Here is a 45,715-nt window from a genome sequence, read left to right as displayed (position 1 = left end):
CCGGGTGGCCTTCTTCTCGGCCGGGGCCTCGGCCTCCGCCTTGGCGGCGGTGCGCTTGGCGGCCGGGGCGCCACCGGCGGCGAGCAGCGGGTCCCCGCCGCTCTTCTCCTTGATGGTCTCGATCAGCTGGCTCTTGCGCATGCGCCCGGTACCGGTGATGCCCAGGTCCGCGGCGAGCTTCTGCAGCTCGGCGAGAACCATGCCGTCCAGGCCCGCGGCGGCATTGCGGCGGCGGCGCGGGGCGGCGGGGGCGGCGGCCGCGTCCGACGCTTCGGCGTCCGGGCGCGCGCCCATCAGATCGGTGGAGTCGCTCACTAAGGGTCCTTCCCTGGAGCGGACGTCGGCCTGTCTGGCTCGGCGACCGGTTGTGCTGTCCTGACCAACGCTCGACTGCGTCGGTCCGAGGCGGTGGTCCCTCGAATGGCGGGAGCCCGTCGAGGGAGAGCTGCGAGGTGCGGTGCATGAAGCACGGTGGTGCTGAGTGGCGCGTGGGCCGGCCGTGTGTCGACCTCCCCAGAGGGCGTTGCCCCCACGCTGCCTGCGAATCCCGGGCCCCCGTCGCGTGACGGTGACCCGCGCTCCGCCCGTCCTGGCCTTCAGGTGGAAGGCCGCGGGTGGGAGTCAGGTGCCGTCACGGCTTCGGGATGCGGCCGCATGTCGCGCAGGCAGGCTGCGTACGCGCTGCGGTGGGCTCCCGGAGAATCGTCGCCCCGGACATCGCGGCGGCTCCACGGCAGTGGAGCGCTGGGATCGGGACGCGGCGCACCGAGCCCCGGAGGGCACATGGTGCAGCAATGAGATTAACACTACCGACCCCCTCAGACATTCCCCGACCTCGGGCCTGCCAATCGTGTCCGGACGGCCCGGCTCGCCGCAGGGCCAAACCAGCTGCTCAGACGTCCAGCGGGAGCACGGTGGCCCCGGTGCGGTCGACGCCCAGCCGGTGCGCGGCGAACGCCGGGTCGCCGCCGTGGCCGTGGTGCCCGGCGAAGGACAGCACCTTGTCGACACCCGCCTCGTCGGTGAGCGCCAGCACGGTCGGGCCGGCCCCGGAGATGACCGCGGGGACGCCCTCCGCGCGCAGCGCGCCGACCAGCGCGGCGCTGTCCGGCATCGCGGAGGCGCGGTAGTCCTGGTGCAGCCGGTCCTCGGTGGCCGCGAGCAGCAGTTCGGGCCGCCGGGTCAACGCCTCCACCAGCAGCGCGGAGCGGCCGGCGTTGACGGCCGCGTCGGCCAGCGGGACGGTCTTCGGCAGCAGGCCGCGGGCGGTCTCGGTGAGCACCTCGCCGGCCGGGACGAACACCACCGGGACGACCTGCTCGGACGGCTCCAGGGCGACCGCCTTCGCCGACTCCTCGTCGGTCCAGGCGATGGTGAAGTTGCCGCGCAGGCAGGCCGCGACGTTGTCGGGGTGGCCCTCCAGCTCGGAGGCGAGGGCCAGCAGCGCGTCGTCGTCCAGCGCGGACGGGCCACCGATGGTGACCGCGCGGGCGGCCACGATGCCGGCGCAGATGGCGGCCGAGGAGGAGCCCAGGCCACGGCCGTGCGGTATCCGGTTGGCGCAGACCACTTCGAGGCCGCGCGGCTGGCCGCCGAGCCGGTCGAACGCGGCCCGCATCGAGCGGACCAGCAGGTGCCGCTCGTCCCGGGGCAGTGTCCCGGCCCCCTCCCCGGCGATGTCGACGGCGAGCCCGGAGTCGGCGACCCGGACGACCACGTCGTCGTACAGACCCAGCGCGAGCCCGAAGGCGTCGAAGCCCGGGCCGAGGTTGGCGCTGGTCGCGGGAACCCTGACCCGGACGGCGGCGGCACGGAACGCAGGACCGGCCATGCGGTGGACTCTCCTGGGGAAATCGGGCGGCGCGGAGCGCGTCGTCGGTGCGAGGGTGGGGGAAAGGGCCGCGGGCCCCTCGGGCCGGGCGGTCACAGTCGTCGGCGCGGCCCGCGCAGGACGGGCCCGGGGCATGTGCCACACGGCCGGACCCAGAGTATCGAAGAGAGGTTCCCCAGTGGTACACCCCGTGGGCCTTCGATCTGGTGTGTTGCCGGTTCTGGCCGGAATGCACACCCCTCCCGGTCAAAGGGAGGGGCGGAATCGGATCGGAATGCGCAGCGGAATTGACACAAAGGAGTCACCGGAGAACTTCGACGGGCCGACCCCCGAAAGTGGGTCGGCCCGTCGAAGTGTCAGACCCCTGCGTCAGTCGAGCAGTCCGAGTCGCCGGGCCGCCGCCTCCGGGTCGATCGGGACGACCTGCGGCTGCGGCGCGCCGGCCACCGCCCAGTCCGGGTCCTTGAGGCCGTTGCCGGTCACCGTGCAGACGATCCGCTGGCCCGGGTCGACCAGGCCGGCCTCCGCCTTGGCCAGCAGGCCGGCCACCGAGGCAGCCGAGGCGGGCTCCACGAAGACGCCCTCCTGCGCGGCCAACAGCCGGTACGCGGCGAGGATCTGACGGTCAGTCACCTTGTCGATGAGGCCACCGGACTCGTCCCGCGCGGCGAGCGCGAAGTCCCAGGAGGCCGGGTTGCCGATCCGGATCGCGGTGGCGATGGTCTGCGGCTTGAGGACGGGCGCGCCGTCCACGATCGGGGCCGAGCCGGAGGCCTGGAAGCCCCACATCCGCGGGGTGCGCGCGGCCATCCCGTCGGTCGCGTACTCCCGGTAGCCCTTCCAGTACGCGGTGATGTTACCCGCGTTGCCGACCGGCAGGACGTGGATGTCCGGGGCGTCGCCGAGCATGTCGACGATCTCGAAGGCGGCGGTCTTCTGGCCCTCGATCCGCACCGGGTTCACCGAGTTGACCAGGGCGACCGGGTACTTCTCGGACAGCTCGCGGGCCAGCGTCAGGCAGTCGTCGAAGTTGCCGTCGACCTGCAGGATCTTCGCGCCGTGCACCAGCGCCTGGCCCATCTTGCCCAGGGCGATCTTGCCCTGGGGCACGAGCACCGCGGAGACCATCCCGGCGCGCACCGCGTACGCGGCGGCGGAGGCCGAGGTGTTGCCGGTGGACGCGCAGATGACGGCCTGCGCGCCCGCCTCCTTGGCCTTGGAGATGGCCATCGTCATCCCGCGGTCCTTGAAGGAGCCGGTCGGGTTGGCGCCCTCGACCTTGAGGTAGACCTCGCAGCCCGTGCGCTCGGAGAGCACCTGGGCGGGTACCAGGGGCGTGCCGCCCTCCAGCAGGGTGACCACCGGGGTGGTCGCGGTGACCGGCAGGCGGTCCCGGTACTCCTCGATCAGGCCGCGCCACTGGTGGGTGTGCGCGCCTCGGACGACGTTCTCGGCAACGGCGTTCATGGCTGGTTCCTTATTCCCCTTCGACCCGCATGATGCTGGCCACGTCCCGCACGCTGTCCAGCGCGCGGAGCTTGTCGACCGTCGCCGACAGCGCGGCGTCGGTGGCACGGTGGGTGACCACGACGAGCGAGGCGTCGCCGTCGCGGCCCTGCTGGCGCACGGTGTCGATGGAGACGCCGTGCTCGGCGAAGACGGACGCGACCTGGGCGAGCACGCCCGCCCGGTCGTCCACGTCCAGGCTGACGTGGTAGCGGGTGACGACCTCGTCCATCGGCTTGGCGGGCAGCCGGGTGTACAGGGAGTCACCGGGACCGGTGGCCCCGGCCAGCTTGTTGCGGCAGACCGCGACCAGGTCGCCCAGCACCGCGGAGGCGGTCGGCGAGCCGCCCGCGCCCGGGCCGTAGAACATCAGCCGACCGGCCGCCTCGGCCTCGACGAACACCGCGTTGTACGCCTCGCGGACGGAGGCCAGCGGGTGCGACAGCGGGATCATCGCCGGGTGGACGCGCGCGGTGACGGACTCGCCGTCGGCGGCCCGCTCGCAGATCGCGAGCAGCTTGACCACGCAGCCCATCGCCTTCGCGGAGGCGATGTCGGCGGCGGTGACCTCGGTGATGCCCTCGCGGTAGACGTCCGCCGCGGTGACCTTGGTGTGGAAGGCGATGCCGGCGAGGATCGCGGCCTTGGCGGCGGCGTCGAAGCCCTCCACGTCCGCGGTCGGGTCGGCCTCGGCGTAGCCGAGCGCGGTGGCCTCCTCCAGCGCCTCCGAGTAGCCGGCGCCGGTGGTGTCCATCTTGTCGAGGATGAAGTTGGTGGTGCCGTTGACGATGCCCAGCACCCGGTTGACCTTGTCCCCGGCGAGGGACTCGCGCAGCGGGCGCAGCAGCGGGATCGCGCCCGCGACCGCGGCCTCGTAGTACAGGTCCACACCGGCCGCGGCGGCCGCCGCGTGCAGCTCGGTGCCGTCCTGGGCGAGCAGCGCCTTGTTGGCGCTGACCACCGAGGCGCCCTGCTCGAAGGCCGACAGCAGCAGCGATTTGGAGGGCTCGATCCCGCCCACCACCTCGACCACGACGTCGATGTCGCCCCGGTTGACCAGGGCCTCGGCGTCGGTGGTGATCAGGTGCTCGGGCACCCCGGGGCGCACCCGGCCGGCCCGGCGGACCGCGATCCCGGCGAGCTCGACCGGGGCACCGATGCGAGCGGCGAGGTCGTCGGCCGTCGTCGTCATGATGCGCGCCACCTCGGAGCCCACCACACCACAACCCAGCAACGCCACCTTCAGCGGGCGCGTACGCATCATCCGACTCCGCTCTGCCATTCTTCGTGCTTCGGTATTTCCGGCGGTTTTCCGGTGCCGCCGGGAACTTCGGTCCGTACCAGTCTCGGGGACTTTCCGCACGGATCTACGGTCGTTCCATGATCTGAGACGAGAATTTCGTCATCCGATATCCAGGCGCAGGAGATCCTCCTCCGTCTCGCGCCGGACGATCACCCGCGCCGCACCGTCCCTGACGGCGAGCACGGGGGGCCTGAGGGCGTGGTTGTAGTTGCTCGCCATCGAGCGGCAGTAGGCGCCGGTGGCGGGCACCGCGATCAGGTCGCCCGGGGCCAGGTCGGAGGGCAGGAAGGCGTCCCGGACGACGATGTCGCCGGACTCGCAGTGCTTGCCGACCACCCGGACCAGCATCGGCGCGGCCTCGCTGGTGCGGGACACCAGGGCCACCGAGTACTCGGCGTCGTACAGCGCGGTGCGGATGTTGTCGGACATCCCGCCGTCCACGCTGACGTAGGTGCGCAGGCCCTCCAGCGGCTTGACCGTGCCGACCTCGTACAGCGTGAACGCGGTCGGGCCGACGATCGCCCGGCCCGGCTCCACGCTCAGCCGGGGGGCGTTCAGGTTCGCGGCGGCGCACTCGCGGCGGACGATCTCGGCCAGGGCGGCGGCGATCTCGGCGGGCTCGCGCGGGTCGTCCTCGCTGGTGTAGGCGATGCCGAGGCCGCCGCCGAGGTCGATCTCGGGCAGCTCGACGCCGTGCTCGTCCCGGATCCCGGCCAGCAGGCCGACCACCCGGCGGGCGGCCACCTCGAAGCCGGCCATGTCGAAGATCTGCGAGCCGATGTGCGAGTGGATGCCGCGCAGTTCCAGGCTGTCGTGGCCGAGCACCCGGCGCACCGCCTCGGCGGCGGCCCCGCCGTTCAGCGAGAGGCCGAACTTCTGGTCCTCGTGCGCCGTCGCGATGAACTCGTGGGTGTGCGCCTCGACGCCGACGGTGACCCGGATCAGCACCTGCTGGCGCACGCCGTGGCGGGCGGCGATCGCGGCCAGCCGCTCGATCTCCTCGTAGGAGTCGACCACGATGTGCCCGACACCGGTCTTCACCGCGTGTTCCAGCTCGTCGGCCGACTTGTTGTTGCCGTGCAGCGCGATCCGCTCCGGCGGCATCCCGGCGGCCAGCGCCACCGCGAGCTCGCCGACGCTGCACACGTCGAGGTTGAGGGCCTCCTCGTGCAGCCAGCGCACGATCGCCTTGGAGAGGAAGGCCTTTCCGGCGTAGTAGACGTCCGCGCCGGCGCCGAAGGCGTCCCGCCAGGCGCGGGCCCGGGCGCGGAAGTCCTCCTCGTCCAGCACGTAGGCCGGGGTGCCGAACTCGGCCGCCAGTCGCCTCACGTCGATCCCGCCGACGGTGGCCGCGCCCTCGGCGTTGCGGGCGACGGTGCACGACCAGACCTTGGGATCGAGCGCGTTCAGGTCGGCCGGCGGGGCCTGGTAGTGGCCCTCGGGCAGGACGTCGCCGTGGCGGGGCCCGGCGGGATGTGCGGAGCGACTCATCGTTGTGCCAGTCCTTCGAGACCTATGGCGAGGGGCGGCGACGGTCCCCGTTGACCGTCAGCCGCCCCCCGCTGTGCGCTTGGGGGTGGTGTCTACATCCGCTCGGGCGTCGAGACGCCCAGCAGCGTCAGGCCGTTGGCGAGCACGGTGCGCGTCGCCTCGACCAGCCAGAGACGGGCGTGCGTGAGGTCCGTGACCTCGTCGTCGCCCTTGGGCAGGACCGGGCAGTTGTCCCAGAAGCGGTGGTACGCGCCGGCCAGGTCCTCCAGGTAGCGGGCGACCCGGTGCGGCTCGCGCAGCTCGCCGGCGGCGGCGATGACGCGCGGGAACTCACCGAGCTGACCGAGCAGGTCGGTCTCCCACTCCGTGCTCAGCAGCTCCGGTTTGAAGTCCGCCGAGCGCGTGATGCCCATGTCGACGGCCTTGCGCTGGAGCGAGGACATCCGGGCGTGCGCGTACTGGACGTAGAAGACGCGGTTCTCGTTGGTCTGGCTGGTCAGGATGTTGATGTCCAGCGTGATCGTCGAGTCCGTGGAGGAACGCGCCAGGGTGTAGCGGGCGGCGTCGACGCCGATCCACTCGACCACGTCGTCGATCGTGATGATGTTGCCGGCCCGCTTGGACATGCGGACCTCTTCGCCGTCGCGAAGCATCTTCACGAACTGGCCGATCTTCACCTCGATGTTGCGGTTCAAGTCGTCGCCCGCGCAGGCCGCGATGGCCTTGAGGCGGTTGACGTAGCCGTGGTGGTCCGCGCCCAGCATGTAGAGCGCGACCTCGGCGCCGCGGTCCCGCTTGGACAGGTAGTACGCGGCGTCGGCGGCGAAGTAGGTCTTGTCGCCGTCGGCCTTGATCAGGACGCGGTCCTTGTCGTCGCCGAAGTCGGTGGTGCGCAGGAAGACCGCGCCGTCCTGCTCGAAGACGTGGCCCTGCTCGCGCAGCCGGTCGATGGCCTTCTCGACGGCGCCGGAGTCGTGCAGCGTCCTCTCCGAGAACCACACGTCGAAGTGGGTGCCGAACTCGTCCATGGAGCGCTTGATCTCGGCGACCATGAGCTTGAGGCCCTCGGTGCGGAAGACCTCCAGCTGCTCGGCCTCGGACAGGTCGAGCACGCCCGGGATCGCGTCGGTGAGCGTCTTGGCGATGTCGACGATGTACTCGCCGACGTAACCGCCCTCGGGCACCTCGCGGCCGTTCGCGGCGGCCTGGAGGGAGGCGGCGAACTTGGTGATCTGCACGCCGGCGTCGTTGAGGTAGTACTCGGTGGTGACGTCGGCGCCGGAGGCCCGCAGCACGCGCGCCAGCGAGTCGCCGACGGCGGCCCAGCGGACGCCGCCGATGTGGATCGGGCCGGTCGGGTTGGCGGAGACGAACTCCAGGTTGATGCGCAGGCCCTTGAGGGCCTCGTTGCGGCCGTACGCCTCGCCCGCCTCGACGATGGTGCGGGCGAGCGCACCGGCGGTGGCGGTGTCCAGGGTGATGTTCAGGAAGCCCGGACCGGCGATGTCGACCTCGGAGACGCCGGTGATCCCTCGCAGGCGCTCGGCCAGGACCTCGGCAACGGCTCGCGGCGGCTTGCCGGCCGCCTTGGCGAGCTGGAGGGCCACGTTCGTCGCGTAGTCGCCGTGGTCCCGGTTCTTGGGCCGCTCGACCGTCACGTGCTCGGGCACGGCGACGGCCAGCTCGCCCGCCTCGACGGCGGAACTCACTGCGGCCTGGATTGCCTGGGAAAGGTCTGCGGGGGTCACGACGCCAAGCGTAGGCGAGACGGGGTGCCCGCCCGCCACCCGGTTTGCCGGTTGAGACGCCCGGAGGGGCCCCGGCGCCGCCTGCCCAGGGATGTCAGCCGCGATCCGTGCGCTCTGTTCGCTCAGGGCGAAACCCGGCGGGCCGTTCCTCCGCGCGCATCAGGCGCCGGACCAGGGCCACCAGGTCGGCGGGGTCGAAGGGCTTGCCGAGGTAACCGTCCACACCGACCGCCTCCCCCAGGTCGAGGTCCGCCGGGGTGCAGGCGCTCACGATCGCGATCGGCAGTCCACTGGTGTCCGGGGTCGCGCGCAGCCGGGCCGCCGTCCGCAGGCCGTCCAGCCGCGGCATCACCACGTCCAGCGTCACCACGTCGGGCTTCACCCGGCGGATGACCTCCAGGCACTCGGCGCCGTCGGCGGCGGTCACCACCTCGAAGCCTTCGAGCTCCAGGTTGACCCTGATCAGCTGGCGGATCACCTCGCTGTCGTCCACCACGAGGACCCGCCCGGACACTCCCGACACCTCACCGAGGGTATCGGCGGCCCCGCCGCCCCGTCCGGCCTTTGGGCACTTCCGCCCGCCGGGCCACCGGGGGCCGACCCGACGATCTTTCCGGAAACCCGTGCACGGACCGCCCGGGAAGCCTGGTAGTGTTCATCACGTCGGAACGCCGCAGGCGGCCGGCAGGCCAGTAGGCCCCCGTAGCTCAGGGGATAGAGCACCGCCCTCCGGAGGCGGGTGCGTAGGTTCGAATCCTACCGGGGGCACTTCGCAGGAAGTGCAACTGAGGCCCAGATCAGTGGAGTTGATCCACGGATCTGGGCCTTCGTCATGTCCGGGCGTGCTTCGGGCTCCGTCCGGGCGCGGTCCGGGCCCGGTTCGGCGGACCCCGCTCGGGGAGAGCGGGGTCCGGGCGGTTCAGGAGGCGGCGGCCTCGGCCTGGTCGTAGAGCTCGGCGACGGTGTGGTCGAAGTAGGCGCTGTACGAGGTGTCGTCGGTGTCGCCGCCCTGCTGGTAGCCGCCGATGGCGCCGACCACGTCACCGGTGGCGGTGTTGATCCACGGGCCGCCGCTGGTGCCGCTCGGGTACGACGGGCACTGGATGACGCGCTGGTACGCGCTCTGCTGGGCCGTGGTGTTGGTGCAGAGGTTGGGCACCTCGGCGTCGGCCGGGTAGCCGTAGAGCCGGACGGTGGCGCCGAAGGGCTCGTCGGTGCCCAGCTTGTTGCCGCCGACCACGTCCTCGACCTTGCGGCCGTTGCTGGGGGCGGTCTCCAGGATCGCGAAGTCCTCGTCCACGTCGCCCTTCTCGGACCAGCCGGACGCGGTGTGGATCGCCGTCACCCGCCAGGTGCCGTACGGGGCGGAGCCGTCCCGGTAGCCGGGGGCGAAGGTCACGCCGTCGGTGCTGGTGAGGCAGTGCGCGGCGGTCAGCAGCAGGTTGCCGGTGGCGCTGTGCAGCACGCTGGCGGTGCAGAAGTGGTTGCCGGGCGCGACCGAACCGCTGAACAGGGCACCGACGGTGGCGGTTTCCCGGTTGTCGGCGGGGGCGGGGCCGGTCGCACCCAGGACGACGCTGTGCGCGTCGGGGGTGGCCGGGGCGGTGGACGAGGGGCTGTCGGTGGGGGTCGGCGTGGCGCTCGGGGCCGGGGTCGGGGTGCGGCTCGGGGTGGTGTCCGCGGCCGGGGCCGGCGAGGCGGGCGCCGCCGTGGTGGCGGCCGGGGAGGTCGCCGGGGCGACCGCGACCGCCCGGGGGCTGCGGGCCTCCTTCCCGGCGGCGGTGGCGTCCGACAGGTCGAACCCGTGCGTGCCCGCCACGACCGTGGCCACCACGACCGCGGACAGCGCGGTGAACAGCGAAGGGGCCAGCAGGCGGTGGCGGCGCGAACCCCGTCGGCGGTGCTGACCCATGCCCGTGTCTCCTGCCGTGGTCGATGGCGTCTCGTTAGGTCAATGACTATGACGCCTCAGCCTGGAAACGTCGTTACCGCAGGCTTGGAGCTCGATGAGAAAAGGTCACCGGGTCAGACGTACCGAGAGGCGGGTCCGACAGTTCCCGCCGGGCGCGAATCGTCAGAGATGCCCCAGGAGCCTATCCAGAACGGACGCCTCGACGAAGGAGGTGTGCGTCCCGGCGGCGGTGCAGGCGAACGCCCCGGCGGCCGAACCGGCCCGGGCGCAGTCCAGCGGCGGGTGGCCGCGGAACCAGGCGTACAGGAATCCGGTGACGAAGGCGTCCCCGGCGCCGTTGCTGTCCACAACCGGGCGGCCCGGGTCGACGGCGGGCAGGTGGCGCAGCACACCGTCCTCGCGGGTGAGCAGGTGGCAGCCCTCGGCGCCCGCGGTGGCGACCACCACGGCGGCCCGGCCCTCGGCGAGGATCGCGCGCATCACCTGCTCGTGCCGGCCGCGGCAGCCGGCCACCGAGAGGAACACCAGGTCGGAGCCGAGCGCGTAGTCGCGGTGGTGGGGGTTCTCGCCGTCCCAGTCGTGCAGGTCGGTGGAGGTGGTGCGGCCGAGCCGGTGGAGGTCGGCGTACATGTCCCGGTTGACGCCGGTGATGGACAGGTGGACGTGCCGGCTGCGCTCGACGTACGGGAGGTGGAACTCGCGCGGCAGCCGCAGGTCGGCGGGGTGGCGGCCGTCGAAGAAGGAGAACCGGCGGCCGGCCGCGTCCACCAGGTTGACCCCGCGGGGGGTCCCGTACGGACTGGTCACGTGTGCGAAGTGCAGGCCGTCACGACGGTGGGCGGCGCGGACGAGGTCCCCCTGCGGGTCGTTGCCGAGGAAGTCCAGGAGGGCGGTGCGCAGACCGAGGCGGTGGGCGCCGAGGGCGACGCCGTAGCCGGTGTGGCCGACGTAGTCGCGCACCGGCTCGACGAACCGGGAGTCGCCGGGCGGGATCTCCAGCCGCTCGACCCGGACGACGGTGTCCACGCCCACACCGCCCACCACGAGCAGGTCGAACTCCACTGACTCGGACTGCCGCACGACGGCGCCTCCTTGATCGCTGGACGGTGGCCAGGAGTCAAGCAGGGGCCGGAGGTTGACTGCAAGAGCTTGCTGCAAACTTTCAGTCGCTCGCCGTCGGTCAGGCCGGGGCCGCCCCCTTCCCGCCTCCGCGCGGGCCGCGCCGAACAGCCCCTAGCGGACAAGAGGACCAGGACTCCGGGACTCACCACCGAGTCGCGGAGCCCTGGTCCCGCAACCGACCGCCGGTCAGAGCGCCGACAACTCCGCGACCAGGTCGTCCAGCCCCAGCGAACCCTGCGAGAGCGCCGCCATGTGCCAGGCCTTGGCGTCGAACTCCTCGCCGCGCGCCTCGTGCGCCGCCCGCGCCGCCGCCCGGCCGCGCAGCCAGGCGCGCTCGCCCAGCTTGTAGCCGATCGCCTGGCCGGGCATGCCCAGGTAGCGGACCAGCTCGCTGTCCAGGAAGTCGGCGGACAGACCGCAGTAGCGGCCGAAAAAGTCCCGCGCGTGCTCCGGGGTCACCGGCTCGCCCGGCCGGTACGGGGAGTCCGCCGGGAAGTCCAGGCCGACGTGCATGCCGATGTCGACGATGACCCGCAGCGCCCGCATCATCTGGGCGTTGAGGAAGCCCAGGCGGTGGCCGGGGTCGGTGAGGTAGCCGAGCTCGTCCATCAGGCGCTCGGCGTACAGCGCCCACCCCTCCATGTTGGCGCTCACCCCGCCCAGGCTGACCTGGTAGGTGGACAGCTCGTCGGCGACGTACACCCACTGCGCGAGCTGGAGGTGGTGGCCCGGGACGCCCTCGTGGTACCAGGTCGAGACCAGGTCCCAGACCGGGAAGCGCTCCTCGCCGAGCACCGGCAGCCAGGTCCGGCCCGGGCGACTGAAGTCCAGCGAGGGCTGGGTGTAGTACGGCGCGGCGGCGCTGCCGGGCGGGGCGAGCCGCGACTCGACCCGGGTGACCGGCTCGGCCAGGTCGAAGTGGGTGCCCTGGAGGTCCCGGACGGCCTGGTCCATCAGGCCCTGGAGGTACTCCCGGGCCGCCTCGGCGCCCTCGATCGCCGGGCCGTCCGACTCCAGCCACTTCATCGCCGCCATCGGACCGACGCCCGGGCGGACCTTCTCGGCCTCGGCCTCCATCTGCGCGTACAGGTCGTGGAACTCGCTCCAGGCCCACGCGTACGCCTCGTCAAGGTCCAGGTCGGCACCCGTCCAGTAGCGCACCCAGCGGCCGTAGCGCTCCCGCCCGACGGTGTCGGGGGTGCCGGCCGCGGCCGGGCCGTACACGTCGCGCATCCAGTCGCGCAGCGCGGCCAGCGCCTCGGCGGCGGCCACCGCGTGCCCGGACAGCTCGGCGCGCACGCCCTCCGGGGCGCCCTGGACGAACTCGCCGAACCATCCGCCGGGGGTGTCCCCCGCCAGCCACTCGCCGAACTGGCCGACCACCGTCTCCACCTGGCGCGGGCCGGACAGCAGACCGCGCTCGACGCCCTCGGCCAGGGTCTGCCGGTACTGCTCCAGCGCCAGCGGGAACCGGGCCAGCCGACGGCCGATCAACTGCCAGTCCTCCTCGGTGGCGGTGGCCATCAGGGTGAAGGCCTCGCGGGTGTTGTGCACCGGGGACCCCAGGTTGCGCACCGCGCGGTAGTCCTCTCCCGCGTCGTGGACGGCGAGTTCGGCGGTCAGCCGCTCGCGCAGCAGCCGGGCGCAGCGGCGCTCGGCCTCGTCCCCGGCGGCGCCGGCCCGTTCGGCCTCGTCCAGCCGGGCCAGGGTGCGGCGGGCGAGGTCGGCGATCGCCTCGGACCCGGCCGGGGACAGGTCGGGCAGCCGGTCGTCCTCCGGGTTGAGGCCGAGGTAGACCGCGGTCAGCGGGTCGAGGTCGGCCAGGGCCTGGACGTAGCCGTCGGCGATGCGGCGGGGGGTGTCGCTGCCGGAGTTGATCAGTTCTTCAGCCATCCGGACATCATCGCGTTGCCGGGGGCGATTGCAAGCCCCCGGCGCCGACCGTTGACCTGCCGCGGTCCGCGGTCTGACGGCCGGTGAGCGGTGCGGTCGCAGCTACGCGGCGGCACAAACGCCCGTTCGGAAGGATCCGCCGCCCGACAGGTCCCGATCGGCCCGACGCCCATTACGCTGAGGCTCCATGGAAGCCCGCCCCACCACGGCAACCGACCCGACCACGGCGACCGACCCGGCCCCCGCACAGCGCCCGCGCCGTTCCGGCTACCGGCGGCTGCCCGTCGAACAGCGGCGCGAGCAGCTGATCGCGGTCGCCCTGGAGCTGTTCGCCTCCCGGCCGCCCGAGGAGGTCGGCCTGGACGACGTCGCCGAGGCCGCCGGCGCCTCCCGCCCCCTGGTCTACCGTTACTTCGCCGGCGGCAAGCAGCAGTTGTACGAGGCCGCGCTGCGCACCGCGGCCGACGAGCTGACCAGCCGGTTCGCCGTACCGCTGACCGGGACGCCGTCAGAACAGCTGGCGGCCGTGCTGGACGGCTACTTCGCCTTCGTGGCCGAGCACGACGCGGGCTACTCGGCGCTGCTGCGCGGCGGTTCGGTGGTGGAGACGGCCCGGACCTCGGCGATCGTGGACGACGTCCGGCGGGCCGCGCTCAGGCGGACCCTGCGGCACCTGGGAGTGCGGGAGGCCGGGCCGCGGCTGACGCTGCTGGTGCGCTCGTGGATCGCGGTGGTCGAGGGAGCCTCGCTCAGCTGGCTGGACGAGGGGCGCACGCTGCCGGTGGACGGGCTGCGCGACTGGCTGGTGGACCAGTTCACGGCGATGGCGGCCGCGACGGCGCTGCACGATCCGCAGACGGCGGAGGTGCTGGCGGCACTGCTCGCGCTGGAGGGGCCGCGCGCGGACCGGGCCGAGCGGCTGCGGGCGGTGCTGGAGGCGCGCTGACGGCTTCCCCGCGTGCTGACGGCCTTCCCGACCCCCGTGCCAAGGGTCGGGGCGGCCCGGCGGCCGGGGCCCGCGCCCTACGCCTTGCCGAGCACCTGGCGCTGGCGGCCGAGCCCGTCGATCTCGATCTCGACGACGTCGCCCGGGGCGAGGAACGGCGTGCCGGGGCGGCCCAGGGTGACCCCCGCCGGGGTGCCGGTGATGATCACGTCACCGGGCTCCAGCACCATGAACTGGCTGGCGTAGCGGACGAGTTCGAGCACCGGGAAGATCATCTCCGCGGTGTTCCCGTTCTGCCGCTGCTCGCCGTTGACCCAGAGCCGCAGCGCCAGCGCCTGCGGGTCGGCCACCTCGTCGGCGGTGACCAGCCAGGGCCCGAGCGGGGTGAAGGTCTCCGCCGACTTGCCCTTGTCCCACTGGCCGCCCCGCTCGAACTGGAAGGCCCGCTCGGTGACGTCGTTGGCGATCGTGTAGCCGGCGATCACCCCGGCCGCCTCGGCGTGCGAGTCCAGGTAGCGGGCGGTGCGGCCGATCACGACCGCCAGCTCGGCCTCGTAGTCGGTCTTCTCGCCGCCGCGCGGCACCAGCACCTCGTCGTACGGGCCGACCACCGTGGAGCTCGGCTTGAGGAAGATCACCGGCTCGGCCGGGATCGCGGCCCCGGCCTCGGCCGCGTGGTCGCGGTAGTTGAGCCCGATGCCGACCACCTTGCCAGGCCGGGCCACCGGCGCAGCCACCCGCCGGCCGTCCAGGTCCACCACCGGCAGCACCCCGGCGGCCACCTCGCGCGCCAGCGCGGCGGTGTCCAGCCCGGCCAGGAAGGCCCCGTCGAGGTCGCGGGCCCGCCCGGAGAGGTCGTACGCGGTGCCGTCCTCGCCCAGCACGACCGGGCGCTCGGCGCCCGGGGGTCCGACGCGGAGGAGCTTCATCGATCCGTCACCAGCCTTTCGTCGCAGCTCACCGGGGCGGCGCGGACACCGCTCCCGAGTCTGGCAACGAGGTATATCAACGGCCCGGGCCGGTGGACCAGACCGTCCCGATGGGCGGATTTCCATCAAATCGCACAGCGGCGCGGGGCCCCGAATCGGTGGCCCGTACGGTTGACACGCACGCCGGCGAGACCGGTCTGCCAGGAGCGAAGTCCGCACGCCCAGGGCGAACGCCCGTGTGGCGGGGCGCCGCAGGGCACAGGATCGGGGGCATGGAGATCACCCGGGTACGCGACGAATTGCACATGATCACTCTGGAGTTCGGCACCGCCTACCTCTGGCGGGACGACCACGGACCGACCCTGGTCGACACCGGTGTCGCCGGATCGGCGGACGGAATCGAGGAGGCCGTCCGCACCATCGGGCTGGAGCCGGCCGCCGTGCGCCGGATCGTGCTCACCCACCACCACGAGGACCACACCGGCTCCGCCGCCGAGCTGGCCCGCCGCTGGGGCGCGGAGGTGGTCGCGCACCGGCTGGAGGCGCCGGTGATCCGGCGCGAGCAGCCGGCCGCGCCGCCCGTGCTCAGCCCCTTCGAGCAGCAGCTGTGGGACGCGCTGCCGCCGATCCCGCCCGCCGAGCCCTGCCCGGTGCACCGCGAGGTCGAGGACGGGGACGTGCTGGACATCGGCGGCGGCGCGGTGGTGGTGCACGTCCCCGGCCACACCGACGGCAGCATCGCGCTCCACCTGCCCGGGCCCGGGGTGCTGTTCACCGGGGACATCGCGTCCAACGTCCAGGGGCGGACCCGGCCCGGGGTGTTCCACACCGACCCGGCCCGGGCCCTCGCCTCCTTCCACCGGCTGGCCGCGCTGCCGGTGGAGACGGCCGTCTTCGGGCACGGCGACCCGATCGCCGCAGGCGCCTCAGCCGCCCTGCGCGCCGCCGCCGCTGCCGCCCCGGCCGCCACCGCCGCCCCCGGGGCCGCCACCGAGCAGCGGCCGGGAACCTGAGGCGTGTCCGACGATTCCCGCCGGGCCCGGGCCGAGCCGGTCGGCCTCCCGCCGCCAGTGCGCGAGGTCGCGCCGCAGGTCGGCCCGGGCCTCCCCGGCCGTGCCGGGCTCATCGGCCAACTCCTCCAGCAGCGCCACGGCGGCGCCCCGGCTGCCGTCCCGGGCCAGCCAGAGGGCCAGGTCGTGGCGGGTGCGCAGGGTGCGCGGGTCGGCCGGCCCGCAGATCCGGGCGAAGTCCGGGACCAGCTGCTCCAGGATCTCCACGGCCTGCCCGGCCCGGCCCTCGACGCCGTGCTGCCAGGCCAGGTCGGCCCGGCGGCGCAGCTGCTCCGGGCTGGGGTCGTCCGGCCGCAGCATCCCCGGACGGATCCGGCGCAGCCGCTCCAGCACCTCGGCGGCGTCGGCCGGCCGGTCCTCGGGCCGCTTGGCGAGCAGCTGGGCGACCAGCTCGGCCAGCTCCGGGTCCTTGCCGCGCAGCCGGGGCGGGATCTCCTCCATGTGCTTGTGCAGGTACTCGTACGGCGAGTCGGCGCGGAACGGCCGTCGGCCGGTGCTGACCTCGTACAGCATCACGCCGAAGGCGTAGAGGTCGGCCCGGCCGTCCACGGTGCCGCCGGACCAGCACTCGGGCGCCAGGTACGGGACGGTGCCGACCACACTGCCGGTCGAGGTGAGCCCGGTGGACTGGGTGAGCAGCCGGGCGATGCCGAAGTCCAGCACCTTGGCGCGGTCCCCGTCGTCCGCGATCATCACGTTCTCGGGCTTGATGTCCCGGTGCACGACCCCGCTGCGGTGCGCGGCGTCCAGTGCCTCGCAGACCTGCGCCATCCAGGCCAGCGCCCGCCCGTGGTCCGGCAGGCCGTCCTTGAGGACCGCGGACAGCGGCCGGCCGCGGACCAGCTCCATCACCAGGTAGTGGATGTCCCCGGTGGCGTCGGCGACCCGGCCGTAGTCGTGCACCGTGACGATGTGCGGATTGGACAGGTTGCCGGCCAGCTTGGCCTCGCGGACGAACCGCCCGACCGCCTCCCGGTCGGCGGCGTGCTCGGCCAGCAGCAGCTTCACCGCGACCGGCCGGTCCAGCACGGTGTCGATCGCCCGCCAGACCACGCCGAAGCCGCCCCTGCCCAGCCACTCGTCCAGCCGGAAGCGGCCGCCGAGCACCTCACCCTTGTGCATGCCCTCCCCCAACTCGACCGCGCCCGAGCGGCGTTCGCCGCCGGAGGATCGGAGGGGCCACCATAGCGGCGGGCGGGGACGAACGGGTGAACGAAGCCTACGGCTTCGGCTTGGGCAGGCCGACGGGGTTGATCTCGGAGGTCTGCACCGCCTCGGTCTCCAGGCCCCAGCGCTTCAGCACCTGCCCGTAGGTCCCGTTCCTGATCACCTCGTTGAGCGCCTCGTTGAGCGCCTTGACCAGCCCGTTGTCCTTGTGGGTGGTCGCCGCGATCTTGCCGAGGACGTCCGCGCCGCCGCCCGAGTAGGTGCCGACCACCTCGGTCTCGCCGGTCTGCACGGCGTGGAAGGCCAGGCTGGGATTGGGACCGGTGTAGACGTCGATCCGGCCGGAGGACAGCGCCAGGTAGTACTCGGTGCCGGAGAAGTACTTGATGTCGATCGGCTTGAGGCCGTTGCGGACGTCCTCCTCGCTCCAGGCGATCAGCAGCTTCTCCTGGTTGGTGCCGGTGGCCACGCCGACCGACCGGCCGGCCAGGTCCTTGGGGCCGGTGACCTTGATCCCGCTGCCCTTCTTCGCCTCGAAGCCGAGGACGTCCAGCCGGTAGGTGGCGAAGTCGTACTTCTCCTTGCGCTCCTCGGTCACGGTGATGTTGGACAGGCCGGCGTCGTACTTGCCGCTGTCCAGGCCGACGAAGATGTTCTCCCAGGAGACCGGGTTGAACTCGACCTTGAGGCCGAGCACGTTGCCGATCAGCGAAGCGATGTCCGGCTCCACGCCGATGATGGTCTTGTCGTCGTCGGCGTAGAAGTCCAGCGGCGGGGTGGTGCCGATGGAGTCGACGACCTTCAGGGTGCCTCTCTTCCTGATCTCCTCCGGCACCAGCGCGGCGATCGCGTCGACCTTGGGCGTGGTCACCCGGTTCTGCTGGGGCGACAGGTTCACCACGGTGCCGTTCGGCGCGGTGCTGCCCTTGGCCGGGGCGAGGTCCGCCGAGGCGCCCGTGGCCCCGCTGCCGCAGCCGGCCAGGACGAGGGCGGCGGCGAGCGCGCCGACGGCGGTCACGAGGGCGCGACGGGGTAGGGACATGGCGGAACTCCTGTTCGGTGTAGGGGTGCTGGGGCTAGAGGACCTTGGCCAGGAAGGCCCGGGTGCGCTCGTGCTGGGGGCGGTCCAGGACCTCTGCGGGCGGGCCCTGCTCGACGACCACGCCGCCGTCCATGAAGACCACGGTGTCGGCGACCTCGCGGGCGAAGCCGATCTCGTGGGTCACCACGATCATCGTGGTGCCGGTGCGGGCGAGGTCCTTGATGACGTCCAGCACCTCCCCGACCAGTTCGGGGTCGAGCGCCGAGGTCGGCTCGTCGAAGAGCAGCACCTTGGGCTCCAGGGCCAGCGCCCGGGCGATCGCCACCCGCTGCTGCTGCCCGCCGGACAGCTGCCGGGGGTAGGCGGCGGCCTTGTCGGCCAGCCCGACCCGCTCCAGCAGTGCCAGCGCCGTCGCCCTGGTCTCGGCCCGGGGGCGGCCGAGGGCGGCGATCGGCGCCTCGACCAGGTTCTCCAGCACGGTCAGGTGCGGGAAGAGGTTGAAGTTCTGGAACACGAAGCCGATGCCGGTGCGCTGGCGCAGCACCTCGCGCTCCTTGAGTTCGTACAGCCGGTCGCCGGAGCGCCGGTAGCCGATCAGCTCGCCGTCGATGGCGACGTAGCCGCGGTCGAGCTTCTCCAGGTGGTTGATCGCCCGCAGCAGGGTGGACTTGCCGGAGCCGGACGGGCCGAGCACCACGGTGACCGAGCCGGACGGCACGTCCAGGTCGACCCCGCGCAGCACGTCCAGTGGGCCGAAGCTCTTGTGCAGGCCGCGGACCTGCACCATCGGGGCGGTCCGCGGCTCGGTGGCCTGCGGTTCGGTGAGCGTCGTCACGGGGTTCCTCCGGAGGTACGGGCAGGCAGGCTCCGCAGGAACGCCCGGAGGCGCTGCAGCGGAGTGGGCGGCGGGGTGCGCCGGGCGCCGCGGGAGAAGTAGCGCTCGACGTAGTACTGGCCGATCGACAGCACGGTGGTCAGCACCACGTACCAGACCGTGGCGACCATCAGCAGCGGCACCACCCGGCCGGTCCTGCCGTAGATCACCTGTGCCTGGTAGAAGAGCTCGCCGATGGCCATCACGTAGACCACCGAGGTGCCCTTGAGCAGCGAGATCACCTCGTTGGCGGCAGCCGGCAGGATGCTCCGCATCGCCTGCGGCAGCACGATCCGCCAGGCCTGCCGCCCGCGCGGGATGCCCAGCGCGGCGGCGGCCTCGCGCTGGCCGGCGTCCACCGCGATGACGCCGCCGCGGATGATCTCGGCGGCGAACGCGGCCTGGTGCAGCCCGAGGCCGAGCACCGCCGCGCCGAGCGCGCCGAGCACCCCGACCGTCTCGAAGTCGCCGAAGGTCGGGCCGAACGGGATGCCGAAGCCGAACCGCTTGTAGAGGTAGGAGAGGTTGAACCAGAACACCAGCTGGACGATCAGCGGGATCGAGCGGAACACCCAGACGTACGCCCAGGCGAGGGTCCGCAGGATCGCGCTGCGGGACAGCCGCATCGCGGCCACCACGGCGCCGAGCGCGAAGCCCAGCACCGTGCCGTAGGCGGTGAGTTCGAGGGTGCGGCCGATCGCCTGGAGGATGGTGTCGGCGGTGAAGTAGAGCCGGAAGGTGGCCCAGTCCCAGGCCGGGTTGGTGGCCAGGCCGTGGAGGAACTGGACCAGGACGACGAGGGCGGCGGCGCCGGCCGCCCAGCGCCACGGGTGCCGGGCGCGGACGGTCCGCAGGCCGTCCAGCTCTCCGGGGTCGAGGCCGGTGCCGGGACCGCTGGCCGCGCCGGGGCCGGGGTCGCCGGCCGGTCTCGCCGGGGCCGGCGGTGCTTGCGTACTGACGGTCATCGGAGGACTCCTTCGACAGGCCCGGCGCTCACGGGTGCTCGGGCGGACTGATCTGCGACTCCTTGATCGCCGAGTCGGTGAGCCCCCACTTCCGGAGGATCCGCTCGTACGTCCCGTCCTTGATCAGCTGGTTGACCGCCGCCTGGAAGGCCGGGGTGAGCGGGGAGCCCTTCTTGAAGGCGAAGCCGACGTCCAGCCGGTGGAACTCGTTGAGGAAGCGCACCCCGGCGGCCTCCTGCGAGGCCTGGTGGCGCAGGCCGTTGATGGTGGACATCTCGACGTCCACCCGGCCCTGCTGGAGACCGGTCAGCAGCGCGCCGCCCTCGCTGAACGCCTTGACCTCGTACGGCTTCTTCCCCGCGTCGGTGCAGACGGCCCTCTTGCTGTTGAGGGTGGTCTCGAAGGTGGTGCCGGCGCCGGTGCCGATGGTCAGCCCGCAGAGCTGGGCCAGGTCGGTGACCGGCTGGACGGCCGTGTTGTCCTTCCTCACCGCGAAGCCCTGGCCGTCGTCGATGTAGGTGACGAAGTCGACGGTCTTCAGGCGGGCGGTGGTGACCCCGAAGTTGCCGGTGCCGACGTCGTACTTGCCGCTGCCCAGGGCGGGCAGGATGGTCTCGAAGGCGGCGTCCTCGCGCTGCACGGTCAGGCCGAGCAGCTTGGCGACGGCATCGGTGAAGTCGATGTCCACCCCGACCGCCTTCTTGCTCGCCTGGTCGGCGTAGAAGGCGCTGGGCGGGGCGCCGACGGACGAACCGAACTTCAGCACACCGGACTTGCGGACCTCCTCGGGCAGCAGCGCGGCCGCCGCCTCCGACCGGCCCAGGCCGGAGACGACGTCCTCGGTGGCGGTGGCGGCGGGCCCGCTCGCCCCGGCCGCGCCCGCGATCTTCGGGTCCGAGCCGCACGCGGCCAGCGCCAGGACCGGCAGCAGGGCGGTGGCCGCGAGGAGGCGGCGGGCGGTGGTGGTTCTCACGGGGGGCCTTTCAGTGGAGGAGCGGTCGGCGGGAGGGGGACCGGTCAGTGGAGGGGAACCGGTCGGTGGAGGGGGACCAGCGCCGGCAGGGGCTTCTCGAAGGGGAGCGGGCCGATGGTCAGCGGATCGGCGGTGACGTCGAACAGCGGGGTGTAGCCGGCGGACAGGTAGAGGCCCTTGGCCTCGGGCTGGCGCGGGCCGGTGGTGAGGAAGATCCGGTGGTAGCCGGCGGCCGCGGCGGTGCGCTCCAACTCGGCCAGCACCCGACGGGCCAGGCCTCGGCGGCGGTGCGCGGAGTGCGTCCACATCCGCTTCACCTCGGCGGTGTGCGCGTCGTGGCGCATGTACGCGCCGCCGGCCACCGGTTCGCCGTCCTCCAGCAGGAGCAGCAGCACGCCGTGCGGCTCGGCGAAGGCCTCGGCCGGGTAGCGGGCCATCTCCTGGTGGGCGCCGGGGCCGTAGCGGCTGACGTACTCGTGGGTGAGCTCGCGCAGCAGCGGTTCGACCAGCGGGTCGGCCAGGGTGACCCGGCGGAACCCTCCGGCCGGGCTCCCAGTGCTCACGCCTGGACCGCGATCAGCTGGTGCCGGTCCCGCTCGGCCTGCTCGGCGGCCTTGGCGGCGTCCCGCTTGGCGACCTCCTCGCGGACGATCGGAATGACGTACCGGCCGAAGTCGATCGCGTCGCCCAGCAGGTCGTAGCCGCGCGCGGAGAGGATGTCTACGCCGAGGTCGTAGTAGTCCAGCAGCGCCTGGGCGACCGTCTCCGGGGTGCCGACCAGCGCGTTGGAGTTGCCCGCCCCGCCGGTCGCCGCGGCGGTCGGGGTCCACAGCGCGCGGTCGTAGCGCTCGCCGGCCTCGGCGATCTCGATCAGCCGCTGGGAGCCGGTGTTCTCAGGGGTGGACGTCACCGGGCGGCGCCGGGGTGCGAGCGCCCCGCTCTCCCGGCGGGACCGGATGGTGGCCACCGTGCGGTGCGCCTTCTCCCAGGCCAGCTCCTCGGTCGGCGCGATGATCGGCCGGAACGCCACCTGGATGCGCGGCAGGTCGGTCCGTCCGGCGGCCCGCGCCGCCTCCTTCACCCGCTCGATCTGCTCGGCGGTGCGGGCCAGCGGCTCGCCCCACAGGCAGTAGATGTCGGCCTCGGCGCCGCCGGCCGCGTAGGCGGCGTCCGAGGAGCCGCCGAAGGAGACCGCCGGGCGCGGCTGCTGGACGGGGAAGACGTCGGAGACGAAGTCGTTGAAGCGGTAGTGCGGGCCCTCGTGGTCGAAGGGCTCCCGGCTGGTCCAGGCCTTCTTCACGATGCCGATGTACTCGCGGGTGCGCTCGTAGCGCTGGTCCTTGGTGAGGAAGTCGCCCTCGCGCTGCTGCTCGTGGTCGGTTCCGCCGGTGATGAAGTGGACGGTCAGCCGGCCGTCGCTGATCCGGTCGAGAGTGGCGAAGGTCTTGGCGGCGAAGGTCGGGTAGGAGACGTTCGGCCGGTGCGCGAGCAGGACCTGCAGCCTGTCGAGGTGCGAGGCGAGGAAGGCGGCCGCGGCGGCGGGTTCCGGGGAGCCGGAGCCGTACGCGAAGAGCACCCGGTCCCAGCCGTGGTCCTCGTGCGCCCGGGCCAGCCGCAGGGTGTAGTCGCGGTCGAAGGCGGCGGTGGTGCGCGGGTGGGTCTCCGAACCGTCGGCGGTGGCGGCGATGCCGAGGAATTCGACGGGCATGGCGGAACCTTTCGGGGTGGGCTGGGTCCGGCGGGCTGCGGGCGGGCACGCCGGAGACGGCCGCGGCGGCGGGTGGCCGTCGGGCACGGGGCGGTACGGGACGCGGGCGGTACGGGCACGAGGGAGGCGAGTGCCGGAGGGCAGTGCGAAGTCGGCTTCGACAGCGGGGCACTGACGCATCGCCGGGGGCGATGCCGGGCCGTGGCGGGGCACACCGAGGGAAGGCTTCCCGCTGGAAGATCAGGCCGGACGGGCGGCCCGCTGCCGGGTCAGCCGCGACACGCCGCGGACCACACCCGACCGAAGTCGATGTGGTCGCGGGTGACCAGGGGCTGCTCGGCGTACATGGCTCCAAGTTGAGCAGTCGGCCGAGCAGTACGTCAACCGTGCATCATTACCGCACTGTTGCGATCTCCTGTCGCTTTTCCGACGCGCCGCGACCGGCCCCGATCGGGCCCCGGGCGCACCCCGGCCGCCCTTGACAGCCGTCGATCGCGCATGCGTACGATCGACGCGGAGTGCAGTGCATCGCACCGGCCGCGTTGAGGGACGCGGGCCGGGCGCCCGAGGGCCCGTACGTGATCACCCCCGTACCTCTCCCCCGCCCGCACTCCGCCCAGGAGCCGCCGCCATGGCCACCCCGCAGGACGTCCTGCCCGCCCCCGCCCCCAGCAAGGCCCCGCCGCCGGCCCCGGCCCCCGAGGCCCGGATCGTCGCCCGCCGCAGGCCCGGCCAGTGGATCGCCGCCGCCGTCGCCCTGCTGCTGGCCGCGATGGCGGTCAGCTCGGTGATCCGCAACAGGGCCTTCCAGTGGGGCGTGGTCGCCGACTGGTTCACCGCCCGGTCCGTCCTCGACGGCCTGGCCCTGACCCTGTGGCTGACCGCCGCCACCCTCGCCCTCGGCTTCGTCCTCGGCACCGTCCTCGCCACCATGCGGCTGTCCACCAACCCCGTTCTGCGCACGATCAGTTGGGTCTACATCTGGATCTTCCGCTCCACCCCGCCGCTGGTGCAGCTGCTGTTCTTCTTCAACATCGGCGCGCTCTACCCGACCCTCGGCCTGGGCATCCCCTTCGGACCCGAGTTCCTCACGGTGAAGACCGTCAACCTGATCGGCCCCACCCTGACCGCCGTCATCGGGCTCACCCTGCTGGAGACCGCGTACGCCGCCGAGGTGATCCGCGGCGGCATCCTCTCCGTCGACCGCGGGCAGCTGGAGGCGGCCGCCGCGCTCGGACTCGGCCGGTGGCGGGTGCTGCGCCGGATCGTGGTACCGCAGGCGATGCGCGCGATCGTGCCGACCGCCGGGAACATGCTGATCGGCGCGCTCAAGGGCACCAGCATCGTCAGCGTGCTGGCCGTCTCCGACCTGCTCTACTCGGTGCAGCTGGTCTACCTGCAGTCCTACCAGGTCATCCCGATGCTGATGGTCGCCACCCTCTGGTACCTGGTGGTCACCACCGTGCTGTCCGTCGGCCAGTACTACGTCGAGCGCCACTTCGCCAGGGGCGCCACCCGGGACGGCCTGCCGCCCACCCCGCTGCAGCGCGCCCGGGCGGCCCTGATCAAGGTGGTGCGGGCATGACGACGCTCGTGATCGTCGGCGCCGGCCCGCGCGGCACCGGACTGCTGGAACGGATCGCCGCCAACGCCGCGGAACTGCTTCCCGCCGACCGGCCGTTGGAGATCCACCTGGTCGACCCCCACCCGCCCGGCGGGGGCCGGATCTGGCGCCACGACCAGTCCCCGCTGCTGCGGATGAACTCGATGGCCGAGGACGTCACCATGTTCACCGACGAGTTCGCCACCATCGCCGGACCGGTCCGCCCCGGCCCCTCGCTGGCCGAATGGGCCCGGCGGCAGCGGGAGTGCGCCCCCTACCAGGAGGTCGCAGACCCGGCCGTACGGGCCGAGCTGCGCGATCTGGCCCCCACCGACTTCCCCACCCGGCGCGCCCAGTCCGCCTACCTGGACTGGGTGTTCCGCCGCGCCGTCGCCGACCTGCCGGACCACGTCACGGTCACCGTCCACCGGGACACCGTGCGGCGGATCGACGGACCGGCCGACGGCCCGCAGACCGTCCACCTCGGCGACACCGCGCTCACCGCCGACCACGTCGCCCTCACCCTCGGCCACCTCGACTCCGCCCCGCACCCCCGGCACGCGGCCGACGCCGCCTTCGCCGCCCGGCACGGCCGCTTCCACCTCCCGCCCGCCTACTCCGCCGACGTCGAGGCAGAGTTGGCCCGGATCGCCCCCGGCGAGCAGGTGGTGCTGCGCGGCCTCGGCCTGGCCGCCGTCGACCTGGTCGCCATGCTCACCGAGGGGCGCGGCGGCCGCTTCGAGCCCACCGGCGACGGACCCGCCCTGCGCTACCGCCCGTCCGGCCGCGAACCGGTGCTGCACCTCGGCTCCCGGCGCGGCGTCCCGTACCACTCCAAGACCGACTACCGCCTCCAGGGGCCGCCCGCCCCGCTCCCCCGCTACTTCGACGCGGCCGCCGTGGACGCCCTGCTCGCCACCGACGGGCCGCTCGAACTGCTATGCGACATATGGCCGTTGATGGCCAAGGAGATCGGCTTCGGGCACTACCACGAGCTGTTCCACGCCCACCCCGAGCGCACCGCACTGCCCTGGCCCGAGTTCCTGGCCCGCTACGACCGGCACGGCTGGTACTCCCCCGAACTCGCCGCCCTGGTCACCGAGGCCGTCCCCGACCCGGCCAACCGGATCGACTTCGAGCGGCTGGACCACCCGCTGGCCGGGGTCGAACTCGGATCCGCCGAGGAACTCCAGGCCCACCTGCGCGAGTACGTCACCGCCGACGCCGACCGCCGCGCCGACCCGGCCCACAGCGCCGACCTGGGCGCCTTCCTCGCACTGCTCTCGCTGTTCGGCCAGCTCCCCCGGCTGGTCGCCGGCGGCCGGCTCACCGCCCGCTCGGTCGCCGAAGAGGTGGACGAGTGGTTCTTCGGCTACTTCAACTTCCTCGCCTCCGGCCCGCCCGGCTTCCGGCTGCGCCAACTGCTCGCGCTCTCCGAGGCCGGGGTGGTGCGCTTCCTCGGCGCGGGCGTACGGATCGAGCGGGACGAGACCAGCGGCACCTGGCGGGCCTCCGGCACCACCGTGCCCGGCCACTCCGTGACCGCCACGGCGCTGGTCGAGGCGTACCTGCCCAAGCACGCGCTGGCCCGCACCCTCGACCCGCTGCTGGGCGAACTGCACCGCGCCGGAAGGGTGGTGGAGGAGGTGGTGAGCGACCCGGAGCACACCCACCGCACCGGCCTGGTCACCATCGACCCCGCCGACAGCCGGCTGATCGACCCGGCCCTGGGCGGCGCCCCGCACCCGCGCCGCACCGCGCTCGGCCCGCACACCAGCCTGCGCTCGGCCGCCGCCTTCGCCCGCCCGCGCACCAACGCCCCCGCCTTCCGCCAGAACGACGCCGCCGCCCGGGCACTGCTCCGGGCCCTGGCGGCGCTCCCGGCGGCGGCACTGGTGGGGTGAGGCCCGCACCCTGGGCGTTACGGCCCGAAGATCTCCTCCACCAGGTCCTCGTCCGAGACGTGGTCCGGCGCCTCGAAGACCACGTCGGCGACCCCCTTCAGACCGAGCCCCCGCTCCAGCGCCTCGACGCAGGCCCCGGCCTCCTGGTCGGTGGCGAAGTCCCACACCCGCAGGCGCCGGACCAGCACCAGCACCTCCGTCCGGCTGATCCTGGGCGCCCAGCGGCGGTCGGCACCCTTGCGGCCCGCCCGGGCGAGCCGCTGCTGGTAGCCGACCAGGTCCTGCCAGGCCTGGACGGTGCTCGGGTGGTGCTCGCCGAGCGTCCGGGCGAGGTCGGGCAGCAGTCCGTGCAGCCGCATCACCGCGCCCTGGAGGTCGCCCCGGTTGGCCTGGTGGACGGCGAGGTCGTGCCGGGCCTTCAGGACCCGGCTGTCCTGCGGGCCCCAGACGGCGTGCAGGTCCGGCAGCAGCTCGTTCAGGAGCCGGATCGCGGTGACGGCCGAGCCGCTCTCGCCGACACACCACGCCAGGTGGTAGCGGGCCCCCAGGGTGTCCGGGTCGGCCGGGCCGAGCGCCGGGCGCATGTCGTCCACGAGGGTGGACAGCAGCCCGATCGCGCCGTCCAGGTTCCCGGCCCGGCTGAGGTACCAGGCGAGGTCCCGCCAGGTGCACAGGGTGTCCCGGTCGGTCGCGCCGAGCGCGGTGACGCACTCCTGGGCGACCGCCTGGAGCAGGATCGCCGACTCGCCCGCCGTCGCCGCCCGGTAGGCGGCCGACCGGCGCTCGCGCAGCCCGGCCCGTACGGCGTCCTCGGGCGACGCGGCGGCCACCACGGGCGGGGTGGTCAGCGGGGACAGCACCGGCGGGAGCGTCGGCGCGGGCGGCGGGACGGCCGGACGCGCGGGAGGTGCGGGAGGTGCGGCAGGTGCGGCAGGTACCGGCGGCGGCGCCACCGGCGCAGGTGGCACCGCCGGGCTCACCGGGCGCACCGGCCCCACCGGCACGACGGCCGGAGCAGCCGTGCCATCGCCCGACCGGCCGGCCAGCTCCGTGAGCCGCCGCTCGACCGTACGGGCGTCGGCCGGCCGCTCCTGCGGGTCCTTCGCCAGCAGCTCCGCGACCAGCCCGGCCACCTGCGGAGGCAGCCCGAACTGCGCCGGGTCCAGCGCGGGCGGCGGCTCGTTGAGGTGCTGGTACATCAGCACCGGCGTCGAGTCCCCGCCGAACGGCCGTGCCCCGGTGAAGAGTTCGACGAGCACGCAGCCCAGTGCGTAGAGGTCTGCCCGCCCGTCCACCCGGCCGCCGGTCCAGCGCTCCGGCGCCATGTACGCCGGGCTGCCGACGATCGTGCCGGTGGTGGTCAGCCCGCCCGCGCCGACGTCCAGCTGGGCGATGCCGAAGTCCAGCACCTTGAGGTGCCCGGCGTCGGTGATCATCACGTTGTCCGGCTTGATGTCCCGGTGCACCATGCCCGCGTCGTGCGCCGCCGCCAGGGCCGCGCAGATCTGCCGCCCCCAGCGCAGGCTGAGCGCGGGCTCTGGTGGTCCGTCCCGCAGCACCTCGGTCAGGGTGCGGCCGGTGAGCAGCTCCATCACCAGGAAGGTGACCTCCTGACCGGCGACCTCGCTCTGCCCGAGGTCGTGCACGGTGACGATGTGCGGGTGCGACAGGTTCCCGGCCGCGCAGGCCTCCCGGACGAAGCGCAGCGCCGCCTTCGCGTGGTCGCCGCCGTGGTGCCCGATCACCTTGACCGCCACCGGCCGGCGCATCCGGGTGTCCTGGGCCCGCCACACCACCCCGAACCCGCCCTGTCCGAGCTTGTCCTGCAGCTCGTACCGGCCGTCGAGGACGTCACCGACTCGCACGCGCCCCTCCCCCTCCCGTTGTGACGCCAGACTCTACCGACGGCCCTGCCCCCGCGACGGGCCAGGTGGAAGGATGGGCGGACGGCCCCGCAAAGGTGCGGCGGCCCGCACCACCAACGCCCGAGGAGCGCAGTCATGGCCAAGCAGGCCCCGCAGAGCGACCCGGTGCAGGACGCCCCCGAGGTGTCCGCGCCCCAGCACGCGGCCGCCGGCCTGCCCGCCGTCGGCCACAGCCTGCGGATGGCCGCCGAGCAGATGGGCGCCCGCCGCACCCTCGCCACCCTGCTCAAGGTCAACCAGCCGAACGGCTTCGACTGCCCCGGCTGCGCCTGGCCCGAGCCGGAAAGGACCCACACCGCCGAGTTCTGCGAGAACGGCGCCAAGGCCGTCGCCGAGGAGGCCACCGAGCGCCGGATCCGGGCCGAGTTCTTCGCCGCCCACCCGGTCGCCGACCTGGCCGAGCGCTCCGGCTACTGGCTGGGCCAGCAGGGCCGGCTCACCCAGCCGATGCTGCTCGACGAGGGCGCCACCCACTACACCCCGGTCTCCTGGGACGACGCCTTCGCGCTGATCGCCGAGGAGCTGCGGGCCCTGGACACCCCGGACGGCGCCGCCTTCTACACCTCCGGCCGCACCAGCAACGAGGCCGCGTTCGCGTACCAGCTGTTCGCCCGCCGGCTCGGCACCAACAACCTGCCGGACTGCTCCAACATGTGCCACGAGTCGTCCGGTTCGGCGCTCACCGAGACCCTCGGCGTCGGCAAGGGCAGCGTCGGTCTCAAGGACCTCTACCAGGCCGACCTGATCATCGTGGCCGGCCAGAACCCGGGTACCAACCACCCGCGGATGCTCTCCGCCCTGGAGCGCGCCAAGCGGGCCGGCGCCACCGTCGTCAGCGTCAACCCGCTGCCGGAGGCCGGCCTGGAGCGGTTCAAGAACCCGCAGAACGCCCGCGGCCTGGTCGGCCACGGCACCAAGCTGACCGACCTGTTCCTGCAGATCCGCCTCGGCGGGGACCTCGCCCTGTTCCGCGCGCTCAACCGGATCATCGTGGAACGGGACGGCGTCGACCACGACTTCGTCGCCGAACACTGCCACGGCTACGAGGAGTTCGAGGCGCAGGCCCGCAGGACCGAGCGGGCGGACGTGCTCGCCGCGACCGGCCTGCCCTGGGAGCAGATCGAGGAACTCGCCCGCCTGGTGCTCTCCTCCAAGAAGATCATCGTCTGCTGGGCGATGGGCCTCACCCAGCACAAGCACTCCGTGCCCACGATCCGCGAGGTGGTCAACTTCCTGCTGCTGCGCGGCAACGTCGGCCGCCCCGGCGCCGGGGTCTGCCCGGTGCGCGGGCACAGCAACGTCCAGGGCGACCGCACCATGGGCATCTTCGAGCGGCCGTCGACGGCCTTCCTCGACGCGCTGGGCAAGGAGTTCGGCTTCGAGCCGCCGCGCGAGCACGGCCACGACGCGGTGGACACCATCCGCGCGATGCGCGACGGCAAGGTCCGGGTGTTCTTCGCGATGGGCGGCAACTTCGTCGCGGCCACCCCGGACACCGACGTCACCGAGGCCGCGATGCGGCGCTGCCGGCTGACCGTCCACGTCTCCACCAAGCTCAACCGCTCGCATGTGGTCACCGGCGCCCGCGCCCTGATCCTGCCCACCCTGGGCCGTACCGACCGGGACGTCACCCCCTCCGGCGCCCAGTTCGTCAGCGTCGAGGACTCGATGGGCCAGGTCCACGCCTCCCGCGGCGGCCTGCGCCCGCCCGCGCCCGGTCTGCTCTCCGAGACCGCGATCGTCTGCCGCCTCGCCCGCGCCGTCCTCGGTCCGCAGGACACCGTGCCGTGGGAGGACTTCGCGCGCGACTACGACACCCTGCGGGACCGGATCGCCCGGGTCGTGCCCGGCTTCGAGGACTACAACGAGAAGGTCCGCCGCCCCGGCGGCTTCACCCTCCCGCACGGCCCCCGCGACTCCCGCACCTTCCCCACCGCCACCGGCAGGGCCAACTTCACGGTCAACGAGCTCACCGCCCCCGAAGTCCCGCCGGGCCGCCTGCTGCTGCAGACCCTGCGCTCCCACGACCAGTACAACACCACGATCTACGGCCTCGACGACCGCTACCGCGGCATCAAGGGCGGCCGCCGCGTGGTGCTGGTCAACCCGGCCGACGCCACCGAACTCGACCTCCCCGAGGGCCGGTACGTCGACCTGGTCAGCGAGTGGACGGACGGCACCGAACGGCGTGCCCCGCACTTCCGGGTCGTCCACTACCCCGTCGCCCGCGGCGGCGCCGCGGCCTACTACCCGGAGACCAACGTCCTGGTCCCCCTCGACTCCACCGCCGACATCAGCAACACCCCCACCTCCAAGGCCGTCGTCATCCGCTTCGAGCCCGACTCGACGCCCGCCGGCTGACCCGCCGCCCCGGCTGCACGGAGAGCACGGAGAGCACGGAGGCCGCCCCACGTCCGTGGACGTGGGGCGGCCTCCTCCCACCGGATCAGTGCAGCAGGCCGCCGAGCGGCAGCGTCGCCGTGGGGCTGCCGGGCGCGGAGGCGCTGGACGAACCGGTGGTGCTCGGGGTGCCGGTGCCCGTCGGCGTGCCGGTCGGGGTGTTCGTCGGGGTCTGCGTCGGACTCTGGGTCGGAGTCTGGGTCGGCGCGCCGGTGGGCTTGTCCGTCGGCGTGCCGGTGCCGGACGGCGTGCCGGTGCCGGACGGCGTGCCCGTGCCGGATGGGTTGCTCGGCGTGCCGGTGCCGGACGGCGTGCCGCTCGGGGTCGCCGGGGTGCCGGTGGGCTGCTGGGTCGCCGGCGGGGCCGGGGGCCGGCTGGGGGTGATCGGGGTGACGGAGTCCCAGCCCTTGGGCAGGTCCGGCACCTTCCAGGCGCCTCCCGCGTCGTCCGCCGCGCCGTCCGGGTCGGGCCGGACGGCGCCGAGGATCGCCATCGAGCCGATCGGCGACACCTTGATGAAGGCGCCGGGCCGCGGGGCCTGGACGATCAGTCCGCCACCGATGTACATCGCGACGTGCGAGGCGTCCTGGAAGTAGATGACCAGGTCGCCGGGCCGCAGCTGGTTCAGCGGGACGTGCGGCAGCTGGGCCCACTGCTCCTGGCTGGTGCGCGGGATGGGCTTGCCGGCGTGCAGCCAGGCCTGCGAGGTGAGGCCGGAGCAGTCGTAGGAGTCGGGCCCGGTGCCGCCCCACAGGTACGGCTTGCCGAGCTGGGCGAGCGCGAAGGCGACGGCGGCGCGGCCGGAGAGCGAGGGGGTGCGCTCACCCTTGCCGAGGGCGCCGGAGGCGAGGAAGGCGAGCTGGGCCTCGTCGGCCTTGGCCTTCTCCAGCTGTTCGAGTTCGGCCCGCTGGGCGCCGGTGAGCGAGGAGACCAGCTGCTCGACCGAGGCGAGGTCGGCGGCGACCTTGGCCTTGGCCGCGTCCTGCTGGACGACCAGCGCCTGCGAAGTCCTGAGGGCGTCCTCGGTCTGCTTCTTCAGCGCGTCGAGCGCCTCCCGGTCGGCCTTCAGCCGGTCCAGGAACTCGGACTGGGAGCGGCTGGCCGCCTGGAGCAGCTCGGCGATGGTGACGGCCTCGTACGGGTCCTTGGAGAGCAGCAGTTCGGCGTAGGCGGAGGCGGCGCCGTTGCGGTACTGGGCGGCGGCGAGCTGGGAGGCGATGTCCGTCCCGGCGTCGACCTGCTTCTGCTGCCGGTCGAGCCTGCCCTGGAGGTCGGTGAGCGCGGCCTGCTGCTCGGTGACCTTGGCGACCGCGCCGTTGTACTGCTCGGTGGCGGCCTCGGCGCTCTGGTAGAGCCCGTGGAGCTGGTCGAGGAGCGGGCCGAGGGTGGCCTTGGCGGCGGCCAGCGGGTCGGCTCCGGGCGCGACGGCGGTCCCGGCGCCGGGGTCCGGCGCGGCGTAGGCGGCCTGGGTGGCCAGCGGGAGGGCGAGTGCGGCGGCCGCGAGGACGGCTCCGCATCTCAGGGCCGCCCGAACCCAGGGCCGTACGCCCGACGTCTCCGTGCGCTGTGCAGCCCCGCCCATGCGATGGTCCTCCCCGCCCTTGCCTGCCCCGGTGGCGCCGTCCCGATGACCCGGGAACGATCCCGCAGATCCTCCCACGGGTTACTCGCCGGAAACAGAGCGCATGCGGACCGGGAGGTGAATTTCCCATTGATCCGTCGATCTGTGAGACAGCTCTCACCAAAAGCTGGTGAATCAGGACTTACTGGGGCAATCTCCTGCTCAGCGCGCCACGGGACACCCCTCCGAAAGCTCCCGGCCACCCCTGAGACACCGCCAGAACCACGATTCCCGGCCCAGTTCACCTTCCGTTTACCCAACAGACCTACGGTCGCGACGACACCAACGTCCGTGCGACAACTACGACGATTGTTTGGGTATGGAACACATCTCGTTCCTGGTGGCCGTTGTGATCATCACGGCGCTCGCCTTCGACTTCACCAACGGGTTCCACGACACCGCCAACGCGTCCGCCACCGCGATCGCGACCGGGGCCCTTCGTCCGAAGGTCGCGGTCACCATCGCGGCCCTCCTCAACTTCGCGGGCGCGTTCCTGTCCGTGAAGGTCGCCACCACCATCTCCGGCGGCATCGTCAACGAGAAGGCGGGGGTCCACCCCGAGATCATCTTCGCCGCACTGGCCGGCGCGATCCTGTGGAACCTGCTGACCTGGCTGCGCGGCCTGCCGTCCAGCTCCTCGCACGCCCTGTACGGCGGCCTGATCGGCGCCACGATCGTCGGCGTCGGCATGAACGGCGTCAACTTCGACACCGTGGTCACCAAGATCATCATCCCGGCGGTCGCCTCCCCCTTCGTCGCCGGCCTGGCCTCCTGGGGCGCCACCAAGCTGGCGTACGCGATCACCCGCAAGGGCGGCTCCGCGGTCAGCGACAAGGGCTTCAAGACCGGCCAGATCTTCTCCTCCTCGCTGATCTCGCTCGCGCACGGCACCAACGACGCCCAGAAGACGATGGGCATCATCACCCTGACCCTGGTCTCGGTCGGCGCCCTGCCGCACGGCGCGCTGCCCCCCACCTGGGTCATCGTCTCGGCCGGCGCCGCGATCGCGCTCGGCACCTACATGGGCGGCTGGCGGATCATCCGCTCGATGGGCAAGGGCCTGGCGGACATCAAGCCGCTGCAGGGCTTCGCCTCCGAATCGGCCGTCTCGACCGTCATCCTGACCTCCTCGCACATGGGCTTCGGCCTCTCCACCACCCAGGTCTGCACCGGCGGCATCATGGGCGCCGGTCTCGGCGGCCCGAAGCCGGAGCTGCGCTGGAGCCTGGTCCGCCGCATGGTCTACACCTGGGGCCTGACCCTGCCGGCCGCCGGCCTGGTCTCCGGCGGCGCCGCCGCGCTGGCCCGGCAGGGCGCCTGGGGCGTCGCCCTGGTCGGCGCCGCGCTGGTGGCCGGTTCGGCCGCGATGTGGGTGCTCTCCCGCCGCGAGCGGGTCGGCGCGGACAACGTGAACGACGTCGCCGAGGTCACCCCGATCGAGGTCACGCCGATCGAGGTCACCCCGATCGACGTCGTCGAGGTCGCCCCCGTCGAGGTCACCGCGGCCGCCCCGGCGACCGCCGCCCCCACCCCCGCCTCGACCACGGTCGCGGCCTGAGCGCCGACGACCGAGGAGCACTCACCATGCACATCAAGTGGAACGCCCTGGCCCAGACCGCCGGCATCAGCTTCGGCGTCACCGTCGCCGTGGTCGCCGTCTTCGCCCTGGGCATCCTGGCGCTGTCCCGCCGTGAGGCCGCGCTGGGCGCGCGCCAGGCGGCGGACGGGCAGGCCTCCGGCGGCCGTCCGGCCCTGCTTGCCGGCGCGTACGCCTGCTTCGCGCTCTGCGCCGCCGCGGTGGCCTACGGCCTGGTGCTGATCGCCGCGCCGTAGTCCCGTCCGTACGGAGGAACCGCAACGAAGGAACCCCAGCGGAGGAACCGCAACGGGCCGGGGAGTGTTCGACACTCCCCGGCCCGTTCCGCGTGCCCCGCGCCCGGTCAGCCCTGCTGGCTCGTCCTCAGCGCGGTCTCGCGGATGAACAGCACGGTGACGAAGGCCAGCGCCGCGAAGGGCGCGGCCCACAGGAAGACGGTGCCGACGCCGTGGCCGAAGGCGTCCGTGACCAGCGGCAGGATCGGGGCGGGCAGCTTCGCCAGGTCCGGGATGCCGCCACCGGCCGCCGCGTGCCCGGCCGGGATGTGCGCCGCGGCCAGGTTCTCGGCCAGGTAGTGGCCGACCTTGTTGGTCATCAGCGCGCCGAGCGCGGAGACGCCCATCGCGCCGCCCATGGTGCGGAAGAAGGTGACGACGGAGCTGGCCGCGCCGAGCTCGTGCCGGGGCACCGTGTTCTGCACCGCGAGCACCAGGTTCTGGCTGGTCAGGCCGAGGCCGATGCCGGTGATCGCCATGTAGAGGGAGAGCAGCCCGTAGTTGGTGTCGACCCGGGCGGTGCCGAGCAGGGCGAAGCCGATCGCGAGCAGCGCGGTGCCGGAGACCAGGTAGGCCTTCCACTTGCCGTACTTGGTGATCAGCCGGCCGGCCACCGCCGAGGAGAGCGCCAGCCCGATGATCATCGGCAGGGTCATCAGACCGGCCATGGTCGGGGACTTGTCCTTGGCCAGCTGGAAGTACTGGCTGAGGAAGGTGGTCGCGCCGTACATCCCGACGCCGACCAGCACACTGGCGATCGCGGCCAGGGTGACGGTGCGGTGCTTGAACAGGGACGGCGGGATGACCGGCTCGGCGGCGCGGCGCTCGACCACGACGGCCAGCGCGGCCAGCAGCAGGCCGCCGCCGACCATCACCGCGGTCTGCCAGGACAGCCAGGCGTAGTTGGTGCCGGCCAGCGTGATCCAGATCATCAGCAGGCTGACGGCGGCCGTGATGACCAGCGCGCCCAGGTAGTCGATCTTCACCGGGCGCTTGACCACCGGCAGCTTGAGCGTGCGCTGCACCACCAGGATCGCGGCCAGCGCGAACGGGATGCCGACGTAGAAGCACCAGCGCCAGCCGAGCCAGGAGGTGTCCACGATGACGCCGCCGATCAGCGGGCCGCCGATGGTGGCGAGGGCGAAGACCGCGCCGAAGTAGCCGCTGTACCGGCCGCGCTCGCGCGGCGGGACCATGGCGGCCAGGCAGATCTGGCCGAGCGCGACCACACCGCCGGCGCCGATGCCCTGCAGCGCGCGGCAGGCGATCAGCTCGCCGGTGTTCTGCGACAGGCCGGCCAGCGCGGAGGTGCCGATGTAGATCAGCAGGGCGATCTGGAGCAGCAGCTTCTTGCTGGCCAGGTCGGAGAGCTTGCCCCAGATCGGGGTGGAGGCGGTCAGCGTGAGCAGGGCCGCGGTGATCACCCAGGTGTAGGCGGACTGGCCGCCGTGCAGGTCGGTGAGGATGTGCGGCAGGGCGTTGGAGACGACGGTCGAGGAGAGCACGGCCACGAACAGGCCGAGCAGCAGGCCGGACAGTGCCTCCATCACCTGCCGGTGGGTCATCGGTCGGTCGTCGACGGCGGCTGCGGTGCCGGTCGAGGCCTCGGTGGTCGCGGTCATCTGGGTCCTTCGGCGAGGCGGGCGGAGTGCGGGGCGGGTGCGCCGTGCGGGGACGCGCGGGCATCAGGATTCGTGCGCGCGGGCACGAAAATTCGTTGCCTTAAGCAACCATACGACCAATGGTTGACTAAGGCAACTTTCTTTGTGCTGCAGCAAGCACCCGCCCGGGCCCCGGCTCACTCCGCGGGCGGCTCCCCCAGCACCTCGTTGAAACGGTGCAGCAGGTCGGCGAAGCGGTCCACGTCCTCGCGCGACCATCCGCCCATCACCTCGCGCACCCGCCGCATCCGGACGTCCCTGGCGGACTCGAACCGCCGCCGCCCGTCGTCGGTCAGCGAGACCAGCGCCGCCCGGCGGTCCAGCGGGTCCGCCTCGCGGGCGACCAGGCCGAGCTCCTCCAGCGCACGGATCTGCCGGCTCACCGTGCCCTTGCCGACCGCGAAGTGCACCCCGACGTCCGTCACCCGCACCCGCCCGGCCTGCTCGATGTAACCGAGCATGCTGTACGCCATGCCGTCCAGCTCGGGGTGCACCCGGCGTGAGAGTTCGGCCACTCTCGCGCGGCCCCGCCGGAACATCAGTCCGACCTCGCGCTCCACCGCCACCAGGGCTTCCTCGTCCGTCACCGCGCCAGTATCGCCCAGCGGCAGTGGCCGGTAACCGGCGCGGGAGGTAGGACAACCCAACTAGTTCATGGTATTAAGTATCCGTTTTCCGCCGATACGCAAGGAGATGTGAATGGCCGTCCCCGGGCAGGGTTTCGTCGCTGAACTGAAGAGTGCGGTCACACCGCGTGCGGCCATGCTCGTGATCGGGGTGCTGCTGCTGCAGCTCGGCTTCATCACCTCGTACGTCGGGGCGCTGCACCACCCGACCCCGCACAAGCTGTCGATCGCGGTGGTCGCCCCGCCGCAGGTCACGCCCAAGCTGGTCCAGGCCCTGGAGTCGGTGCCGGACGAGGCCGTCGAGCCCGTCACCGCGCCGGACGCCGGGACGGCGACCCAGCAGATCAAGGACCAGAAGATCTACGCCGCGCTGGTGGTGAACCCCAACGGCACCGAGGACACCCTGCTCACCGGCAGCGCCCGCGGCACCTCCGCCGCCAAGGCCGCCGAGAGCATCACCACCGCGCTGGACAAGTCCCAGGGCCGAACCGTCAAGGTCGAGGACGTCGTCCCGCTGGCCAAGGGCGACACCAACGGTCTGACCGCCTTCTACCTGGTCATCGGCTGGTGCGTCGGCGGCTACCTGGTCGCCTCGATCCTCGGCATCAGCGCCGGGTCCAAGCCGGCCAACGTCCACCGCCTGCTGGTCCGCCTCGGCGTCCTGGCGCTGTACTCGGTCGGCGCCGGCCTCGGCGGCACGATCATCGCCGGGCCGGTGCTGGACGCGATGCCCGGCTCGATCCTGGCCCTGACGGCCATCGGCGCCCTGGTGGTGTTCACGGTCGGCGCGTTCACCATGGCGCTGCAGTGCCTGTTCGGGATCATCGGCATCGGCCTCGCCGTGCTGGTCTTCGTGGTGCTGGGCAACCCGAGCGCCGGAGGCGTCTACCCCGCCCCGATGATGCCGCCGTTCTGGCGGGCGATCGGCTCGCTGATCCCCAACGGCGCCGGCACCAGCGCCACCAAGTCGATCGCCTACTTCGGCTCCACCAACCTGGGCATGCCGCTCCTGGTCCTGGTGGTCTGGGCGGTCATCGGCACCGGGGTCGCCTTCCTGGCCGTTCTGCGCGGCCCGCGCGTCGACGACGGCGCGATCGGCGCCGGCAGGCCCGTGGAGGTCCCCGCCGAGGCCTGAGCCCCACGCGCGACCGAGCCCCCGGCCCCGGCGGCCGGGGGCTCGGTCGCGTTCCGGCACGGAACGGGCACAGCGGGTAGGCGGCTCAGCCGCCCGTGAGCGGCCCCGGGTCGGCGACGATGGCCCGCACCACGCCCACCGCCGCGCCCAGCAGCGGCCCGCGCCGGCCGAGCCGGGAGACCGTCAGCCGGTCCTCCGCCCAGGGCCGCACCGTGACCCGGGAGGCCAGTTCGCGCCGCATCGCCGGCAGCAGCCAGGGCGCCAGCCGGGCGTAGCCGCCGCCGAGCACAACCCCGGCCGGGTCCAGCAGGTTGACCGCCCCGGCGGCGGCGATGCCGAGCGCCGAGCCGGCGCCGGCCAGCGCCGCCCGGGCCGGCTCGTCCCCGGCGCCGGCGCGTTCGGCGAGCAGGGTGACCCAGTCGCCGCGCAGGCCGGACAGCCCGGCCGCCCGCAGCACGGCCGTCTCGCCCGCGTACTGCTCCAGGCAGCCGTGCGCCCCGCAGGCGCAGCGCGGCCCCTCCGGGTGGACGGGGACATGGCCGAGCTCGCCCGCGTAGCCGCGCGCGCCGCGCAGCAGCCGGCCGCCGACCACGACGGCCGCGCCGACCCCGGCCTCGGCGGAGACGTAGAGGAAGTCCTCGGGGCTCCCGCCGAGCCAGCGTTCGGCCAGTCCGCCGAGGTTGGCCTCGTTGTCCGCCTCGACCGGCAGTTCGGCCAGGCCGTCCCCGGCGAGGCGCAGCGCCGGACGCAGTTCGGCGGCGAGCGGGATGTCCTGCCAGCCGAGATTGGCGGCCCGCTGGAGCACCCCGCTGCCGCCGACCAGCCCGGGTACGGCCAGGGTCAGCCCGGCGGGGCGCAGGCCGGACTCGGCGACGGCCGAGCGCACCAGCTGGGCGAGGTCGGCCATCACGGCGGCGGGCGGGCGGCCGCGGTTGGCGCTCTCCTTGCGCCGCCAGGCGCGGACCTCCCCGCGCAGGTCGACCACGCAGACGCCGAGGTGCCGGACGCCGATCTCGGCGCCGAGGCCGCCGGGCCCGAGCGGGTTGAGCCCGAGCGCGGTGCCGGGGCGGCCGACCTTGCCGCTGGGGGCGGCGGGGCCCTCCTCGACGACCAGGCCCGCCGAGATCAGCTGTTCGGCGAGCGAGGAGACCGCTGCCCTGGTCAGCCCGGTCTCGGCGGCCACCTCGGCGCGTGAGCGGGGGCCGCGCGCGATCACGCCGAGCACCAGGGCCAGGTTGGCCCGGCGCATCCCCTGCTGGCTGGCCGGCCCGGTCCGGACGCCGTCCGGCTCCGCGCTCATATGGGTCACCTCATGTCTTACGGCACATCCCGTGGCATCTCGGGTGCAGCGTAACCGGGTTCCGGTCCGGTGTGCGTCCCCGCGAGGGGGCTGGTGAAGACCCAGCGCCGCATCGCCCAGTAGCGGAACAGCATGGCGACGAAGGTGCCCAGGACCATCCCGCTGAGGAAGTCCGCGATCTCCTGCTGGAAGGGGGTGACGTACGGCTCGCGCAGCCGGAAGGCGTACCGGGAGAGCGCCAGTGGAACGACGTTGACGCCGACGGCCACCACGCTGACCAGGAAGAACAGCAGGGCCTCGGGGCGTCGCCCGTCCGTCCGGAAGGCCCAGCGGCGGTTGAGGACGTAGGAGGCGGCCGTGGCGATCACCGTCGCCACGGTCAGCGCCACCACCGGCTTGTGTTCCAGGACGGTGAGCTTGAGTTCGAGGTCGATCACCGTGGTGAGCACGAAGCAGCCGCTGCCGACCAGCAGGAACTTCACCGGCCGGCGGTGCCGGACCAGGAACGGTCGCAGCCGCGCCGGCACCCGGGCCAGGACGCGCTGCGTGGGGGACGGCATGTCCGCAGTGTGGCACGCGGGCAGGCCGTCCCCCCGTCGATCATCGTCAGGCCGCGGCGGCCAGCACCCCGGCCGGCTCCAGGGCCAGCTCGAGCACCTCGCGCACGTCGGCCACCGGGTGGACGGTGAGCCGTTCCAGCACCTCGGCCGGGACGTCGTCCAGGTCGGCCTCGTTGCGCTTGGGGATGATCACCGTGGTGATGCCGGCCCGGTCGGCGGCGAGCAGCTTCTGCTTCACCCCGCCGATCGGCAGCACCCGCCCGGTCAGCGACACCTCGCCCGTCATCGCCACGTCGGTGCGCACCTTGCGGCCGGAGAGCAGCGAGGCCAGCGCCGTGGTCATGGTGATGCCGGCGCTCGGCCCGTCCTTGGGGACGGCCCCGGCCGGGACGTGCAGGTGCACGCCGCGGTCGCGCAGCGAGGTGACGGGCAGTTCCAGTTCGGCCCCGCGCGAGCGCAGGAAGGAGAGCGCGATGTGCGCGGACTCCTTCATCACGTCGCCCAGCTGCCCGGTCAGGGTGAGCCCGGTGCCGCCGGTCTCGGCGTCGGCGAGCGAGGCCTCGATGTAGAGGACGTCGCCGCCGGCGCCGGTGACCGCGAGGCCGGTGGCCACGCCGGGGACGGCGGTGCGCCGTTCGGCGGGCTCCTGGGCGGACTCCGGCACGTGGTGCGGTCTGCCGATCAGGGCGCGCAGGTCCTCCGGACCGACCGCGGCGGGCAGCTCGCGCTCGCCCAGCTCGGCCTGTGCGGCGATCTTGCGCAGCACCCGGGCGATAGAGCGCTCCAGGGTGCGCACGCCCGCCTCGCGGGTGTACTCCCCGGCGAGCCGGCGCAGCGCCTCCTCGTCGACGCTGACCTGCCCGTCGCCGAGGCCGGCCTTCTCCAGCTGGCGCGGGAGCAGGTGGTCGCGGGCGATGACGACCTTCTCGTCCTCGGTGTAGCCGTCGAGCCGGACCAGTTCCATCCGGTCGAGCAGCGGCTCGGGGATGGCCTCCAGCACGTTGGCGGTGGCGAGGAAGACGACGTCGGAGAGGTCCAGCTCGACCTCCAGGTAGTGGTCCCGGAAGGTGTGGTTCTGGGCCGGGTCGAGCACCTCCAGCAGAGCGGCGGCCGGGTCGCCCCGGTAGTCGGAGCCGACCTTGTCGATCTCGTCGAGCAGGACGACCGGGTTCATCGAGCCGGCCTCCTTGATCGCCCGCACCAGGCGGCCGGGCAGCGCACCGACGTAGGTGCGCCGGTGGCCGCGGATCTCCGCCTCGTCCCGGACGCCGCCGAGCGCGACCCGGACGAACTTGCGGCCCATGGCGCGGGCCACCGACTCGCCGAGCGAGGTCTTGCCGACGCCGGGCGGGCCGACCAGTGCGAGCACCGCGCCTCCGCGGCGGCCGCCGACCAGGCCGAGCCCCTGGTCGGCCCGGCGCTTGCGGACGGCCAGGTACTCGACGATCCGCTCCTTCACGTCGGCGAGGCCGGCGTGGTCGGCGTCGAGCACGGCACGGGCGCCGGCGATGTCGTAGGCGTCCTCGGTGCGCTCGTTCCAGGGCAGCTCCAGGACGGTGTCCAGCCAGGTGCGGATCCAGGAGCCCTCGGGCGACTGGTCGGACGCGCGCTCCAGCTTGTCGACCTCCTTGAGCGCGGCCTCCCGCACCTTCTCCGGGAGGTCGGCGGCCTCGACCCGGGCGCGGTAGTCGCCCTCCTCGTCGGCCGGGTCGCCGTTCAGCTCGGCCAGCTCCTTGCGGACGGCCTCCAGCTGGCGGCGGAGCAGGAACTCCTTCTGCTGCTTGGCCACGCCCTCCTCGACGTCCTTGCGGATGGTGTCGTTGACCTCCTCCTCGGCGAGGTGGTCGCGCAGCAGGGTGAGCGCGTACTCCAGGCGGGCGACCTGGTCGGCCTCCAGCAGCACCTTGAGCTTCTGCTCGGCGGTGGCGAAGGGCGCGTAGCCGATGTTGTCGGCGAGCTCGCCGACGCCCTCGATCTGCGCGACCCGGTCGACGATCTGCCAGGCGCCGCGCTTGCGCAGCCACTGGGTGGACAGTGCCTTGTACTCCTTGACCAGCTCGGCGGCCCGCCCGGCCACTGGCGTGCCGACCGAGGACTCCCGGAACGGCGTGGTCTCCACCCAGAGGGCGGCGCCGGGGCCCGTGGTGCCGACCCCGATCCGGACCCGGCGCACGGCGCGCACCAGGGCCGCCGGATCGCCGTCGGCCAGCCGGCCGACCTGCTCCACCGTGGCCAGCGTGCCGGCCGCCGCGTACGAGCCGTCCACCCGCGGGACCAGCAGGACCTGGGGCTTGCCGGAGCCGGCGGCCGCGGCGCGGGCGGCCTCGACCGCGGCACGCACCTCGGTGTCCTTCAGGTCCAGCGGAACGACCATGCCCGGGAGCACGACCTCGTCGTCGAGCGGCAGCACGGGCAGGGTGAGCGGTGTGGACGTCGATGCCATGATCTCTCCCCAGTCAGTGAACTTGAGTCGACCTGACTAAGCCTTTGCGAGCCCCGGATGTTCCCGACAGCTTGTTCGCCGTGGGCGAACATCGGGGTCACCGGAACGGCCAGGAGGAGGCCCCGTCAAAAGGAGTGGGAAAGAACGGCCCAAGAGGACCCCGGCGTCAGCGCGCGGTGGACGGGCGGGCGCCGGCCCGCACCGCCGCCGCGGCCGAGGAGGCGGTGGAAGCCGCGGAAGCCGCGGTGGCGACCGTCCGGGCCTGCGCCTCCCGGGCGCGCGACCGCGGCGGGCGCCGCTCGATCCGCCGCAGCCAGCGCGACAGCACCACCCCGGTGAGCACCGCGGCCGGGTGCCCCACGGCCGTGACCACGTCCTTCTCGGTGGCGATCTGCTGGGCGATCATCAGCCCGACGCCGCCCAGCGCCAGCGCCCGCCCGCGCCAGGGCAGCAGCCCTGCCACCGCGCCCAGGCAGGCGAGCACGCCGTAGCTGACCCCGATGTCCAGGTGGTCCATCGCCTCCGGCGCCATCCGCCCGGCCTCCACCGCGGCGATCACCACGCCCTGGGAGAGCAGCGTGGCCGCCACGTGCCCGATCGCGAACACCGCCGCGGCCCGGCCGGTGCCGACCCTGCGCTCCAGCGGCGCCAGGGTGAAGGCGAAGCCCCACAGGTAGGGCATCCACACCTCCCCGGCCACCCAGAACCCGCTGAGCACGAGGGCGCGCAGGGGGTGCTGGAGCAGGTTGTGACCGTCCGAGCTGGAGGCCTCCTGGAGGCGCTGGACGAGTTCCGGATCGGCGAGCCCGGCAAAGGTGGTGGTGGCTCCCACCACGGCCAGATATCCGAGGGTGAAGGGAGTGCGCCGGGGCGTCGGCACGCGTTCCAGCAGCCATTCGAAGACGCCGGCGCGCAGTCCGTACCGCAGCATTCCGTACGGCGCACCCGCGGACGCACTCCGGACGACCGCCCGCCGCAGTCCCGCCATGCCGCCTCCGCTCCCCGCCCGCCGACACCGGTGCTCGCAGGCGCCCAACGTACCCGCGCGTGCGCCGGATTCCGCCCGGCGGGGCGTTGTCGTGCCCACGGTACGTCGAGGTTCTGAGAGGCAGCTGAGAAAAGCCCGTGAAGACCGTCGACGCGAAAACCCGCCGGATTCCCGGCATTGGTCCAGACCTTCTTCGCATTAACGCGTCAGTAGGGCCTCTGACCGGCGTCTTGGCGTCAACTGGACTGCATACGTACCGTTACGCAGAGAAAATTCGCCGGGTAAGGTATCGGCCCGTGCCCACTCAAGCGGTGGGTCCACGGGCGGCCGGACAGCCGGCCCACGGGCCGGAAACGTCCGGTCCACCTGCCGGAAAGCATCCGCTGTCCGTACGCTGCGAAGTGCGTGGGAGACGTGGACGGGAGACCATCCGTCCGCACAACTCCCAGGCGCGCGACGGGACGGCGGACCCGGCACAGTCCACGACGGAACAAGACTACGAGCGGAGCCCCGCCATCCCCACAGGTGGCCGGCCCGCAGCCCTGGGGGCGGTGGCGTGACCGTGACAGAAATTCAGCAGGACAACCCCAACACCGGTGGCACGGTGAGCAGTCAGCGCAGAGTGCTGGTGGTGGAGGACGAACCCACGATCGCCGAGTCGATCGCGGCCCGACTGGGCGCGGAGGGGTTCAAGGTCGCCGTGGCCCACGACGGCCCCGGCGCGGTGGACGGCTTCCACACCTGGCAGCCGGACCTGGTGGTCCTGGACATCATGCTGCCCGGCTTCGACGGCCTGGAGGTGTGCCGCCGGATCCAGGCCCAACGCCCGGTCCCGGTGCTGATGCTGACCGCCCGCGACGACGAGACGGACCTGCTGGTCGGCCTCGGCGTCGGTGCCGACGACTACATGACCAAGCCGTTCTCGATGCGCGAACTGGCCGCCCGGGTCAACGTGCTGCTGCGCCGCGTCGAGCGCGCCCAGCAGGCCGCCCGCACGCCCGCGCTCGGCAGTCTGCGCTTCGGCGAGCTGGAGATCGACCACGTCCAGCGCCGGGTCCGGCTCGCCTCCGGCGACGTCCACCTGACGCCGACCGAATTCGACCTGCTGGCCTGCCTGGCCGCCCAGCCGCGCGCGGTGCTCACCCGCGAGCAGCTGCTGGCCGAGGTGTGGGACTGGACCGACGCGTCCGGCACCCGCACCGTCGACAGCCACGTGAAGGCGCTGCGCCGGAAGATCGGCGCCAGCTGGATCCGCACCGTGCACGGCGTCGGATACGCACTGGAGGCCCCGCTCTCCTGACGGGGCCCCGGGCGACGGGCCACCGGGGGGCCCGTGTCCGGCACCGCCGTGACACCACGCGGGGATCACAGGGACCTGATGACCTTTCCACAGCAACGCAACGGGGACGCCGACGGCGCGCGCCCGCAGACGCTGGCCGCACGCGCGGCCAGCCGGGTCTGGGCCGACATCCGTCCGCTCGACCCGGTCCGGTCGATCAAGGGCAAGCTCGCCCTGCTGGTGATCGTCTCCGTGTTCCTGGCCACCGGGATGGTGGTCGTGGCGATCCGGTCCGAGACCCAGATCCGGATCATCATGGTCTTCTCCATGATCGCCTCGCTGCTGTTCATGCAGTTCCTCGCGCACGGGCTGACCGCCCCGCTGCGCGAGATGACGGCCGCCGCCCGCGCGATGGCCTCCGGCGACTACAGCCGCCGGGTCGAGGTGAACTCGCGCGACGAGATCGGCGAGCTCGCCGCCGCCTTCAACGGCATGGCCGCCGACCTCCAGGCCGCCGACCGGCACCGCCGCGAGCTGGTCGCCAACGTCTCGCACGAGCTGCGCACGCCCATCGCCGCGCTGCGCGCCGTGCTGGAGAACGTGGTGGACGGCGTCGTGCAACCCAATCCCGCGACCCTGGGGGCCGCACTGGAGCAGACCGAGCGGCTCGGCCGCCTGGTCACCCACCTGCTGGACCTCTCCAAGATCGACGACGGCGTGGTCGACCTGGACGCCCGCCCCTTCGAGGTGCGCGAGTTCCTGGACGGCGTGCTGCGCGGGGTCACCGTGGACGGCGCGACGGCCGGCGGGGCGTTCTCCCGGCGCGGCGACGTCCGACTGGCCCTGGAGGTCAGCCCGGCCGGCCTGACCGCCGTGGCGGACCCGGAGCGGCTCCACCAGGTGGTCGCCAACCTGGTCGACAACGCCTGCAAGCACTCCCCGCCCGGCGGCACCGTGACGGTGCGCGCGAGACCGGACGGCGAGGACGGCGGCCTGCTGCTGGAGGTCCAGGACGAGGGTCCGGGCATCCCGCCGGCGGACCGCGGCCGGGTCTTCGAGCGGTTCAGCCGCAGCGGCACCGCGACCGCCTCCGGCCCGGGCGCCGACGGCGGCACCGGACTGGGCCTGGCGATCGCCCGCTGGGCGGTGGACCTGCACGGCGGGCGGATCGCCGTCGCCGAGTCGCCGCGGGGCTGCCGGATCGAGGTCCGGCTGCCCGGACAGCCCTGAGCGGGCCAGGACATTTGTCACAGATCCGACACAGACGCACACGAAGATCGTCTGCGGATTACTCTGGGTCTTTGTCCGTTTTCGCCCCGCTTTGGGGGGCGATTGGGCCCGATCGGTTCCCCTCAGATACGGCTTTCTAACGTACTTTTTCAGCCAATCTGCAGGTCAGGACTGTGATCTGGGCGACGCCTGGGGCCCGGGGACTGCGCGATCACTGGTCAGGGGCGTAGCCTTAATCCCCGCTGTCCAAACATCCCAAAAGGAAGCGGAAGAGGGCGGTTGCCGCCGTGTCGCCACAGTCCCCTGAAACCCCCAACAGCTCGGCAAGCTCCACTGGCTTCGGCCCCAATGAGTGGCTCGTCGATGAGATCTACCAGCAGTACCTCCAGGACCCGAACTCGGTAGACCGAGCCTGGTGGGACTTTTTCGCCGACTACAAGCCCGGTACCGAGGTGACCCCAGTGACCCAGGCCGCGACCCAGGCCGGCCCCACGCCGACCCCTGCCGCTGCCCCCGCGCCCGCCGCTGCTGCTCCGGCCGCACCCGCGCCCGCCGCCCCGGCCGCCCCGGCCGCCCGGGTGGCCGGTTGCGGATCATCCGAGTCGGGTAAGTCGGGCGCCACCGGCACGTCCGGCGGTACCGGCGCTCCGGCCGGTGTCACCCTGCGGACCGCGCACGGCCCCGGGCT

Annotated in this window: 37 protein-coding genes and 1 tRNA gene; 12 read left to right on the top strand and 26 right to left on the bottom strand. The window is 73.1% G+C overall.

The window, feature by feature from the left end; all coding sequences use genetic code 11:
- The 7 genes from HS99_RS29305 to HS99_RS29275 all read right to left on the bottom strand — a co-directional run.
- On the bottom strand, positions 1-315 hold a 315-nt coding region (locus HS99_RS29305), incomplete at its 3' end, for a Rho termination factor N-terminal domain-containing protein (RefSeq protein ID WP_211295903.1).
- Between the two features lie 577 nt (positions 316-892).
- The gene (gene thrB / locus HS99_RS29300; protein WP_030551362.1) at positions 893-1,831 is read right to left on the bottom strand and encodes a homoserine kinase; all 939 of its coding nucleotides are present in this window, start codon (positions 1,829-1,831) and stop codon (positions 893-895) included.
- A gap of 369 nt (positions 1,832-2,200) precedes the next feature.
- Positions 2,201-3,298, bottom strand: coding sequence for a threonine synthase (thrC, locus tag HS99_RS29295; RefSeq protein WP_046386193.1), 1,098 nt, complete (start codon positions 3,296-3,298; stop codon positions 2,201-2,203).
- A gap of 10 nt (positions 3,299-3,308) precedes the next feature.
- Entirely contained in the window at positions 3,309-4,601 is a 1,293-nt protein-coding gene (locus HS99_RS29290; RefSeq protein ID WP_030282091.1) for a homoserine dehydrogenase, read from the bottom strand.
- Positions 4,602-4,739: 138 nt separating this feature from the next.
- A complete protein-coding gene (gene lysA / locus HS99_RS29285) occupies positions 4,740-6,131 on the bottom strand; it encodes a diaminopimelate decarboxylase (RefSeq protein ID WP_030551359.1) in 1,392 nt (463 codons plus the stop codon).
- Positions 6,132-6,223: 92 nt separating this feature from the next.
- On the bottom strand, positions 6,224-7,879 hold the full coding sequence (gene argS / locus HS99_RS29280) for an arginine--tRNA ligase (protein WP_030551357.1): 1,656 nt from the start codon (positions 7,877-7,879) through the stop codon (positions 6,224-6,226).
- A 94-nt stretch (positions 7,880-7,973) separates the two neighbouring features.
- Positions 7,974-8,393 (bottom strand): response regulator, encoded by a 420-nt coding sequence (locus HS99_RS29275; RefSeq protein ID WP_046386192.1) that lies wholly within the window; start codon positions 8,391-8,393, stop codon positions 7,974-7,976.
- A 182-nt stretch (positions 8,394-8,575) separates the two neighbouring features.
- Between HS99_RS29275 and HS99_RS29270 the strand changes: the two genes are divergently transcribed.
- A tRNA-Arg gene (locus HS99_RS29270) sits at positions 8,576-8,647 on the top strand.
- Between the two features lie 151 nt (positions 8,648-8,798).
- Here HS99_RS29270 and HS99_RS29265 read toward each other — a convergent pair.
- The 3 genes from HS99_RS29265 to HS99_RS29255 all read right to left on the bottom strand — a co-directional run bounded on the left by HS99_RS29265 (position 8,799) and on the right by HS99_RS29255 (position 12,806).
- Positions 8,799-9,791: a S1 family peptidase gene (locus HS99_RS29265; RefSeq protein ID WP_051746752.1), complete on the bottom strand. Its 993-nt coding sequence runs from the start codon at positions 9,789-9,791 to the stop codon at positions 8,799-8,801.
- A gap of 162 nt (positions 9,792-9,953) precedes the next feature.
- Positions 9,954-10,871, bottom strand: a complete 918-nt coding sequence (locus HS99_RS29260; RefSeq protein WP_030551352.1) for a carbohydrate kinase family protein — start codon at positions 10,869-10,871, stop codon at positions 9,954-9,956.
- Between the two features lie 228 nt (positions 10,872-11,099).
- The gene (locus HS99_RS29255) at positions 11,100-12,806 is read right to left on the bottom strand and encodes a DUF885 domain-containing protein (RefSeq protein ID WP_030282105.1); all 1,707 of its coding nucleotides are present in this window, start codon (positions 12,804-12,806) and stop codon (positions 11,100-11,102) included.
- A gap of 187 nt (positions 12,807-12,993) precedes the next feature.
- Between HS99_RS29255 and HS99_RS29250 the strand changes: the two genes are divergently transcribed.
- Positions 12,994-13,752: a TetR/AcrR family transcriptional regulator gene (locus tag HS99_RS29250; protein WP_046386958.1), complete on the top strand. Its 759-nt coding sequence runs from the start codon at positions 12,994-12,996 to the stop codon at positions 13,750-13,752.
- A 77-nt stretch (positions 13,753-13,829) separates the two neighbouring features.
- Here the strand turns inward: HS99_RS29250 and HS99_RS29245 are convergent, their stop codons facing one another.
- Entirely contained in the window at positions 13,830-14,681 is an 852-nt protein-coding gene (locus HS99_RS29245; RefSeq protein WP_030282109.1) for a fumarylacetoacetate hydrolase family protein, read from the bottom strand.
- A 272-nt stretch (positions 14,682-14,953) separates the two neighbouring features.
- On the opposite strand from HS99_RS29245, the gene HS99_RS29240 reads away from it, so the two are divergent.
- The gene (locus tag HS99_RS29240) at positions 14,954-15,694 is read left to right on the top strand and encodes an MBL fold metallo-hydrolase (RefSeq protein ID WP_030551349.1); all 741 of its coding nucleotides are present in this window, start codon (positions 14,954-14,956) and stop codon (positions 15,692-15,694) included.
- Here the strand turns inward: HS99_RS29240 and HS99_RS29235 are convergent.
- The 7 genes from HS99_RS29235 to HS99_RS29205 form a co-directional block, all read right to left on the bottom strand.
- Positions 15,608-16,873, bottom strand: a complete 1,266-nt coding sequence (locus tag HS99_RS29235; RefSeq protein WP_050366575.1) for a serine/threonine-protein kinase — start codon at positions 16,871-16,873, stop codon at positions 15,608-15,610. The genes HS99_RS29240 and HS99_RS29235 overlap by 87 nt on opposite strands.
- Before the next feature lie 97 nt (positions 16,874-16,970).
- Entirely contained in the window at positions 16,971-17,960 is a 990-nt protein-coding gene (locus tag HS99_RS29230; protein WP_030551345.1) for an ABC transporter substrate-binding protein, read from the bottom strand.
- A gap of 34 nt (positions 17,961-17,994) precedes the next feature.
- The gene (locus HS99_RS29225; RefSeq protein ID WP_030282117.1) at positions 17,995-18,747 is read right to left on the bottom strand and encodes an amino acid ABC transporter ATP-binding protein; all 753 of its coding nucleotides are present in this window, start codon (positions 18,745-18,747) and stop codon (positions 17,995-17,997) included.
- Between the two features lie 44 nt (positions 18,748-18,791).
- On the bottom strand, positions 18,792-19,799 hold the full coding sequence (locus tag HS99_RS29220) for an amino acid ABC transporter permease (RefSeq protein WP_046386957.1): 1,008 nt from the start codon (positions 19,797-19,799) through the stop codon (positions 18,792-18,794).
- Between the two features lie 28 nt (positions 19,800-19,827).
- Positions 19,828-20,772, bottom strand: coding sequence for an ABC transporter substrate-binding protein (locus HS99_RS29215; RefSeq protein WP_030551341.1), 945 nt, complete (start codon positions 20,770-20,772; stop codon positions 19,828-19,830).
- A gap of 44 nt (positions 20,773-20,816) precedes the next feature.
- Positions 20,817-21,335 carry a GNAT family N-acetyltransferase gene (locus HS99_RS29210; protein WP_030551338.1) on the bottom strand — a complete coding sequence of 173 codons (519 nt, stop codon included), beginning with the start codon at positions 21,333-21,335 and terminating at the stop codon, positions 20,817-20,819.
- The gene (locus HS99_RS29205) at positions 21,332-22,480 is read right to left on the bottom strand and encodes an LLM class flavin-dependent oxidoreductase (protein WP_030551337.1); all 1,149 of its coding nucleotides are present in this window, start codon (positions 22,478-22,480) and stop codon (positions 21,332-21,334) included. The genes HS99_RS29210 and HS99_RS29205 overlap by 4 nt, the downstream gene beginning before the upstream one ends.
- Positions 22,481-23,111: 631 nt before the next feature.
- On the opposite strand from HS99_RS29205, the gene HS99_RS29200 reads away from it, so the two are divergent.
- On the top strand, positions 23,112-24,065 hold the full coding sequence (locus HS99_RS29200) for an amino acid ABC transporter permease (protein WP_030551335.1): 954 nt from the start codon (positions 23,112-23,114) through the stop codon (positions 24,063-24,065).
- Positions 24,062-25,987, top strand: coding sequence for an FAD/NAD(P)-binding protein (locus HS99_RS29195; RefSeq protein ID WP_030551333.1), 1,926 nt, complete (start codon positions 24,062-24,064; stop codon positions 25,985-25,987). Before HS99_RS29200 ends, HS99_RS29195 begins: the two co-directional genes overlap by 4 nt.
- Positions 25,988-26,004: 17 nt before the next feature.
- Here HS99_RS29195 and HS99_RS29190 read toward each other — a convergent pair whose 3' ends face one another.
- Entirely contained in the window at positions 26,005-27,852 is a 1,848-nt protein-coding gene (locus tag HS99_RS29190) for a serine/threonine-protein kinase (protein ID WP_030551331.1), read from the bottom strand.
- 135 nt (positions 27,853-27,987) lie between these two features.
- On the opposite strand from HS99_RS29190, the gene HS99_RS29185 reads away from it, so the two are divergent.
- The gene (locus tag HS99_RS29185) at positions 27,988-30,273 is read left to right on the top strand and encodes an FdhF/YdeP family oxidoreductase (RefSeq protein ID WP_030282130.1); all 2,286 of its coding nucleotides are present in this window, start codon (positions 27,988-27,990) and stop codon (positions 30,271-30,273) included.
- Positions 30,274-30,358: 85 nt separating this feature from the next.
- On the opposite strand, the gene HS99_RS29180 is transcribed toward HS99_RS29185, so the two are convergent.
- A complete protein-coding gene (locus HS99_RS29180; protein WP_050366576.1) occupies positions 30,359-31,894 on the bottom strand; it encodes a C40 family peptidase in 1,536 nt (511 codons plus the stop codon).
- Positions 31,895-32,252: 358 nt separating this feature from the next.
- Here HS99_RS29180 and HS99_RS29175 point away from each other — a divergent pair, with 358 nt between their 5' ends.
- Both HS99_RS29175 and HS99_RS29170 read left to right on the top strand, forming a co-directional pair.
- Positions 32,253-33,491 carry an inorganic phosphate transporter gene (locus HS99_RS29175; RefSeq protein WP_030551326.1) on the top strand — a complete coding sequence of 413 codons (1,239 nt, stop codon included), beginning with the start codon at positions 32,253-32,255 and terminating at the stop codon, positions 33,489-33,491.
- 26 nt (positions 33,492-33,517) lie between these two features.
- Positions 33,518-33,766 (top strand): hypothetical protein, encoded by a 249-nt coding sequence (locus HS99_RS29170; RefSeq protein ID WP_030282134.1) that lies wholly within the window; start codon positions 33,518-33,520, stop codon positions 33,764-33,766.
- Between the two features lie 107 nt (positions 33,767-33,873).
- Here HS99_RS29170 and HS99_RS29165 read toward each other — a convergent pair whose 3' ends face one another.
- Together HS99_RS29165 and HS99_RS29160 are read right to left on the bottom strand one after the other, a co-directional pair.
- Positions 33,874-35,370, bottom strand: a complete 1,497-nt coding sequence (locus tag HS99_RS29165) for an MDR family MFS transporter (RefSeq protein WP_078867229.1) — start codon at positions 35,368-35,370, stop codon at positions 33,874-33,876.
- Positions 35,371-35,603: 233 nt separating this feature from the next.
- On the bottom strand, positions 35,604-36,053 hold the full coding sequence (locus tag HS99_RS29160; RefSeq protein ID WP_223885977.1) for a MarR family winged helix-turn-helix transcriptional regulator: 450 nt from the start codon (positions 36,051-36,053) through the stop codon (positions 35,604-35,606).
- Positions 36,054-36,165: 112 nt separating this feature from the next.
- Between HS99_RS29160 and HS99_RS29155 the strand changes: the two genes are divergently transcribed.
- Positions 36,166-37,227, top strand: coding sequence for an ABC transporter permease (locus HS99_RS29155; protein ID WP_030551322.1), 1,062 nt, complete (start codon positions 36,166-36,168; stop codon positions 37,225-37,227).
- An 85-nt stretch (positions 37,228-37,312) separates the two neighbouring features.
- Here the strand turns inward: HS99_RS29155 and HS99_RS29150 are convergent, their stop codons facing one another.
- The 4 genes from HS99_RS29150 to HS99_RS29135 form a co-directional block, all read right to left on the bottom strand.
- A complete protein-coding gene (locus tag HS99_RS29150; protein ID WP_030282142.1) occupies positions 37,313-38,527 on the bottom strand; it encodes an ROK family transcriptional regulator in 1,215 nt (404 codons plus the stop codon).
- A gap of 17 nt (positions 38,528-38,544) precedes the next feature.
- Positions 38,545-39,087 (bottom strand): GtrA family protein, encoded by a 543-nt coding sequence (locus tag HS99_RS29145; RefSeq protein WP_046386362.1) that lies wholly within the window; start codon positions 39,085-39,087, stop codon positions 38,545-38,547.
- Between the two features lie 46 nt (positions 39,088-39,133).
- Complete coding sequence (gene lon / locus HS99_RS29140) at positions 39,134-41,530, bottom strand: endopeptidase La (protein WP_030282145.1); 2,397 nt, start codon at positions 41,528-41,530, stop codon at positions 39,134-39,136.
- A 166-nt stretch (positions 41,531-41,696) separates the two neighbouring features.
- Complete coding sequence (locus HS99_RS29135) at positions 41,697-42,518, bottom strand: rhomboid-like protein (RefSeq protein ID WP_051835484.1); 822 nt, start codon at positions 42,516-42,518, stop codon at positions 41,697-41,699.
- Positions 42,519-43,080: 562 nt separating this feature from the next.
- Between HS99_RS29135 and HS99_RS29130 the strand changes: the two genes are divergently transcribed.
- The 3 genes from HS99_RS29130 to HS99_RS47165 form a co-directional block, all read left to right on the top strand.
- Complete coding sequence (locus HS99_RS29130; RefSeq protein WP_094742879.1) at positions 43,081-43,818, top strand: response regulator transcription factor; 738 nt, start codon at positions 43,081-43,083, stop codon at positions 43,816-43,818.
- 78 nt (positions 43,819-43,896) lie between these two features.
- Positions 43,897-45,027, top strand: coding sequence for a sensor histidine kinase (locus HS99_RS29125; RefSeq protein WP_030282149.1), 1,131 nt, complete (start codon positions 43,897-43,899; stop codon positions 45,025-45,027).
- A gap of 287 nt (positions 45,028-45,314) precedes the next feature.
- Positions 45,315-45,715: 2-oxoglutarate dehydrogenase E1 subunit family protein (locus HS99_RS47165; RefSeq protein WP_442354876.1), on the top strand; the 401-nt coding region annotated here is incomplete at its 3' end.

The sequence above is a fragment of the Kitasatospora aureofaciens genome (genome assembly GCF_001188955.3).
GTDB lineage: Bacteria > Actinomycetota > Actinomycetes > Streptomycetales > Streptomycetaceae > Kitasatospora > Kitasatospora aureofaciens.
The sequence above is the reverse complement of the archived record's forward strand: the minus strand, read 5'-3'. Positions and strand labels throughout refer to the sequence as shown.

Bases quoted from the DNA above. Each gene is read 5' to 3' on its own strand.
- HS99_RS29135 (WP_051835484.1), bottom strand. From the start codon at position 42,518: ATGGCGGGACTGCGGCGGGCGGTCGTCCGGAGTGCGTCCGCGGGTGCG.
- HS99_RS29245 (WP_030282109.1), bottom strand. From the start codon at position 14,681: ATGAAGCTCCTCCGCGTCGGACCCCCGGGCGCCGAGCGCCCGGTCGTG.
- HS99_RS29195 (WP_030551333.1), top strand. From the start codon at position 24,062: ATGACGACGCTCGTGATCGTCGGCGCCGGCCCGCGCGGCACCGGACTG.
- thrB (WP_030551362.1), bottom strand. From the start codon at position 1,831: ATGGCCGGTCCTGCGTTCCGTGCCGCCGCCGTCCGGGTCAGGGTTCCC.
- HS99_RS29125 (WP_030282149.1), top strand. From the start codon at position 43,897: ATGACCTTTCCACAGCAACGCAACGGGGACGCCGACGGCGCGCGCCCG.
- HS99_RS29150 (WP_030282142.1), bottom strand. From the start codon at position 38,527: ATGAGCGCGGAGCCGGACGGCGTCCGGACCGGGCCGGCCAGCCAGCAG.
- thrC (WP_046386193.1), bottom strand. From the start codon at position 3,298: ATGAACGCCGTTGCCGAGAACGTCGTCCGAGGCGCGCACACCCACCAG.
- HS99_RS29225 (WP_030282117.1), bottom strand. From the start codon at position 18,747: ATGGTGCAGGTCCGCGGCCTGCACAAGAGCTTCGGCCCACTGGACGTG.
- HS99_RS29170 (WP_030282134.1), top strand. From the start codon at position 33,518: ATGCACATCAAGTGGAACGCCCTGGCCCAGACCGCCGGCATCAGCTTC.
- HS99_RS29235 (WP_050366575.1), bottom strand. From the start codon at position 16,873: ATGCACAAGGGTGAGGTGCTCGGCGGCCGCTTCCGGCTGGACGAGTGG.
- HS99_RS29265 (WP_051746752.1), bottom strand. From the start codon at position 9,791: ATGGGTCAGCACCGCCGACGGGGTTCGCGCCGCCACCGCCTGCTGGCC.
- lon (WP_030282145.1), bottom strand. From the start codon at position 41,530: ATGGCATCGACGTCCACACCGCTCACCCTGCCCGTGCTGCCGCTCGAC.
- HS99_RS29240 (WP_030551349.1), top strand. From the start codon at position 14,954: ATGGAGATCACCCGGGTACGCGACGAATTGCACATGATCACTCTGGAG.
- HS99_RS29185 (WP_030282130.1), top strand. From the start codon at position 27,988: ATGGCCAAGCAGGCCCCGCAGAGCGACCCGGTGCAGGACGCCCCCGAG.
- HS99_RS29205 (WP_030551337.1), bottom strand. From the start codon at position 22,480: ATGCCCGTCGAATTCCTCGGCATCGCCGCCACCGCCGACGGTTCGGAG.
- HS99_RS29220 (WP_046386957.1), bottom strand. From the start codon at position 19,799: ATGACCGTCAGTACGCAAGCACCGCCGGCCCCGGCGAGACCGGCCGGC.
- HS99_RS29155 (WP_030551322.1), top strand. From the start codon at position 36,166: ATGGCCGTCCCCGGGCAGGGTTTCGTCGCTGAACTGAAGAGTGCGGTC.
- HS99_RS29175 (WP_030551326.1), top strand. From the start codon at position 32,253: ATGGAACACATCTCGTTCCTGGTGGCCGTTGTGATCATCACGGCGCTC.
- HS99_RS29230 (WP_030551345.1), bottom strand. From the start codon at position 17,960: ATGTCCCTACCCCGTCGCGCCCTCGTGACCGCCGTCGGCGCGCTCGCC.
- HS99_RS29145 (WP_046386362.1), bottom strand. From the start codon at position 39,087: ATGCCGTCCCCCACGCAGCGCGTCCTGGCCCGGGTGCCGGCGCGGCTG.
- HS99_RS29165 (WP_078867229.1), bottom strand. From the start codon at position 35,370: ATGACCCACCGGCAGGTGATGGAGGCACTGTCCGGCCTGCTGCTCGGC.
- lysA (WP_030551359.1), bottom strand. From the start codon at position 6,131: ATGAGTCGCTCCGCACATCCCGCCGGGCCCCGCCACGGCGACGTCCTG.
- HS99_RS29250 (WP_046386958.1), top strand. From the start codon at position 12,994: ATGGAAGCCCGCCCCACCACGGCAACCGACCCGACCACGGCGACCGAC.
- HS99_RS29180 (WP_050366576.1), bottom strand. From the start codon at position 31,894: ATGGGCGGGGCTGCACAGCGCACGGAGACGTCGGGCGTACGGCCCTGG.
- HS99_RS29255 (WP_030282105.1), bottom strand. From the start codon at position 12,806: ATGGCTGAAGAACTGATCAACTCCGGCAGCGACACCCCCCGCCGCATC.
- HS99_RS29290 (WP_030282091.1), bottom strand. From the start codon at position 4,601: ATGATGCGTACGCGCCCGCTGAAGGTGGCGTTGCTGGGTTGTGGTGTG.
- HS99_RS29200 (WP_030551335.1), top strand. From the start codon at position 23,112: ATGGCCACCCCGCAGGACGTCCTGCCCGCCCCCGCCCCCAGCAAGGCC.